This window comes from Pseudomonas sp. GW456-L13 (genome assembly GCF_017350115.1).
Lineage (GTDB): Bacteria > Pseudomonadota > Gammaproteobacteria > Pseudomonadales > Pseudomonadaceae > Aquipseudomonas > Aquipseudomonas jessenii.
In genome coordinates this window covers 2,295,355-2,349,915 of record NZ_JACNAS010000002.1, presented here as the reverse complement: position 1 = coordinate 2,349,915, position 54,561 = coordinate 2,295,355, and the positions used below count along the sequence as shown (strand labels likewise).

The following is a 54,561-nucleotide window of genomic DNA, read 5'->3' as shown; positions in this document are numbered from 1 at the left end:
TGGCGGCACGTCGGTATGCACCGGTGAGTGTGCAAAACACTGGCCGCCGCTCAAGGCTGAAGCGGGTGCCAAGGCTGAAGGTAAATGGACAGTCGTCCAGCGTGACGATGGCACGATGCAATGGGCCTACGACGGCAAGCCGCTGTACTACTACGACGACGACAAGAAGCCCGGAGACAAGACGGGCGACATGAAGAACAAGGTCTGGCACGTCCTCCAAGGGCCGAAGATGTAAGACATCTCATGTAGGAGCGAGCCTGCTCGCGATGAGCGTGAACGATTATGCGGGCCGTCTGGATAACCGCGTCGTCTTCAAATTCATCGCGAGCGGGCTCGCCCCTACACACGATATGGCGTTAACGCACTGCGTAATCCAAAACAATCCCCACAAAAATCGCCAACCCTGCCCAATGGTTGTGTAAAAACGCCTTGAAGCAACGCATGCGGTCCCTGTCGCGGGTGTACCAGAACTCCCAGGCAAAGCAGCCCGCGGCCGCCAGTAATCCAAGGTGGAACCAGCCACCGAGGTCGAACTTCGAACCCGCCAGCAACAGGCAACCCAGCGCCAGCCCTTGCAGGGTCAGGATGATCGCCCGGTCCGCGTCGCCGAACAGAATCGCCGTGGATTTCACGCCGATCTTCAGGTCGTCATCGCGGTCGGTCATCGCGTAATACGTGTCGTAACCCACGGTCCACATCAGGTTGGCGATCCACAGCAGCCATGCGACAGCCGGCAGTTCACCGGTTTCTGCGGTGAACGCCATCGGCATCCCCCACGAAAATGCAGCGCCCAGCACCACTTGCGGGTAATAGGTGTAGCGCTTCATGAACGGGTAACTGAACGCCAGCGCCAGGCCGCCCAACGACAGCCAAATGGTCGCGGCATTGGTGCACAGCACCAGCAGGAAACTCACGCCCATCAGCAGCGCGAAGAATACCAGTGCCTCTTTGGAGCTGATCTTGCCGCTCACCAGCGGCCGCTGCTCGGTACGCTTCACATGACCATCGACCTTGCGGTCCGCCCAGTCGTTGATCACGCAGCCGCCAGCGCGAGTCAGCACCACGCCAAGGACGAAAATCACAATATTGGCCAGGGAGGGCGAACCCTTGCCGGCAATCCACAGCGCCCACAGCGTTGGCCAGAGCAGCAGGTAAATGCCGATCGGCTTGTCCATGCGGGTCAGCTGAATGAAATCCCAGGCCCGAGGGTTCAAGCGGTTCAAGGACTTGAGCAGGCTTTGGTACATCAACGGTTCTCCGATTGGGCGCAGGCGGCGTCCCACAGGGAAGGCAGGAAAATTTCGGCCACCAAAACGCTCAAGGCACCGCGGTCGAAGCGCGAGCGGCGGCCCCACAGTCCAGGCGATTGCACCTCGGCGGGCAGCCACGCTTGCGGATAATGGCAAACCTCGATGGCCCGGCGCTGGAAGGCCTGATCGCAAAACAGCAATTCGCCCAGCGAGCGGCTGCCCAGTTCGTCCATGTGCAAGCCGTCGCCTTGCAATGCACTGCGTGACGCCACGCTGCGCGCAAACACCCACGCCTGGCCATGACCACGCAAATACACCTCGCGGACCCAGCCCTCACTGCCATCGGCCAGGTCCAGTGCTGCGCATTCGTCGGCACGCAGGGGCTGCCAGCCTTCGAACATCGGCGAGACGCTGAAGGCGTCATTCGACAGATGAATCAGACGTCTGGTCAGCGAGCCTTCGTCGAACAGCCAGTCGAGGGTGGAGGCATCGGGGAGGGGCGCCAGTTCGCTGCGCGAGAGCCAGAGAGGAGCTGGAGAGGGGGATTCTGTGTGATGCACAATGAGTCATTATTGGCAGCAAATGAGGCGGCGAGCTTAACATGTCAGCCGCCGATATCGATTGAAATGGCCTGCCGTTGCGCCGAACAGGCTTGCATCCGATGGCTCCGATCAGTACAAAACGCGCTGAGTTGGACGGCAGTGCTACAACCATCGACCGTCCGGCCGGCAAAACGCCTGAACCCTGAGGAAGTACCTGATGAAAAAGTGGCAATGTATCGTCTGCGGCCTGATCTACAACGAAGCCGACGGTTGGCCGGATGACGGCATTGCGCCGGGCACCCGTTGGGAAGACGTCCCGGCAGATTGGCTGTGCCCGGACTGCGGTGTGGGCAAAATGGATTTTGAAATGATCGAAATCGCTGCCTGAATAATTGAGGAGTAAGGAATGAACGCACCTGTCGTAATCATTGGCACCGGCCTGGCTGGCTACAACGTGGCCCGCGAGTTTCGCAAACTCGATAGCGAAACCCCGCTGCTGCTGATTACCGCCGATGACGGGCGCTCCTACTCCAAGCCGATGCTCTCCACCGGCTTCGGCAAAAACAAGGATGCCGACGGCCTGAGCATGGCCGAACCCGGCACCATGGCCGAACAGCTCAAGGCTGAAATACGTACCCACACGCGCATCAGCGGCATCGACCCAGGCCACAAGCGCTTGTGGATCGGTGAAGAAGCGGTGATCTACCGCGACCTGATCCTGGCCTGGGGCGCCGAAACCGTGCGTGTCCCCATTGAAGGCGACGCGGCGGACTGCGTGTTCCCGATCAACGACCTGGAAGACTACGCACGCTTCCGTGCGGCGGCGACCGGCAAGCGTCGCGTGCTGCTGCTCGGCGCCGGCCTGATCGGCTGCGAGTTCGCCAACGACCTGACCCTGGGTGGCTACGAAGTGCAGCTGGTTGCGCCGTGCGAACAGGTCATGCCGACCCTGTTGCACCCGGCGGCCGCCGCTGCGGTGCAGGCAGGCCTCGAAAGCCTTGGCGCTCGCTTCCACCTCGGGCCGGTGCTCAACCGCCTGCAACGCGTGGCTGACGGCCTGGAAGCGCACCTGTCCGATGGCCAAGTGATCCCGTGCGACGTGGTGGTCTCGGCCATTGGCCTGCGTCCACGCGTTGATCTCGCGGCTGCGGCCGGTCTGCAGGTCAACCGCGGCATCATGGTCGACCGGCACCTGAAGACCTCCCACGCCAACATCTACGCCCTGGGCGACTGCGCCGAGGTCGACGGGCTGAACCTGCTGTACGTGATGCCCCTGATGAGCTGTGCGCGAGCGCTGGCGCAAACCCTGGCCGGCAACCCGACCGCTGTCAGCTATGGCCCGATGCCGATCACCGTCAAGACCCCGGTCTGCCCGTTGGTGGTGTCCCCGCCGCCACGTGGCGCAGAGGGCATCTGGACAGTCGAAGGGCAGGGCGCCGACATCAAGGTTTTATGCCGCGATGCCGCGGGCAAGCTGCTCGGTTACGCCCTCACCGGTGCCGCCGTGATGGAAAAACTGGCCCTGAACAAAGAGCTTCCGGCCCTGTTGGCATAAATACCGGTCGTTCTGTCGGAATCACCCCCCTTTTGCCCTAACAATGGCCGCGCCGATACTGGCGCGGGGCCTCACTGCGTGCCATCCTCACTCCCGTCTGCCGCAGAGTAGAGCACCTGCGGCGCTTTGGGCGCTGCTCCATAGAGAGCAGCACGGACATAACAACAACAAACCGTCAAAGGGGCTTCACTCACATGCGTAAACCAGACCTCGCTGCAGCCATTGCTGAAAAAGCAGACCTCACCAAAGAACAAGCCAACCGCGTTCTCAACGCCGTTCTTGAAGAAATCACCGGTGCCCTGCACCGCAAAGACAGCGTGACGCTGGTGGGCTTCGGTACCTTCCTGCAACGCCATCGCGGTGCCCGCACCGGCAAAAACCCGCAAACCGGTGAACCCGTCAAAATCAAGGCCAGCAACACCGTTGCTTTCAAGCCTGGGAAATCGTTGAAAGACAGCGTTAATCCGTAATCCGTTTTCACCTCCCGCGTAGCGGGGGAGTGGAATAAAAAATGGGCACGCCAACCAGGGTTGGGTGCCCATTTTTTGTGGGTGCGAATCAGCCAAGCCCGCTTTGTTGCTTGGCGAGAACCGCCGCCATTTCCGGCTCATCCAGATGATCCAGCGCCCGCTCTACCAGCAAATGCGTACCCTCAGCCACGCGACTGATCGCCAGGGCTACTGAGCGGTGTGAGCCGTCTACATCATCGGCCAGGTCAGCGGCGATGGCGCTGATGGACAGCAGATCTTCCGAGGCGTTGGCCAGGAGTGCTTCGGTGTTGATGTCCGGGCAGACGCTGAAGAGTTGGCCGCTGTGTTTCGTTGAGCTCCTACAGAATGTGTTTCGTTTGGTGTAGGAGTGGTGTGTGGAGTGGTCTTGAAGGAAGTTTTGATAATTGTGACTTGGTGGTCATCGTGAGGGTAATAGTTCTGATCTTCTTCTAACGCAAGCAGATACTGGTGTTATCGCCTGAAGCCGTTAAACTGCCCAAGCCGTTCATTTTCCTTCTGAGGCTGTGCGCATGAAATTTCGTTTTCTGCTGTGGATGCTGGGTTTGTTGATGGGTAAGGCTAGCCGGTCCAATCCGGCGTTTCAGCAGCAGTTGGGTGACAAGGATCTGGTGTTCCAGCTGCAGACCCTGGACGGGAAAGTGGCGCGACATTTCCGCGTGAAGGACCAGCGCATCACCAGTCAATCGGGTGTGCATGCCGAACCTGCATTTGCGATTGCCTTTAAAGACGCCGCGTACGGCTTTGCCACGATGCAGGCGAAGAACAAGCAACTGGCGTTCATGACGGGGATTCAGGACAAGTCGATTCAGATCAAGGGCAACCCCGCGCTGGTGATCTGGTTCCAGGGGTTGACCAAGTATTTGAAGCCGAAGAAGGTGTAGGAGCGAGCTTGCTCGCGAGAAACTCAAGCCCCCCGCGGTTATCCAGGATGCACGCGTCATCGTTGACGACTTTCGCGAGCAAGCTCGCTCCTACACGGTTTTGGTGATCCTTGTGGGAGCGAGCTTGCTCGCGATGTTTTTCAGCCTTGAGTGAATTGCGATGCCAATTCGCGCAGCAGCATCTCGGCTTCCAGCACTTTGCTTACCACGTCGTTGGCTTTTTCGCGGCTCAGGCCGAGGCGTTCGAGCAGGGCGTCGGGGATGTCTTCGTCGGGGCCGGAGCCGATGTTACGGCTGCGCAGCAGGCGCACGGCCAGGCAGACCAGGTTCGGGTACTCGGCGTAGGCGCCGTCGTAGGCTGGGTCGTGCTGGAAGCGCAGCGCTGTGGACAGTTCTTCGGGCATGTCCCAGTGGCGCATCAGCCATGCGCCGATCTGTTCGCGGCTGATACCCAGCAGGTGTTGCTCGATGTAGCTGTGGCACAGGTGCGGGTTGACCTCCAGGTGACGGCAGATCAGCGAGAAGTGCGGCGGGAACACATGGGCCAGCAGCAGGTAGCCGAAGTTGTGCAGCAGGCCGGCGAGGTAGGTCAGGCCGGCTTCCGGACGCTGGGCGCGCGGCATGGCGCGGGTCAGGCCTTCGATGACGGCGGCGGTGTAGATCGATTGCTGCCAGTACGGGGTGGAGTGTTGCGGGTGGTCCTTGGGCAGGCTCAGGGTTTTGCCCAGGGCCAGGCCCAGCGCCAGGTTGATCACCAGGTCGAAGCCCAGCACGCGCACGATGGCGTCTTCAACGGAGCGGATCTTGCCCGGCGACGCGTAGTAGGGCGATGCCGCCCAGCTCACCACTTGTGCGGCCAGCGCCGGGTCGGTTTCGACCACGCCGGTGATGTCGTCGATGGTGGCGTTGGGGTCGACGCGCAGCTTGATGATTTTTTGCGCGGTTTCGGCCAGCGGCGGAATTTCGATGGTCGCTTCCAGACGCTGCTGGATACGCCGTGCGGTGAACGCCTGGACGGCCTGGGTGATTTCCTCGCGGTCGTCATCGGGGCGGTCGAGGTTGGGACGGATGCTGGTCAGGTTTTCGCCGAAGTTGGCGGCGCTGGCCTTGGTCAGCATGGTCGCCTTGAAGTCTTCGCTGGTGATTTCCAGCAGCACGCCCGGCTCACCGGAGTTGATCAGCAACTTCGGCTCGCGCAGCAGGCTTTCGTCATACAGGCACGGTGAACTGGTCAGCGCCGGCAAGCCCGGCAGCAAGCTGAGATTGTGCTTGCCGAGCATTTTTGTCAGGCGTTCGGTGGGTACGGCGGCGAGGCGGCGACCGGTGAGTTCGGTCAGGCGATTGAGGTCCAGCAATTGGCTCTGCGGGAACAGCACCATCAATACGCCAATGCTGTCATCCAGGAGAACAGCCTGCACTTTGCGCGCGGCATTGAGACCGTGACGGTCCAGCACCTCTTCGTAGGCAATGCCCAGCTTGCCCAGCATCAGCCGAATAACCGACGGAGCGTGCGGGGTGTCGGGTGCGAAGGCAACGTCGGTCATGGTCTGTATCCGGACTTAAACAATTGCAGGAGTATAACCAGCTTGCTTGGGGCCACGCCTCAGAAACCGTGACGGTTGTCACACTTGGCCGTATTGTTGGCCATGACGCAGCCATCGATCGAGTAGCGGGCTGACGTGGGTCGGCCAGCGCTCGAGCAATGCCTGGGCGGCATCCCGCACGGCGGGCAGCAAATCGGCATCGCGCATCAGGTCGGCGACCTTGAATTGAAGTAACCCTGTCTGCCGGGTGCCGAGCATTTCGCCGGGGCCGCGCAGTTCCAGATCCTTTTCGGCGATGACGAAACCATCGTTGGTTTCACGCATGATGCCCAGGCGCTGGCGGCCGATCTGCGACAGCGGCGGATGGTAGAGCAGCACGCAATGGCTGACGGCGCTGCCCCGGCCGACGCGGCCGCGCAACTGGTGCAATTGCGCCAGGCCCAGGCGTTCAGGGTTCTCGATGATCATCAGGCTGGCGTTGGGCACGTCCACGCCGACTTCGATCACCGTGGTCGCGACCAGCAATTGCAGGTTGCCGGCCTTGAATTCGGCCATCACCGCGGCTTTTTCCGCAGGCTTCATGCGGCCGTGGATCAGCCCGACCTTCAGTTCGCCGAGGGCGGCGGTGAGGTCCTCAAAAGTGGTTTCGGCGGCCTGGCAGGTCAGCTCTTCCGACTCTTCGATCAGCGTGCACACCCAATAGGCCTGACGCCCTTCGGCGCAAGCGCTGCGCACTCGCTCGATGACTTCGACCCGCCGGGTGTCGGTGATCAGCACGGTGTTGACCGGGGTTCGGCCGGGGGGCAGTTCGTCGAGGATCGAGGTGTCGAGGTCGGCGTAGGCACTCATGGCCAGCGTGCGCGGAATCGGCGTGGCGGTCATGATCAACTGGTGCGGGCACATGCGCCCGCCGACGCCTTTCTGCCGCAAGGCCAGACGCTGCTGTACGCCGAAACGGTGCTGTTCGTCGATGATCACCAGCGCCAGGTTCTTGAATTGCACTTCGTCCTGGAACAGCGCGTGGGTGCCGACCACCATCGGCGTGCCGCTGGCGATTTGCTCCAGCGCGGCGACGCGGTTCTTGCCCTTGAGCTTGCCGGCCAGCCACGCGACTTCGATGCCCAGCGGTTCGAGCCAGCGCTTGAAGGTGATGAAGTGCTGCTCGGCGAGAATCTCGGTGGGCGCCATCAGCGCGACCTGATAACCGGCCTCCAGCGCTTGCAGTGCGGCAAGGGCGGCGACCACGGTTTTGCCGGCGCCGACATCGCCCTGGATCAGTCGCAGCATCGGTTCGTGCTGGCTGAGGTCATAGGCGATTTCGTTGCCAACTCGCTGCTGGGCACCGGTCGGGCTGAAGCCGAGGTTGGCCAGGTATTTGGCTGGCAGCTTGGTAGCTTTGGGTATCGCGGGCGCACGCAGGGCGCGCATGCTTTCACGAAGGCGCTGTTGCGACAGTTGATGGGTCAGCAGTTCTTCGAAAGCCAGACGGTGCTGTGCCCAGTGGTGACCGAGGGCCAGTTCATCGACGTCGGCATCGGCGGGCGGGTTGTGCAGGTAGCGGATCGCATCGGCCAGCGGCGCCAGTTGGTAGTCGCGGGCCAGTTCGCTCGGCAGCCAGTCGGGCAGGCTGCTGGGGCCGAGCAGGGTGAGGGTCTGCATGCACAACTGGCGCAAGCGCTGTTGGGTCAGGCCTTCGGTGAGCGGGTAGACCGGGGTCAGGGTTTCATCCACCGGCGGCGGTTCGTCGCCGGTGATGGCGCGGTATTCCGGGTGGTAGATCTCCAGCCCCGAAGCACCAGGCCGTGCCTCGCCGTAACAACGAATCCGCGTGCCGCGTTTGAGGCCTTCCTTTTGCGCGTTGCTGAAATGGTAGAAGCGCAGGCTCAAGCCCCCGGTGCCATCCTGCAACCGGACTACCAGGCTGCGCCGACGCCCCATGACCACATCGGCACCGCTGACAGTGCCTTCGATGACCGCATCCTGACCGGGCCGCAGTGCGCCGATCGGCACCACGCGAGTGCGGTCCTGATAACGCAGGGGCAGGTGAAACAACACGTCCTGGAGGTTTTCCAGGCCGACCTTGGCCAGTTTCTCGGCCATGGCTTCACCGACACCCTTGAGTGCCGTTACCGACACTTGCGACAACTCGCCCATGACCGTTGCTTAGCCCGCAGCGACTTGCGCCGCTGGCTTGGCCACCGAGCACAGGCGAATGGAGTCGGCGAGGATTTCAATCGCTTTCGGGCGCGGGAAGCTGGCGCGCCAGGCAATGGCCACGGTGCGGAACGGTACGGGTGCCGACAACGGACGCACCTCGATCACGCCCGGGGCGTAGTGATGGCTGTCGACCGCCGACAACGGCAGGATCGAAATCCCGAGACCCGAGGCGACCATGTGGCGAATGGTTTCCAGGGAGCTGGATTCCACGGTGGTGTGCTTGGCGCCGTCGTTGCCTTTGGTCAGGGTCGGGCAGGCTTCCAGTACCTGGTCGCGGAAGCAGTGGCCTTCGCCGAGCAGCAACAGGCTCTTGTCATTGAGCAGGCTGGCGTCGATGGATTCCTTTTGTGTCCACGGGTGCTGCGCCGGCATCAGCACGTAGAACGGCTCGTCGTAGAGCTGCAGGGTCAGAACGTCGGCTTCATTGAACGGCAGGGCGATGATGATCGCGTCGAGCTCGCCGTTGCGCAGTTTGTCGCGCAGCACGTGGGTGAAGTTTTCTTCGATGTACAACGGCATCTGCGGGGCGACCCGGTGCAGTTGTGGAATCAGATGCGGAAACAGGTACGGCCCGACGGTGTAGATCGCGCCGACTTTGAGTGGGGCGGTCAGCTGGTTCTTGCCGGCCTGGGCCAGTTCGCGGATGCCTTGGGCTTGTTCCAATACCTTTTGGGCCTGGGCCACGATGCCTTCGCCGACCGGCGTCAGGCGCACGGCGCTTTTGCTGCGCTCGAAAATCAGCACACCGAGTTCGTCTTCAAGCTTTTTCACACCCACCGACAGGGTCGGCTGGCTGACGTGGCAACGCTCGGCCGCGTGGCCGAAATGCTGCTCTTGGGCGAGGGTAACGATGTAGCGTAATTCTGTGAGGGTCATAGCAAGCGTCCATGTAGTTGCGGGCCAAGCATACCGGCTGCAATCGATAGACGCACGTTATCAGACTGAGTGTGTCGAGTGACACCGGGTAATCCCAGTTTGCCGCTGGCAGATATGCAAAAGGCACCTTTCGGTGCCTTTTGGGCTTGGAACGCGAGCTTCCTGCTGGCAGAAATCTCTGTGGGAGCGAGCTTGCTCGCGATGAGGGCCCAGCATTCGACATCTGCGTTGAATGTTAGACCGCTATCGCGAGCAAGCTCGCTCCCACAGGGGCAGTACTGTTTTAACGGCGGCGTTTTTCCAGCGAATAAACAAACGGTGCAACGATTTCGATGGAGCCATTGGTCAGCATGTCGGCCGGTGGCTTGGGCAGCGGTTGGGCGCGACGGATCATTTCCAGAGTGGCCCGGTCCAGATCGGCAGTGCCCGAGGCGCCTACCAGCTCAAACGACAACACATTGCCTTCGGCATCCACGACGAAACGCAGACGGTTCATGCCTTCCTTGCCCCGCGCCTGGGCACTTGCAGGGTACTTTTTGTACTTCTGCAGGTGTGCCAACAGCGTGCCTTGCCAACTGGCCTTGGCCGCCAATTGAGCAGGCGATGGGCCCGGCGCAGGCTGGGCGGATTTCTCCGTTGGTGCCTGAGTCTGTTGCGTTTCGGCAGGCTTTTCCTCGGCCGGTTTTTCCTTCGGCGGTTCGGGTTTTTTCTCTACCGGCTTGGGCGGTTGCGGCTTCGGCTTGGGTTTGACCGGCTTGGGCACGGCAATTTCAGCTTTCGGCGCTTCAGCGAGCTTGGGTATCGGCAGTTCTTCAACCGGAGCCGGTGGCTGCGGCGGGGTGACGACCTTCGGCGGAGCAGGCGGTGGCGGGGCAGGAACCGGTGCCAGTTCGACCATCATTGCCTGAGGGGGCAATTCGATGGGCGGACGGGCGGACCAGTTCAACGCCAGCGCGATGGCCAGCGCGTGAACGCCCAGCACCACGGCCAGGCTACCGCTGTAACGCGTCAGCTTATGGCGCGTCGTGATCATTTCTTGGCTGCCGTCTCGAGTCCGACCAGACCTACCTTCAGGTAACCGGCGGAACGCAGGTTGTCCATCACGCTCATCAGATCGCCGTAATCCACGCCTTTGTCGGCCTGGAAGAAGATTGTCGTGTCTTTCTTGCCCTGGGTCTTGGCGTCGAGGGTGGCGCCGAGTGCGTCGGCCTTCACTTCGTCTTCACCAAGGAACAGGCGCTGGTCAGCCTTGACACTGAGGAATACCGGTTTCTCTGGCCGCGGAGCCGGCTTGGCGGTCGAGGCGGGCAGGTCGACCTTGATGTCCACGGTGGCCAGCGGGGCCGCCACCATGAAAATGATCAACAGCACCAACATCACGTCAATGAACGGCGTAACGTTGATTTCGTGGTTTTCGGACAGATCGTCGTCTGCCCCTTCTTTCAAATGCAGGCCCATGGCCGATTACCCCACTTTCACCATGTGCGGTTGCGAGCTGCGCTCAGGCTGGTGGTCGAGGTCGCGGCTGACCAACAGCAGGACCTGTGCCGACGCGTCGGACACCTGAGCCTTGTAACCGGCGATGGAGCGGGCAAAGACGTTGTAGATCACGACCGCAGGGATAGCTGCAACCAGGCCCAGCGCGGTAGCCAGCAGGGCTTCGGCGATACCGGGGGCGACGACGGCGAGGTTGGTGGTCTGGGTCTTGGCGATGCCGATGAAGCTGTTCATGATGCCCCACACGGTACCGAACAGGCCGACGAACGGCGCGGTGGAACCGATGGTGGCCAGCACGCCGGTGCCGCTGCTCATGTTGCGACCGCAGGCCGCGACCAGGCGCTCAAGACGGAAGCTGACGCGTTCCTTGATGCCTTCTTTCTCGCGGCTGTTGACCGACAGGCGCATCTCTTCAAGGGCGTCATGTACCAGCAGGTTGGCCAGGGTGCCTTCCTTCGCCGCGGTGGCGCTGGCTTCCTTGAGGGAGGCGGATTTTTTCAGTTGGGCGATTTCACCGCGCAGACGACGCTTGGCGCCCATCAGCTCAAGGCCCTTGGCGATCCAGATGGTCCAGGTGATGATCGAGGCGATGGCCAGGCCGATCATCACGATTTTCACGATGATGTCGGCATTCTTGTACATGCCCCACGGCGACAGGTCGTGGGCCATGCCCAGGGTGTTGTCGGCTTCGAGGACTTCAGGGACGTCTTCGCCCAACGCTTCTGTCGGTGCGGCCTGGGCAGGATCGGTCGCGGCCGGAGCAACGGCCGGGGCGGCGTGATCGGCCGGAGCAGGCGCGGTGGCGGCTGGTGTGGCTGGCGCCTGGGCATCGGCGAAAGCGGCGACTGGCGCGAGCATCAGGCTGAAGAACAGGGCGGCCACCGCGCTCCAGGCGCGAGGTCGTTTGGTTGGCGAAGCGGAGAGTTGATTGCGTGTCATGCTGGCCGGACCTGAGAGAAAAAACGGGTGATGTTCTTCCAGGCCTCGAAGGCCGAGAACAAAAGTGGGGAGGCATTATTGCAAGTAATTCTTGTTAACAGAAGTAATAGCGTCTCTTTTTTTCCTGCATTACTAGCCGCCTGTCTGTTGCCGGCGCTAGTCTGTGGCTTTCCGATGGGAGTTTTCTGATGTCTGCGCCTACTGTTTTGATCGCCGGCTGCGGTGATGTCGGCAGCCGCCTGGCCACACAATTGCTGGCGGCGGGATGGGAGGTCCATGGTCTGCGACGCGACGTTTCGCGCCTGCCCAAGGGCGTCATCGGCGTGGCCGGTGACCTGTTCAACAAAGACTGCCCGGACACTTGGCCAATCGGCGCCGTGGATTACCTGGTGTATTGCGCGGCGGCCACCGATCACGACGAAGCCGGTTACCGCGCTGCGTATGTTCAGGGTCTGGAGCATGTGCTGGAGTGGCTGGACGACTACGGGCAGATGCCCAATCGCCTGTTGTTCGTTTCCAGCAGCAGTGTCTACGGTCAGCAGAATGGCGAATGGGTCGACGAGGCTTCACCGGCCGTGCCGGCGGGCTATTCCGGACGTGTGATGCTCGAAGCCGAGCAACTTGCCCTCAAGAGCGGCATTCCGGCCAGTATCGTGCGCCTGACCGGCATTTATGGTCCCGGCCGTGAATGGCTGCTGACCCAGGTGCGCCGGGGTTATCGCGTGGCGGTCGAGCCACCGTTGTATGCCAATCGGATTCATGCCGACGATGCCGCAGGGTTGATCGCGTGTCTGCTTGAGGCGGATCGGCGTGGGGTGGCGCTGGATGATGTCTACATCGGCGTCGATGATGCGCCGGCAGCGCTGGCCGATGTGGTGGGCTGGTTGCGCGAATATCTGGGTGTGACCGAATGGGCCGATGACGACAGCGTGCGTCGCACTGGCAGCAAGCGCTGCAGTAATGCGCGGGCCAAAGCGTTGGGCTGGACGCCGAAGTATCCGAGTTTTCGCGAGGGGTATGCGGCGATCATTGAAGGGCGCTGCTGACTTCCAGGCACCGTAAACACCTGTGGGAGCGAGCTTGCTCGCGATGGCGGCATAACAGTCAACGATAATGTTGGATGTTATGGCCTCATCGCGAGCAAGCTCGCTCCCACAGTGTTTCGTGGTGCTTTCAAGGGACGCTTATTGCTTCTCCAGCAACCACTTGCGATCACCCGGCGTGTATTGAGGCATCTCGTCCGCCTGCGCCGTGTTCACGGTCTGGAAAATCTCCAGCTCTTTGCCCTTGCGCGCAAAGATCCAGGCGTTGCCCTGGCCATTGAGTTGCAGCCACATGTTGTCATTGCCGCCGCTCATGGATGCGCAATCGCCGGCCAGGCACAACGCATAACGGTCGCTGCCCGGCAGGCCGGTCACCTGGCCGTCGGCCTGGAATTGAACCGTGTTGCCTTCGCCCGGGCCGTTGACGATTGTCCAGCCGCCGCCCATGTAGGCTGAATACAGGGCGCGTTCGAAGGTGGCACCCATCGGTGCGCCATCCGGTACCTGGATCTGTACGCGGTCGAAGACTTGCTCAGGCTCATTGTCGCTGGCGGACTGGCTCAGTTGCTTGCCGTCACGCTTCAGTTCACTGGCCGAGCTGCCATAAAAGTCGACTTTCCAGGCGCCGGACTCTTCACCCAGCAGCTTGCCATCGACATTTTCAAAACCGTTGGTGTAGCGGGCCTGACCGGCCTTGGTGTTGATGTCCCATTCCAGGTTCGGGCCATAGGCCTGGAGCGCTTCACGCAGGGGGACGCCTTTGGCGGCAGCATCGATCGCCACCTGGTTGATCCAGGTGCCGCTGATGTCACGGTCGGCAGGGTTGCTGGCACATCCGCCCAGGAACAGGGCAAGCAGCGAGAGAACAAGCGCGTTGCGCATGGTGGAATCCTTTCAAGCTTTCTTTACAGCAGAGCAGTCGGCGCAGCCCGAGGCTGCGCCGTACGCATTACTCGATGACCAGGATGGCATCCATTTCGACCTGCGAACCCTTTGGCAGGGCGGCTACGCCGATGGCGGCGCGTGCAGGGTAAGGCTGGTCGAAGTACTTGCCCATGATCTCGTTGACCTTGGCGAAGTGGCTCAGGTCGGTGAGGAAGATGTTCAGCTTGACGATGTCCTTGAACGAACCGCCGGCAGCTTCAGCCACGGCCTTGAGGTTCTCGAATACCTGGACGGTCTGGGCTTCGAAGCCTTCAACCAGTTCCATGGTTTTTGGGTCCAGGGGAATCTGACCCGACATGTAAACGGTGTTGCCAGCCTTGATCGCCTGGGAGTAAGTACCGATGGCGGCCGGGGCCTTGTCGCTGGTGATAACAGTCTTGGTCATGTAGGACTCCTTGTAATTAGGGGCTTAGGCGCGCATGCGGGTGATGCGAATCACCCCGGTCAAGGCGCGCAGTTTCTTGATCACGCGGGCCAGGTGCACGCGGTCGTGCACGCTGACCACCAACTGGACCACGCTGATGCGACCATCGCGTTCGTCCATGCTGATTTTCTCGATGTTGCCGTCGGCGGCGTTGACGCTGCTGGCCAGCAGGGCGATCAGGCCGCGCTGGTGCTCCAGCTCGACGCGCAGCTCGACGTTGAATTCGCCGGTGACATCCTTGGCCCACGAGAGCTGGATGCATTTTTCCGGGTTGTGGCGGATTTCGCTGATATTGCGGCAGTTGTCCAGGTGCACGACCATGCCCTTGCCGGCGGACAGGTGGCCGACAATCGGGTCGCCCGGGATCGGGGTGCAACACTTGGCGTAGCTGAGCACCAGGCCTTCGGTGCCGCGAATCGCCAGCGGGCCTTCAGGGCTTGGCAACTGTTCGCCTTCGCCCAGCAACCGGCGGGCCACTACATAGGCCATGCGATTGCCCAGGCCGATATCTTCCAGCAGGTCTTCGATCAGTTCCAGGCGGTACTCGACCAGCATGGCCTTGACGCGCTCGGCCGGGATTTTCTCCAGCGAGCTGTCGAAGCCGTTGAGGACCTTGTTCAGCAGGCGCTCGCCGAGGCTGATGGATTCGGAGCGGCGTTGCAGCTTTAGTGCGTGGCGTATGTGCGTGCGCGCCTTGCCGGTGACCACGAAGTTGAGCCAGGCCGGGTTCGGCCGTGCGCCGGGAGCGCTGACGATCTCGACCGTGGAGCCGCTTTGCAGCGGTTCGGACAACGGCGCGAGTCGACGGTTGATCCGGCAGGCGATGCAGCTGTTGCCGACGTCGGTGTGCACCGCATAAGCGAAGTCGACCGCCGTGGAGCCCTTGGGCAGCTCCATGATCCGGCCTTTGGGCGTGAACACGTAGACCTCGTCCGGGAACAGGTCGATCTTCACGCTTTCGATGAATTCCAGCGAGTTGCCGGCGCGTTGCTGCATTTCCAGCACGCCCTTGACCCACTGGCGGGCGCGGGCATGGGTGCCTTTTGGCTGCTCGTCGCCGCTGGATTTGTACAGCCAATGGGCGGCGATGCCGTTGTTGGCCATCTCTTCCATTTCACGGGTTCGGATCTGGATCTCGATCGGAACACCGTGCATGCCGAACAGCGTGGTGTGCAGTGACTGATAGCCGTTGGCCTTGGGGATCGCGATGTAATCCTTGAAGCGCCCCGGCAGCGGTTTATATAAGTTATGTACAGCACCCAGCACGCGGTAGCAGGTATCGACCTTGTCGACGATGATCCGGAACGCGTAGACGTCCATGATCTCGTTGAAGGCCCGACGCTTGCCGCGCATTTTCTTGTAGATGCCGTAGAGGTGTTTCTGGCGACCGCTGACCTCGCCCTGGATGCCATCGATGGCCAGGCAGTGGCTTAAGGATTCTTCGATCTTGTTGACGATTTCCTTGCGGTTGCCCCGGGCGCGTTTGACGGCCTGGTAGATCCGCGCGGAACGCATCGGGTGCATGGCCTTGAAACCGAGGTCTTCGAACTCTATGCGGATGGCGTGCATGCCCAGCCGGTTGGCGATGGGCGCATAGATTTCCAGGGTTTCCTTGGCGATGCGCCGGCGTTTTTCGCCGGACAGCACTTCCAGCGTGCGCATGTTGTGCAGGCGGTCGGCCAGCTTGACCAGGATCACGCGAATGTCGCGAGCCATGGCCATGGCCATTTTCTGGAAGTTTTCGGCTTGGGCTTCGGCCTTGGTCTCGAAGTTCATCTGGGTCAGTTTGCTGACCCCGTCGACCAGTTCGGCCACGGTTTCGCCGAACTGCGCTTGCAGCGCTTCCTTGGCAATACCAGTGTCTTCGATCACGTCATGCAGCATCGCGGCCATCAGGCTCTGATGGTCCATGTGCATGTCGGCAAGAATATTCGCAACCGCGAGTGGGTGCGTGACGTACGCCTCGCCGCTACGGCGGCGTTGGCCGTCGTGGGCTTGTTCGGCGTAGAAATACGCCCGGCGGACCAGGTTGACCTGGTCCTTGCCGAGGTAGGTCGATAAGCGATCGGCGAGGGCGTCTATGCTCGGCATGATGTCTCCTGCCGTAAGCTTTTATCCCGCGCCGTGCTACGTCGACCAGGCATAGGCTTAGACGGCCTCGTTGGACTCGTCCTCGAATGCAGCAAAAAGCGGTTCATCTTCAACGATTTCGGCTTCGGCGATAGCTGCGTAGTCGATCAGGCCTTCAGCGATTTCGCGCAGGGCAACGACGGTAGGCTTGTCGTTTTCCCATGCTACTTTCGGCTCTTTGCCGCCGGTGGCCAGTTGACGGGCACGCTTGGTAGAGAGCATGACCAGCTCAAAGCGGTTATCCACGTGTTCTAGGCAGTCTTCAACGGTTACGCGGGCCATGGTCTTCCTCGTAGCAAATGCAATATGCGCGCTGCCCGGATGGGCGAGCGGACTCGACAGTTTAAAAAATCACCAGCGTTTAGGGAAGCGCTGATTTTTTGACCAAGCCCTTCAACGCGCTGCAAGTACCAATGTAAAGCCCTTGCAGCGGTTTTGGGAAGAGCTGATTAACCGAGCAATTCAGCCAGCAATTTGCCGTGACGCTGTTGCTGACGCTTTTGAATCAGCTGATTGGCGCGGAAAATCGCCTTCAGGTCGTGCAGCGCGTGGGCGAAATCGTCGTTGATGATCAGGTAGTCGTAGTCGACGTAGTGGCTCATTTCGCTGACGGCTTCACGCATCCGGCCGTCGATGACTTCGTCACTGTCCTGGCCGCGATTGGTCAGGCGCTGGTGCAGGGCCTGCAATGACGGCGGCAGAATGAAGATCGAGCGGGCCTGAGGCATCAGCTTGCGCACTTGCTCGGCACCTTGCCAGTCGATTTCCAGAATCAGGTCGTGGCCTTCGTCCAGGGTTTGCTGCAGGTGGCTTTGCGAGGTGCCGTAGAGGTTGCCGAACACTTCGGCGCGCTCGAGGAAGTCCCCGTGCTCGATCATCTTCACGAACTCGCTGCGGTCGACGAAGTGATAGTTCACGCCATTCACTTCACCGGGGCGCATGGCGCGGGTGGTGTGGGAGACCGAGACGCGGATCTCCGGATTTGCGTCGGTCAAAGCCTTGACCAGACTGCTCTTGCCCGCGCCCGAAGGAGCGGAAATGATGTACAGGGTGCCGGTGCTGTGTGTCATGTCGGGGTAGCCTTACTCAATATTCTGCACTTGTTCGCGCATCTGCTCGATCAACACCTTGAGGTTGACCGCAGCCTGGGTGCTGCGCGGGTCGAAGGCTTTGGAGCCCAGTGTATTGGCTTCGCGGTTGAGTTCCTGCATCAGGAAGTCCAGGCGCCGACCGGCGGCACCGCCGGATTTGAGCACCCGGCGAACTTCGATGATGTGAGTGCTCAGGCGATCCAGTTCTTCGGCGACGTCACTTTTTTGCGCGAGCATGACCATTTCCTGCTCCAGGCGCTGCGGATCCATCTCGGCCTTCATGTCGGCGAAACGGTCGAGGACTTTCTGGCGCTGGGTGGCGAGCATTTGCGGGACCAGTTCGCGCAAAGTCACCACGTCTTCTTCGATGGCGCTCAGGCGCTCGTTGATCAGCCGCGCCAGCTCCGCGCCTTCGCGCTCGCGGCCGGCCTTCAGCTCCTTGAGGCCCTGATTGAACAGTGCCAGCGCTTCGGCGTTCAAGGCTTGCGGGTCGGTGGCGTCGCCTACCAGTACGCCGGGCCAGGCAAGGACTTCCAGCGGGTTCAGCGCTGCCGGGTTCTTGATCAGGCTGGCGATGGTCTCGGCGGCGGCGACCAGTTGCGCGGCGCGCTCCTGATCGATTTGCAGCGCCTTGCCGGTATTTTCTTCGGTGAAGCGCAGGGTGCATTCAAGCTTGCCCCGCGATACACCCTGGCGCAGGGCTTCACGAACAGCGCCCTCGAGGTCGCGAAAGGACTCCGGCAGGCGCAGGTGGGGTTCCAGGTAGCGGCTGTTGACCGAGCGCAGTTCCCAGCTCAGGGTGCCCTGGACGCCGGCTTTCTCGACGCGGGCGAAGGCGGTCATGCTGTGCACCATGGAGGTACCTCGCAAGGCAGATCGGCACAGAACCGAGGTTCCGGGAATCCGATATCAATGAATTAAAGCCGACTGGCAGCAAAGGCGCAGGATTGTAGCGCAGTGGCGCGGATGCGCCCAAACACACAGTGTGACAAAGAGCGGCAGGCCTGCACCGGCGCGCGGTACAGAGCCCTCGGTCGTCGGCGGATTTTTTTAGAAGTGCCCAGTGGCGGCCGTCGGCTCTATAATGCTCCGCAGTTTTCCGTCCCCAGTACAGGTACTCCCTATGATACGTCCAAGTGGTCGCGCTGCCGATCAGCTCCGCTCGATCCGCATCACCCGCAACTACACCAAGCACGCCGAGGGTTCTGTGCTGGTCGAATTCGGTGATACCAAGGTCATCTGCACCGTCAGCGTTGAACCGGGCGTACCGCGTTTCCTGAAAGGCCAGGGCCAGGGTTGGTTGACTGCCGAGTACGGCATGCTGCCGCGTGCTACCGGCGAGCGTAACCAGCGTGAAGCCAGCCGTGGCAAGCAAGGCGGTCGCACCCTGGAAATCCAGCGTCTGATCGGTCGCTCCCTGCGCGCTGCGCTGGACATGTCCAAACTGGGCGATATCACCCTGTACGTCGACTGCGATGTGATCCAGGCCGATGGCGGCACCCGCACGGCTTCGATTACCGGTTCCATGGTTGCGCTGATCGATGCCTTGAAAGTGATCAAGAAGCGTGGCGGCCTGAAAGGCGGCGACCCGGTCAAGCAGATGATCGCTGCGGTTTCCGTGGGCATGTACAAGGGTGAGCCGGTGCTCGACCTCGATTACCTGGAAGACTCGGCCGCCGAGACTGACCTGAACGTGGTAATGACCAGCGCTGGCGGCTTCATCGAAGTCCAGGGCACTGCCGAAGGCGCGCCGTTCCAGCCTGAAGAGCTGAACGCCATGCTCGAACTGGCCAAGAAAGGCATGAACGAGATCTTCGAACTGCAAAAGGCCGCCCTGGCCGACTGACCAGGCTGCTCCAGACAAGGAGGACACTATGAGTGACGAGCAACTGCCGCTGCCCACGCCGAGCCAAGAGGCGCGTCAGTGGGCCATGTTTTGCCACTTGTCCGCCTTGCTGGGGATCTGGATTCCGTTCGGTACGATCATCGGCCCGCTGATTCTCTGGCAGATCAAGCGCGAGATGGACCCGTTCATCGATGCCCAGGGCAAGGAAGCGCTGAACTTTCAGATAACCGTGGCGATCGCCTCGGCTATCTGCTTCTTGCTGATGCTGGTGATTATCGGGTTCTTCCTGTTTGGCCTGATCGCGATCGGTGCGCTGGTGCTAACGATCATTGCCGGGGTGAAGGCCAATGAAGGGCAGCCTTATCGGTATCCGTTCACATGGCGGTTGATCAAGTAAGCCAAGACACTGCTGTTGTTTGACGCACACTTCAGCGTAATTCAAAACAAATGCCCCGACATGTCGGGGCATTTGTTTTTTTGCAATCAGATTAATCTCTATTATTGCGTGCTTGGTCGCTCGCTATTCAAACTAAGTTAATTCGTGCGCATAATATTTTTTACACGTTTAGACACAAACTGCAAAGCTCAGTGCCGCTTGTATGCTTGGCAATTGGACTTGGCGGTTGATAAGGTTGCCCCGAGTAATATTTATCAAGAAATATTTCGATATATTCAGACCATTGACGGCTCCTGAATCTAATACCAATCAGTGTTGAGATCCATCAACCTGTTCAAGAGGCGTGTCCAGGTAAAAAGTTCGCCCCTGAATATATAAGCAAGAATATCCAGAATGCTTCAGCTCGATTTTTATGGAACATTAGTAGCAGCCTCTTTAGTACTTTTGCTGGGGCGCGGACTTGTCACGCGTGTCGGTTTTTTACGCGCCTACAATATCCCCGAACCTGTAGCGGGTGGCCTGGTGGTTGCCTTGGTTCTCCTGGCTTTGCGCGGCATTGATGTTGAGGTCCGGTTCGACACTTCATTGCAGACACCCTTGATGTTGGCGTTTTTCGCCACCATTGGCTTGAGTGCAGATTTCGCCAGCCTGAAGAAGGGCGGGCGGGTGGTGGGTGTTTTCATACTGGCGGTCACCGGGCTTTTACTGGTCCAGAATGCCATGGGTATCGGTCTTGCGAGTCTCTTGGGGCTCGATCCCTTGATGGGCCTGCTGACAGGCTCGGTTACGTTGGCCGGCGGTCACGGTACGGGTGCTGCATGGGGGGCTACGTTCAGTGAGAAGTACGGTCTGGCATCTGCCTCCGAGCTTGCGATGGCCTCTGCGACGTTTGGATTGGTGCTGGGCGGATTGATCGGTGGGCCAGTTGCTCGCCACCTCATCAAGCGCGTACAAGTACCCGGCTGCGTTGATCAAGAAAAACCACGGGTGCCAAAAGGCTTTGAACAGCCAAACAAAGAGCGCTCGATCACACCCTTTTCGTTTATCGAGACGCTCGCGCTGATCGCCGTCAGCCTGCTGGCAGGTACTCTTCTGAACGAGATGCTCCACGGAAGCGCATTCGAGTTGCCGACGTTCGTTTGTGTCTTGTTCGTGGGTGTACTTTTGCGAAACGGGCTTTCAGCGCTTGGCTTGTATCAAGTGTTTGAGCGTGAAGTCTCCGTGCTTGGGAATGTCAGCTTGTCGCTGTTTCTGGCAATTGCTCTCATGTCACTCAAACTCTGGGATCTGGCCGCATTGGCTTTGCCGATCTTCATCATCCTGGCGGCGCAAACGCTGGTCATGGCGCTGTTTGCGATTTTCGTGACGTTCAGGGTCATGGGTAGTAACTACGATGCGGCTGTACTGGCGGCAGGACACTGCGGTTTTGGACTGGGGGCCACGCCAACTGCCATCGCTAACATGCAAGCGGTGACGCAGCGCTACGGGCCTTCGCAGATAGCGTTCCTGGTGGTGCCCATGGTGGGCGCTTTCTTCATCGACATCATTAATGTCATTGTGATCAAGTTGTATCTCGCTCTGCCGTTTTTCGCCGCGGCTTGAAGTTCTGGTCGATGGGAACCTCTGGATAGAGTGCATAAAAAATGCCCGTATCTTGCGATACGGGCATTTTTTCGACCATCCGTCATACTGCTCAGTGAAAAATCACTTAGATCGTCAGCGTCCAGTCGTAGTCCACGATCAGCGGCGCGTGTTGCGAGAACCGCGGCTGGCGTGGCAGGCGTGCGCTGCGTACGAAGCGGCGCAGGCCAGGGGTCAGCAACTGATAGTCGAAGCGCCAACCGAGGTTGAGCATCTCCGCCTGTTCGTTGTCCGGCCACCAGCTGTACTGGTCGCCTTCCCGGCTGACTTCCCGCAGGGCGTCGACATAACCCATGTTGCCGACAATCTCGTCCATCCAGGCACGTTCAGGTGCCAGGAAGCCCGGAGATTGCTGGCTGTCGCGCCAGTTCTTGATGTCGAGCTTCTGCTGCGCCACGTACAGCGAGCCACAATAAATGTACTCGCGGCGTTTGCGCCGCTGCTTGTCCAGGTACTTGCCGAAGTCGTCCATGAGCTTGAACTTCTGGTTCAAATCCTCATCGCCGTTCATCCCCGAAGGAAGCAGCAAGGTGGCAATACTGACTTTGTCGAAATCTGCTTGCAGGTAGCGCCCGTAGCGGTCGGCCGTCTCGAAACCGAGACCGCTGATGACAGCCTTCGGTTGCAGCCGCGAATACAAAGCCACGCCACCTTGGGCGGGGACTTCAGCATCGCAGGCATAAAGGAAGTAGCCATCCAGTTGGAAGGCTGGGTCATCCAGTTCAAAGGCGGAGGCACGGGTGTCCTGCAGGCAGATGACGTCGGCATTCTGTGCTTGCAGCCAACTGAGCAAACCACGCTCGACTGCAGCCTGAATACCATTGACGTTCACACTGATGATCCGCATAAATGGCCCCAAAAATCGCGTGCGTGTATGATACACGGCGTCAAGCTAATTAGCTAAATCCGTGGTATTTGGGGTTTTTTCATGCAAGCGTATCAGCGCGATTTCATCCGTTTTGCCATCGATCGCGGCGTTTTGCGCTTCGGTGAGTTCACCCTGAAGTCCGGGCGCACCAGTCCTTACTTCTTCAATGCCGGCCTGTTCAACTCGGGTTCGGCCCTGGCGCAGCTGGGTCGTTTCTACGCCGCCGCCATTGCCGAGAGCGGCATTTCGTTCGACGTGCTGTTTGGCCCGGCCTACAAAGGCATTCCGCTGGCGGCGACTACCGCCGTGGCCCTGGCCGAGCATCACAACCGTGACTTGCCATGGTGCTTCAACCGCAAGGAAGCCAAGGCCCACGGCGAAGGCGGCAGCCTGGTTGGCGCACCGCTGACCGGTGAAGTGCTGATCATCGACGACGTGATCACCGCCGGCACCGCCATCCGTGAAGTGATGCAGATCATCGCCTCCCAGGACGGCGCCAAGGCCGCTGGCGTGCTGATCGCCCTGAACCGTCAGGAGCGTGGCAACGGCGAGTTGTCGGCGATCCAGGAAGTCGAGCGTGACTTCGGCATCCCGGTGATCAGCATCGTTTCGCTGAACCAGGTGCTGGAATTCCTGGCGGACGATCCGCAGCTCAAGCAGCATCTGCCAGCTGTGGAAGCCTACCGCGCCCAGTTCGGCGTCTGACACACCGACCCTGTAGGAGCGAGCTTGCTCGCGAAAAACGTCAACGATAATGCGGAGTGCCTGGCAGCCCGCGTTGCTCTGGCGCCCATCGCGAGCAAGCTCGCTCCTACAAGGGGCTTTTTGTTTGTGCTGTCAGTGCAGTCTTCGCCATTTTCCTATCAGTTTTAGTGCCAATCCCAGATTGAATAGCGCGAACCCCAGCAGTGCCACGACGACTAGAACGTAAAGCGTGCGGTCCACATCGAAATCCCACAGATCCAGTCTGCTGCCACGCATGATTCGAGCGGCGGCCGGCAGGTTGACGTAAAAAAGTGCTGTGAAGGCGCAGGTCAGGGGCAGGGCGCAGCCGAGCAGAACGCCTGAAACCTTCTCTCGGCTACGTTTTCTGGCCAGTGGGCCTGGTTGTTTTTCATCCAGTTCCAACGCTTCATGCAATTTTGGCCATGCCAGGTTGAACATGAAGGTGGTCAGGGTCAGCAGCAAACCACTGACCGCGACGATGTCACTGAACGGCATTCAGGCCCAGTGTCCGGCACAGCAGCGCGTGGGAATCCTCGCTGATTTCGAACTGCCCGGCACTGCCTTTGCGTTTGATGATGGGTTTGAAAGTCGGCTCGTTCTGGGTGATCAGCATGTTCAGTTCATCGCGGATGACGTCCGAGCTGATCACCACCAGATACACGGTCTGTGCGTGCTCCGCAGACTCGATCACGGCTCGCATGCTGTGCTGCAGGATCTCGTCCAATTGATTGCGGAAGCGTGAAACCGTGTTTTTCAGCAAGGTTTTGCTTTGGCTCTGAGTCAGCTGGAAAATCGTCGATATCTGCGATTCGGTTGGCAGGGTCTGCCCGAAGTAGCTTTGAATCAGATACAGCAAACGGTCCTGTTTTGCTTCATCGGCCCGGCTCGGCATGCCGCCCTCAACCAGCATTTTCAAGTATTCAGTCAGGCTCGCCTTGGCTATACGCTGTAAGGCATGAGCAATTTCCGTGTCGGAAATCTTCAGGGTTTTCTTGACCGGTTCCTTCTGCTCCTGCTCGAAAGCCTGGGCGTCGATCGTGAACGAGATCTGCATGGCTCAGTGCCTCCGTGGCTATTTTTTGCTCGCAGGGCTGGTTGTCTCGGCCTTTTTGTTCTCGACGGATTTGTCGGTTTTTTCCGGATACGGGTCATTCGGGGCGTCGCCTTGGCCGGTCAATACTTTCCAGGCTTTGCGCGTGTGAGGGGTCTTTTTGAAATCAGGGCAGGGTGGCATTGATGTTTGCGACGGGCCTGAATACTCAAATCCGCAGTCTACGCAGGCGTAGGTGCCTGCTGAAATGTCACTGCCGTATGGAACATGGTCTTTTTGCATGGGTAGATCTCCTGTGGATGCAGGGAAGATCCTATGCAGATTGATTCCTTAATGATGTCGGACGTTTCGTTATCTGAAGTGAGGCATTTCCTGCACGCATAAAAAAGATCGCAGACTTCGTCAGCACCTACGGAAAATTCATACTTCCGTAGGTGCCGCTGAAGGTTGCGATCTTTATGACGTTCTTGAATCAGTGACGCTTGCGATTGCTGATCAGGGTGCCCACGCCGGTATCGGTGAAAATTTCCAGCAGGATCGCGTTCGGCACGCGACCGTCGATGATCAGCGAGCTGCCCACGCCGCCCTGGACTGCTTCCAGTGCGCAACGGATCTTCGGCAGCATGCCGCCATAGATGGTGCCATCGGCGATCAGGTCGTCGACTTGCTGGGTTGTCAGGCCGGTCAGGACCGTGCCCGACTTGTCCATCAGGCCGGCGATGTTGGTCAGCAGCATCAACTTCTCGGCTTTCAATGCCTCGGCGACTTTACCGGCCACCAGGTCAGCGTTGATGTTGTACGACTCGCCGTTGGCGCCGACGCCGATGGGCGCGATCACCGGGATGAAATCGCCCTTGACCAACAGGTTCAGCAGGTCGGTATTGATGCCGACTACTTCGCCCACGTGGCCGATGTCGATGATTTCCGGGGTGGTCATTTCCGGCGTCTGACGGGTAACGGTGAGCTTCTTCGCGCGAATCAGCTCGGCGTCTTTACCGGTCAGGCCGATGGCGCTGCCGCCATGACGGTTGATCAGGTTGACGATGTCCTTGTTGACCTGGCCGCCGAGGACCATTTCAACCACGTCCATGGTCGCGGCGTCGGTGACGCGCATGCCGTCGACGAAATGGCTCTCGATCGACAGGCGCTTGAGCAGGTCACCGATTTGCGGGCCGCCACCGTGAACCACCACCGGGTTGATGCCCACGGCCTTCATCAGCACGATGTCGCGGGCGAAGCCGGTTTTCAGCTCCTCGCTTTCCATCGCGTTGCCGCCGTATTTGATCACCAGTGTCTTGCCGACATAACGGCGGATGTAAGGCAGCGCTTCGGACAGGACCTTGGCGGTGTTGGCGGCGGCTTCGCGTTCGAGGGTCATTCAGGGCTCCGGGTGAATCAGAACGGTAGTTGGAGATCAGGTGCAACACGCTTCAACTGGGCGTGGAAAACGTCCTTGATGCGCTGCAATTCAGCCTCGTCATCGGCCTCGAAACGCAGCACCAGCACCGGTGTGGTGTTGGATGCGCGTACCAGGCCCCAGCCTTTGGCATAGTCGACTCGCACGCCGTCAATGGTGGTCAGGTCGGCGCCTTCGCCCCACTGCGCGTCGTGCAATGCATCAATGATGCTGAATTTGCTCTCTTCGGTCACATGGATATTGATTTCCGGCGTAGAAATATCGTTCGGGAAGGTCGCGAACAACTCTTCGGCCGAGGATTTTTCCTTGCTGAGGATCTCCAGCAACCGCGCGGCGCTGTAAATGCCGTCGTCGAAACCGAACCAGCGCTCCTTGAAGAAGATGTGCCCGCTCATTTCGCCAGCCAGCAGGGCGCCGGATTGTTTCATTTTCTTTTTGATCAACGAGTGACCGGTCTTCCACATTAACGACCGGCCACCGTATTCCTTGATCAGCGGAATCAGGCGGCGGGTGCATTTGACGTCGAAGATGATTTCGGCGCCCGGGTTGCGCGCCACAACGTCGCGGGCGAACAGCATCAGCAACCGGTCTGGGTAGACGATGCTGCCGGTGTTGGTCACCACGCCGACGCGGTCGCCATCGCCGTCGAAGGCCAGGCCGATGTCAGCGTTGGTTTCCTTGACCTTGGCGATCAGGTCCACGAGGTTTTCAGGCTTGCCCGGGTCCGGGTGGTGGTTCGGGAAGTTGCCGTCCACTTCGCAGAACAGCGGGATGACTTCGCAGTTCAGCGCTTCGATCAGTTGCGGAGCGATCACACCGGCCGCGCCGTTACCGCAATCGACGACCACTTTCAGGCGACGGGCCAGCTTGATGTCCTGGACGATTTCGGTGGTGTAGCGGTCGAGGATCTCGACCTGGGTGATGCTGCCCTGGCCGCTGCTCAGGTTGTTGGTCTTGAGGCGGTCGTGCAGGGCCTGGATCTGTTCGTTGGCCAGGGTGTCGCCGGCGATGACGATCTTGAAGCCGTTGTAGTTCGACGGGTTGTGGCTGCCGGTGAGCATCACGCCGGATTTGCCGGCCAGTACGTTGGCGGCGTAGTAAAGCGCCGGAGTCGGGACCAGGCCGACATCACTGACGTGGCAGCCGCTGTCGGCGATGCCTTTGATCAGTTGCGCGACCAGCTCCGGGCCGGACAGACGGCCATCGCGACCGACGGAAACGTTTGGCTCGCCCTGGGCCAGGCTTTGGGAGCCGACGGCGCGGCCGATCCAGTAAGCGGTTTCGGCGTTCAGGAATTCCGGGACGGTGCCGCGGATGTCGTAGGCGCGGAAGATGCTGTCAGGGAACTTGGGTGCGATTTTGGCCGGGGTGTTCATCTGTGGAAATGCTCCATCTCGAAAGTGGCTGGACAGGCCGCCGATTCATTCGGTGGCAGGTTCAAACTGAAGGGTATGACGGCGTTTTCCACAGAGAGTTCGTGGTGTGAAAGGGCCATGACGCCCCTGACGACAAGGGTTTGACCGGGCAATGCCTTGATTTTCGGAGCTAAACCTTGCAGATGACAATTTGAATTTTGTGGCGAGGGAGTCAGATCCCCCGCAACAAGAAGAGCAAGATCGGATCAGCGGGTGCCGGTATGGCCGAAGCCGCCGGTGCCGCGCTCGGTTTCAACAAACTCTTCAACCATCTCGAAGTGAGCCTGCACTACTGGTACCAGCACCAGCTGCGCCAGGCGCTCGCCAACCGGCATGGTGAACTCGGTCTGACCACGGTTCCAGCAGGAAACCATCAATGGGCCTTGGTAGTCGGAGTCGATCAGCCCCACCAGGTTGCCCAGCACGATGCCGTGCTTATGGCCCATCCCCGAGCGCGGCAGAATCAGCGCCGCCAGGTTCGGGTCGCCGATATAGACCGAAAGGCCGGTGGGGATCAGCACGGTTTCACCCGGCTTGATCACGGTGTCCTGTTCCAGCATGGCGCGCAGGTCGAGGCCGGCGGAGCCCGGTGTGGCGTATTGTGGCAGCGGGAATTCGGTACCGATGCGGGGGTCGAGGATCTTGGCTTGCAAAGCGTGCATGTAAATTAAACCTGGTTCAGACGTTCGGCGATAAAAGTGATCAGCTGGCGAGCAATCTTGCTCTTGCTGGTCTGGGCGAAAAGTGTGGCGTGAAGCTCACGGTCGATGACGCTGCAGGCGTTTTCTTCGCTGTTGAAGCCAATGCTCGGGTTGGCGACGTCGTTGGCGACGATCAGATCGAGGTTCTTGTCTTTCAACTTGCGTGCAGCGTAATCGAGCAGGTGTTCGGTCTCGGCGGCAAAACCGACACTGAACGGGCGGTCGGGGCGGGTGGCGATGGTGGCCAGGATGTCCGGGTTACGCACCATCTGTAGCAACAAGCCGTCGCCGTTCGTAGGATCTTTCTTGAGTTTCTGTGGGGCGACGACTTCCGGACGGTAATCCGCGACCGCTGCCGAGGCGATGAACAGGTCGCAAGGGATCGCCGCTTCACACGCGGCCAGCATGTCGCGGGCGCTGACCACGTCGATACGGTTGACGCGATCCGGAGTCGGCAGGTGCACGGGGCCGGTGATCAGGGTTACGCGGGCACCAGCCTCCACAGCGGCTTCGGCCAGGGCAAAGCCCATTTTTCCGGAGCTGTGGTTGGTGATGTAGCGCACCGGGTCGATGTTTTCCTGGGTCGGGCCGGCCGTAATCAGCACGTGTTTGCCGGTCAGTGCCTGACGCTGGAAGCAGTCGGCGGCGCACTGGGCCAGTTCAAGGGCTTCGAGCATGCGTCCCAGGCCGACGTCGCCGCAGGCCTGGCTGCCGGAGGCTGGGCCGAAAACCTTGATGTCGCGGCTTTCGAGGGTTTGCAGGTTGGCCTGGGTCGCCGGATCGCGCCACATCGCCTGGTTCATTGCCGGCGCGACGGCGACCATTGCGTCGGTGGCCAGCACCAGCGTGGTCAGCAGATCATCGGCGATGCCTTGGGCCAGGCGGGCGATCAGGTCCGCCGTGGCGGGGGCGATCAGCACCAGATCGGCCCATTTGGCCAGTTCGATGTGGCCCATGGCCGCCTCGGCCGCCGGGTCCAGCAGGTCCAGGTGGACCGGGTGCCCGGACAGGGCCTGCATGGTCAACGGGGTGATGAACTCTGCGCCGCCACGGGTCATGACCACGCGCACTTCGGCGCCCTGATCGATCAGGCGGCGAACCAGGTCGGCGCTCTTGTAGGCAGCGATACCGCCGCCGACGCCCAGAACAATGCGTTTCCGATACAGCCGCTGCATAGGCCTGCCTTTCAATTCGTTGGTGACATACGTGGCGAACCCCCCTCCCCAGGGTGAATTCGCCCGCAAAAAAGATGGGCTACGATATCACAGCGACCGCTACGGAACAGCGGTGCCCACAGACAGGGAGGTGCTATGAGTATTCGCGATTGGCCGGCGGCGGAACGGCCGCGGGAGAGGTTGCTTGAGCGGGGTGCGGGAAGCCTTTCGGATGCCGAATTGCTGGCGATCTTTTTACGCACCGGCGTGGTGGGTAAAAGTGCAGTAGATCTGGCGCGACACCTGTTGAATCAGTTTGGCAGCCTGCGTTTGTTGCTTGAAGCCGATCAGGAAGCGTTCAGCAAGCAGTTGGGACTTGGGCCGGCGAAATTTGCGCAGTTGCAGGCTGCGCAAGAAATGAGCAGGCGTCATCTGGCCGAGCGTGCGCGCCATAAGTCGGCACTGGAGAGTCCGCACGCGGTTCGCGAGTATCTGAAATCGATGCTGCGCCACGAGCCACACGAGGTGTTTGGTTGCCTGTTTCTCGATTCCAGGCATCAGGTACTGGCGTTCGAGACGCTGTTCCGCGGCTCCATCGACAACACCAGCGTTCATCCGCGAGAGGTGGTCAAGCGCGCCCTGGCCAACAACGCAGCGGCATTGATCCTCTGTCACAACCATCCTTCGGGCAACACCGACCCAAGTCAGTCCGACCGGGTGCTGACCAAGCGCCTGCAAAAGGCGCTGGAGTTGATTGACGTGCGGGTGCTCGACCATTTCATCATCGGCGATGGCGACCCGTTGTCGATGGCGGAGTATGGGTGGATGTGAATGATTCACTGTAGGAGCGAGCTCTGCTCGCGATGGCGGCCGGGGCACCGCTTTCATTCAGGCAGCCCTCGTCATCGTTGAAGTCCATCGCGAGCAGAGCTCGCTCCTACAGGGTTTCAGCCGTTTATTTCAGGGTCACTTTGGAATAGTCCTGCCGGCCGAACGGGCTGACCGAATACCCCTCGACATCCTTGCGCGTCAGCGCGAAGGCCGTCGGGTGAGCCAGTGGTAGCCACAGCGCCTGCTGCTGGATCTGCGCCTGGGCCTGTTCGTAGAGTTTGCTACGCACACCTTGCTCGCCGGTGGTCTTGCCGGCGCTGATCAGCTTGTCCAGGTCCTGATTGCAGTAGCGGGCGAAGTTGGTGCCGGACTTGACCGCCGCGCAGGAAAACTGCGGCGTGAGGAAGTTGTCCGGGTCACCGTTGTCACCGGCCCAGCCCATGAACAGCAAGTCGTGCTCACCGGCCTTGGCGCGGCGGATCAGTTCGCCCCATTCGATCACGCGGATTTCGGCCTGAATGCCGATTTCCGCGAGGTCAGACTGCAGCAGTTGGGCACCAAGGCTTGGGTTGGGGTTAAGCAGGCTGCCCGAAGGGCGGGTCCAGATGGTGGTCTGGAAGCCGTCCTTGAGTCCGGCCTTGGCCATCAAGGCCTTGGCCTTGGCGATGTCGTGAGGGTAACCCGGCAGGCCTTTGGCGTAGCTCCAGGTGTTGGGCGGATACGGACCGTTGGCCGCCTCGGCAGTGTCTTCGAACACGGCTTTGACATAGTTGGCCTTGTCGAAGGCAAGGTTGATGGCCTGGCGGACTTCAGGCTTGTCCAGTGGCGGATGCTGACTGTTGATGCCGACGAATGCGGTCATGAACGCGTCAGTCTTTTCGACCTTCAGCGTCGGCTCTTTCAGCGCTTCCTGTACGTCCAGAGGTTTGGGCGACAGGGCGATCTGGCATTCGTTGCGGCGCAATTTCTGCAGGCGCACGTTGGCGTCCGGGGTGATGGCAAAGATCAGCGGATCTACAGCGGGTTTGCCGCCGAAGTAGTCGGGGTTGGCTTTGTAGCGAACCGAGGCGTCCTTCTGGAAGCGAGTGAAAACGAACGGCCCTGTGCCGATCGGCTGGCTGTTGAGCTTTTCGGGTGTGCCGGCCTTCATCAGTTTGTCGGCGTATTCGGCCGAATAGATCGAGGCGAAACCCATGCTCAGGGTCGCCAGGAAGGTCGAATCCGGGTGGTCGAGGGTGAAGCGCACGGTCTGCGGATCGAGGGCGTCGATCTTCTTGATCAATGCAGGCAATTGCATCGATTGCGCATGCGGGAAGCCGCTCTGGGCGACTTTGTGCCACGCATTGACCGGGTCGAGCATACGGTCGAAGCTGAAAATCACGTCTTCGGCGTTAAGGTCGCGCGTTGGAGTGAAGTACTCGGTGCGATGGAATTTCACCAGCGGGTGCAACTTGAAAACGTAGGTCAGGCCGTCGGGGCTGACTTCCCAGCTGTCGGCGAGGCTGGCGACCACCTTGCCACTGGCCGTGTCAAAGTCCACCAGGCGATTCATCAACACATCGGCCGAGGCATTAGTGGTGGTCAGCGAGTTGTACTGCACCACGTCGAACCCTTCAGGGCTGGCCTCGGTGCAGACGCTCAGGGCGGCGGCAAATGCCTGTGGGCTCAGCAGAAGCGGGGCGAGCAACAGCGGTAGGGCAGCAAGGCGCATGGTCGGCTTCCTATACAGGTCGAAGGCCCATCTGCAAGTGCAGTCTGGAAAAGGCTTACCCTAGTGGGCTCTTTTGCAAATGACTATCCCCTTTTTCATTTTAAGGGGACTATAGGCGACTGATTTTGCTGTGCAGCGGTTGAGCAAACCCCCTGGATGGCTCGCTGAACGATTTTCTGCGACGAGCGGTCGCCATCGACGATAGCCTTTGTCCAAGGCGCTCGGAGCCAGAAAAACGGGGTTTTTGTGAATTCAACGCACACTGAATGTTGTTGCTCTCTAGTCTTTCTGGTATAAAGCAGCGCTCTTTTCTAGGGGCCCGGTTCCTTCACTGTAGGTGTAGCCGGTAAGACCTCTAAAGAAACGCGGCGCCTGGCGCCAAATGACTGAGAGATTAAGCGGCCAACCCATGCCGGGTTGGGCATGTGGTTTTAGAGGGCTGAGGCATGTCTAGAGTCTGTCAAGTTACCGGTAAGGGTCCGGTGACTGGGAATAACATTTCCCACGCAAACAACAAAACCCGTCGTCGTTTCCTGCCGAACCTGCAGCATCACCGCTTCTGGGTTGAAGAAGAGAAACGTTTTGTGCGTCTGCGCGTATCTGCCAAAGGCATGCGTATCATCGACAAGCGTGGCATCACTGTCGTGCTGGCCGAACTTCGCCGCGATGGCAAGGTTTAAGGGAGCTAATCATGCGTGAATTGATTCGTTTGATTTCGAGCGCCGGTACTGGTCACTTCTACACTACCGACAAGAACAAGCGTACTACTCCGGACAAAATCGAGATCAAGAAATATGATCCGGTTGTTCGCAAGCACGTGATCTACAAAGAAGGCAAAATCAAGTAATTGATTTTTCCCTCTTACGAAAAAGGCCCGTATCGCGAGATACGGGCCTTTTTTGTTGTGCTTGAAAAACGGACAGCTTTTCAGCCTGATCAAGTCATTGCGCTTCAGTGCTGAGTAGAGCGATGCATGGTTTGGCGCAAATCAATTGCCCATGGTGACATGGGTGATGATTTCGTTTTCAACCAGCAGATTGATCCGTGCGGGATTGTAGTCTTTGGTCATGATGAACCCGATGCCCCTCGGACGTACCGCCAGCCCGGTCTTGTTGGCGAGCTCTCCACGCAGCTCTTCGGAGTATTGTCGGCCGATGTATTGAATGGCTGTATCCAGGTGTTGTTTCAAATCAATGGTCATTTACCGCTTCCTTGCAATTGGTGAGTGAGCGAAATTGCTCCCGTCATCCGTCTTGGATGCCGTGAAGAAATACTGGAGCAGCTCCGGTCATTTATCACCTGTTGTACTGTGTCGCGATGTTTGCCGGGGCCCGCCCGTGAAAAAGCCCGTCACCGGGGACGGGCTTTGGGGTATTTCGATGATCTTGCTTCAAGCCTTCTGTTCAAACGCCACATAGATCTTGCGGCATGGCTCCAGCACTTCCCAGGTGCCGCGAAAGCCTGCCGGGATCACGAAGCGATCACCCACACGCAGTGTCTTGGCGTTGCCGTCGAGGTCACGTATCACGGAAACCCCCTGCACGATTTCGCAGTATTCGTGTTCGGTGAAGTTTACCGTCCACTGGCCGACAGCCCCTTCCCACACGCCGGCGTTCAATTGGCCGCAAGGGCTGTTGTAGTGGTTGTACACCGCTTGCTCGGGATCACCCTTCAGTACTTTGGTCGGATCCGGGCGATAGCGTTCGGCGGCGGTGGTGGCCTGGCTGAAGTCGACGATATTCTGGATGCTCATTGTTGTATTCCCCCGTCATTGCGGTGCGAGTGGTGGGTGTCCGGTCAGACCGGACACGGGTATCGCCAAAGTCTATGTTTATTAAAATGAACATCGCAAGGCCGTTTGCCAGTGTTATGTCAAATATATTGAAACTTCACCTGCCGCTGGTTTAGGGTGGTGGATGCCTTGGGCCGAAAAGCAGGCTGGCCGGGCAGAATTCCTGACAGCGCCCGCGAAGAACGCGGGTGTCGTATCAATAAGAGGAGGACACTCGCATGACCACCCTGACCCGTGCCGACTGGGAACAACGTGCCCGCGACCTGAAAATCGAAGGCCGCGCCTATATCAATGGCGAATACACCGACGCCGTTTCCGGCGAGACATTCGAGTGCATCAGCCCGGTCGATGGCCGTCTGCTCGGCAAGATTGCCAGTTGTGACGCCGCCGATGCCCAGCGCGCCGTGGAAAACGCTCGCGCCACGTTCAATTCCGGTGTCTGGTCGCGTCTGGCGCCGACCAAACGCAAGTCCACCATGATCCGTTTTGCCGGCCTGCTGAAACAGCACGCCGAAGAGCTGGCCCTGCTTGAAACCCTGGACATGGGCAAGCCGATCAGCGATTCCCTGTACATCGACGTTCCCGGCGCGGCGCAAGCCTTGAGCTGGAGCGGCGAAGCCATCGACAAGATCTACGACGAAGTGGCAGCCACTCCGCACGATCAGTTGGGTCTTGTGACCCGTGAGCCGGTGGGTGTTGTGGGCGCCATCGTGCCGTGGAACTTCCCGCTGATGATGGCGTGCTGGAAACTCGGTCCTGCGCTGTCCACCGGTAACTCGGTGATCCTCAAGCCGTCCGAAAAATCCCCGCTGACCGCCATTCGCATCGCTGAACTGGCTGTCGAAGCCGGCATCCCGAAAGGCGTGCTGAACGTGCTGCCGGGTTACGGGCACACCGTCGGCAAGGCCTTGGCCCTGCACAACGACGTCGACACCCTGGTATTCACCGGCTCGACCAAAATCGCCAAGCAATTGCTGATCTACTCCGGCGAGTCGAACATGAAGCGCGTCTGGCTCGAAGCCGGCGGCAAGAGCCCGAATATCGTGTTCGCCGATGCGCCGAACCTGCAGGATGCTGCCGAAGCCGCTGCTGGCGCCATCGCCTTCAACCAGGGCGAAGTCTGCACCGCCGGTTCGCGCCTGCTGGTGGAGCGTTCGATCAAGGACAAATTCCTGCCGCTGGTGATCGAGGCGCTGAAGGCCTGGAAGCCGGGCAATCCGCTGGATCCGGCGACCAATGTTGGCGCGCTGGTCGATACCCAGCAGATGAACACCGTACTGTCCTACATCGAGTCCGGTCATGCCGACGGCGCCAGGTTGGTGGCCGGTGGCAAGCGTACGCTCCAGGAAACTGGCGGCACTTACGTTGAGCCGACGATTTTCGATGGTGTGAGCAATGCGATGAAAATCGCCCAGGAAGAAATCTTCGGCCCGGTACTGTCGGTCATCGAATTCGACAGCGCCGAAGAAGCCATCGCGATTGCCAACGACACACCGTACGGCCTGGCCGCTGCGGTCTGGACGGCCGACATTTCCAAGGCCCACCTCACCGCCCGCGCACTGCGTGCCGGTAGCGTGTGGGTCAACCAGTACGATGGCGGCGACATGACCGCTCCGTTCGGTGGCTTCAAGCAATCCGGCAACGGCCGCGACAAGTCCCTGCACGCGTTCGACAAATACACCGAGCTGAAGGCGACCTGGATCAAGTTGTAAGCCGTTAAGGGAGGTCTGTTGTAGAGCAGGCCTCCCGAACGACACAGATCCCTTGTGGGAGCGAGCTTGCTCGCGATAGCGGTGTAACAGTCGACTTCAATGTTGAATGTTGTTCCGTCATCGCGAGCAAGCTCGCTCCCACAATGTTTTGTGTTGTACATAAAAATATCCACAGGAGCGTGGAACATGCGTTGGGCGACTTATTTCGCCGTTTTGGCATCTGTCCTGAGTGTCGGCCTGGCCTTGGGTGTCAGCATGCCGCTGGTGTCGTTTCGCCTGGAAAGCTGGGGCTACGGCTCGTTTGCCATTGGCGTGATGGCCGCGATGCCAGCCATCGGCGTCCTGCTGGGGGCGAAAATCTCCAGCCATCTGGCGGCGCGATTCGGCACGGCCAATCTGATGCGCCTGTGCCTTTGGGCCGGGGCGATTTCGATCGGTTTGCTGGCGCTGTTGCCGAGCTATCCGATCTGGTTGGTGCTGCGGCTGATGATCGGGGTGATCCTGACCCTTGTATTCATCATCGGTGAAAGCTGGATCAATCAACTGGTGGTCGAGCAATGGCGCGGGCGGCTGGTGGCGCTGTATGGCAGCAGCTACGCATTGAGTCAGCTGGCGGGGCCGGTGTTGTTGGGCTTCCTCGGTACCGAGCATGACTATGGCTTTTGGGTGGGCGTCGGTTTGCTGATGGCGGCTCCGTTCCTGTTGCTGGGCCGCAGTGGCGCGCCGAGCAGTGAAGCCAGCAGCGTGACCCTGCGTGATTTGCTTGAGTTTTGTCGTGGCCTGCCGGCGATTGCCTGGGCGGTGTCGCTGTTCGCCGCGTTCGAGGCGATGATTTTGACGCTGTTGCCGGTCTACTGCCTGCGCCAGGGCTTCACCACGGAGATCGCTCTGGCGATGGTCAGTACGGTGGTCGTCGGCGATGCGGTGCTGCAATTGCCGATTGGTGCGTTGGCCGATCGTTTGTCGCGCCGGGCGTTGTTTACCGGCTGCGCAGTCGTCTTGCTGGTGTCGAGCCTGGCGATTCCGATGCTGATCGACACACTGCTGATCTGGCCGCTGTGGGTCTTGTTTGGCGCCAGTGCCGGTGGCTTGTTCACCTTGTCACTGATCCTGATCGGCGAGCGTTATCGCGACGATGCACTGGTGCGGGCCAACGCGCATATTGCACAGCTGTGGGGGATTGGTTGCTTGGTCGGGCCGCTGCTGGCGGGTGCCGGCAGCCAGTGGATCAACGGCCATGCGTTGCCGTTGCTGATGGCAGTGGGGGCCTTGGGCGTGCTGATTGTGGTGTCGAGGCAAGGGGCGTTTGGCGCCGCTCAGCCAGCCTGATGAGCATCGCAGAACTGTGGCGGTCGAGTCTTACAACATCTTCCTCAGCCAACCGAATTGCTCAGCCAGGCATTGAAACGCCGCCGCCAACTCCGTTTGGCGGCGCAGATAGGCATATGGACGCTGATTCCCGAAGAAAGCTCAGTCGCTGAGCTGATCGTTTTCCGCCAGCAGTTTGATCGCTGTCGTACCGACCTTGCGTACTGCGTCTTCGATCTGCGGTGTTGGCTTGGCAGCGTAGTTCATGCGCAGGCAATTGCGGTACTTGCCCGAGGCGGAAAAAATACTGCCCACGGCAATCTGTACGCCCTGGTCGTGCAATGCACGATTCAGTTTCAGGGTGTCGAAACCTTCCGGTAATTCGACCCACAGCATGAAGCTACCCTGTGGGCGACTGGCGCGGGTGCCGGCCGGGAAGTAGCGGGTCACCCAATCAATCATCATGTCGCGATTGCGCTGGTATTGCGTACGCATCCGCCGCAAATGCGGTTCGAAGTGGCCACCTTTAAGGAATTCGGCGATGGCGATCTGCGGTTGTGGCGCGGTGGATCCGGTGCTGATGTATTTCATATGCAGTACCCGTTCCAGATAGCGACCGGGCGCGACCCAGCCGATGCGCAGGCCGGGTGCCAGGGTCTTGGAAAACGAACTGCACAATAGGACGCGACCGTCCTCGTCGAAGGACTTGATCGTGCGCGGACGCGGGTAGGTGTAGGCCAGTTCGCCATACACATCGTCCTCGATGATCGCCACGTCATAGCGCTGCGCAAGCGTCAACAACGCGCGTTTGCGCGACTCCGGCATGATGTAGCCCAACGGGTTGTTGCAGTTGGGGGTCAACTGTATGACCTTGATCGGCCACTGTTCCAGGGCCAGTTCCAGCGCTTCGAGGCTGATGCCGGTCAGTGGATCGGTGGGGATTTCCAGGGCCTTCATGCCCAGGCCCTTGAGGGTCTGCATCGCGCCGTGAAAGCTCGGCGAGTCCACCGCGACAATGTCGCCGGGCTCGCAGATCGCGCGAATACTGGTGGACAGCGCTTCATGGCATCCAGTGGTCACCACCAGTTCGCTGGCACTCAACTGGCAGCCGGAATCGAGCATCAGGCGAGCGATCTGTTCGCGCAGTTCAAGGTTGCCGTGGATGTTGTCGTAATACAGGCCGGGCATGTCCTGCCGACGGCTGATTCGCGCCAGGTCACGCAGCAGCGGTTTCATGGTCGCACTGGTGATGTCCGGCATGCCGCGACCCAGTTGCACCACGTCTTTGCGTGGAACGGCGCGAATCAACTCCAGCACTTGATCCCATTGGGAAATGTCCACCGGCCGTTGGGCCGGGCGGCCGACTGCCGGCAAATCCGGCAGTTCGCGGCTGGCCGGGACGAAGTACCCCGACTTGGGCCGAGGCATGGCCAGCCCGCTGTCCTCCAGCACCCGATAGGCCTGCTGCACTGTGCTCAGGCTGACGCCGTGCTCGACGCTCAGCGCCCGAACCGAAGGCAGCCGGTCACCGGGGCGATAGAAGCCCTGTTCGATACGTGTGCCGAGCAATTCGGCGAGGTTGACGTAAAGGGTCATGGTGCAGCCTCGATAAGGGTGATTCGGTTAACCAGTACAGATCGGGCGAAAAATCGGGATTCAGTGGCGGAATCGGCAAAACTGTATGGAGTTAATACAGTTGTTTTGAATCTGTAATGCTCTTGCGCGCCCACGCATCATGGAACCTCTGGCTACCCAAGTAAACAGGAGCATCCAAGATGAACGGTTTGAGCGATGTGCGGCTGACGTTACACAGTCAGGAGCTGGCGACCGGGCAGAACAACGGCACGCGGGAGGGGGGCATGGGCAATGCGTCGTCCGGCCTGAATCGCTGGGACCGGTTCTGGCGTCGCCTGCACACGCGCAAGGCGTTGCTGGCCCTGACGGCTGACCAGCTCAAGGACATCGGGCTGACGCGGGAGCAGGCGCTGAAGCCTTTCTGGCGGATCTGAGTTTTGCGGTGTTCTTCAGGGCCTCATCGCGAGCAAGCTCGCTCCCACAAGGAACGGTGGTGAACACAAATTTTGTGAACACTGCCAAACACTGTGGGAGCGAGCTTGCTCGCGATGGCGTCGGTACAGGCTCAGCTAAACCTTCAGACCAACTCTTTAAACCGATGCCACAACATCCCCAATGCCAGCAACGGTGAACGCAAATGCTTGCCACCCGGGAATGTGATGTGCGGCACCTTGGCAAACAGATCGAAGCCGCCGCTGTGCTGGCCGCTGATGGCTTCGGCCAACAGCTTGCCGGCCAGGTGTGTGGCGTTCACGCCATGACCGGAATAGGCCTGGGCGTAATACACATTCGGCTGGTCCTTGAGTCGCCCGATCTGCGGCAGGCGGTTGGCGCCGATACCGATCATGCCGCCCCATTGGTAATCGATCTTCACGGCACTCAATTGCGGGAAGACCTCCAGCATTTTCGGACGCATGTACGCAGCGATGTCTTTGGGGTCGCGGCCGGAGTAATGGCAGGCACCACCAAACAGCAGGCGCCGGTCCGCCGAGAGCCGGTAGTAGTCCAGCGCCACGCGCTGGTCACAGACCGCCATGTTCTGCGGCAGCAGGGCGTGGGCCTGTTCTTCGCTCAGTGGTTCGGTGGCGATGATGTAGCTGCCGGCGGGCAGGACTTTGCCGCTGAGTTCCGGGTTGAGGTCATTGAGGTAAGCATTGCAACCCAGTACCAGGGTCTTGGCGCGCACCGAGCCCTCGGCGGCATGGACCTTAATCTCTGGGCCATAGTCGATGCGGGTCACGGCCGAGTGCTCGAATAACTGGACCCCCAATCGTTGTGCCGCGGATGCTTCGCCCAGGGCCAGGTTCAGTGGATGCAGGTGCCCCGAGCCCATGTCGATCAGGCCGCCGACGTAACGCGTAGAGCCGACCACGGTGTGCATCTCGTTGGCTTGCAGCAAACGGGTCTCGTAGCGATAACCGAGGCTGCGCAGCTCTTCGGCATCCTCGGCGAAACCTTCAAGGTCACGGGGCTTGTTGGCGAGGTCGCAGTATCCCCAGGTCAGGTCACAGGGGATCTGGAAGTGCTCGACCCGTTGCCGGACGATTTCCACGGCTTCCAGGCCCATGAGTTTCATTTGCCGAACACCTTCGACACCGATGACGTTGGTGAACTGATCGAGGCCGTGGCCGACGCCGCGAATCAGTTGCCCGCCATTGCGTCCACTGGCGCCCCAGCCGATTCGATGGGCTTCAAGCAACACTACGCTGAGGCCGCGTTCGGCCAGCTCAAGCGCCGTGTTCAACCCCGAAAACCCACCGCCCACCACACAGACATCGGCCAGCACTTCGCCTTTGAGCGCCGGAAGTTCGGGCTGCGGCAGGCTGCTGGCGGCGTAGTAGGACGCGGTGTGGTTCATTGCAGGCTGTTGAGCACGGGCATTCATGTGCGTGTTCCTGATGCTTGCGTTTAGAAAACTTGACGGAGCATAAGCCGGACCTTCCCGGACGGGCAACATTGGTCGGTTGGTGCTGTCTGGATTGGGGCTTTTGCGTCAGAATCGCGCTCTATTCCGCTATTGGTCACCGCTTCAATGAGCTGCAACAGTCAGACAATCCGCACATTGCGACAGCAGATTCCCTCGTTCGAGTGCGTTCCCGGCTGCCATGACTGCTGCGGCCCGGTGACCACCTCGCCGGAAGAAATGTCACGCCTGCCGCGCAAGTCCCGCGCCGAGCAGGATGCCGCCATGGAAGAACTCAACTGTGTGCACCTGGGGCCCAATGGTTGCACGGTGTATGACGAACGGCCGCTGATCTGCCGGTTGTTCGGCACCACCAAGACCCTGCCGTGCCCCAATGGGCGGGGGCCAGTGGAGTTGATTCATCCGCGGGTGGAGAAGCAGGTGTTCGAGTACATGGCCAGTACCCGGCAGGTGTTGGTTTAAAACAGCGGGTCTTCAGGTGGACCGAGTTGCCTCAATCGCGAGCAAGCTCGCTCCCACAGGTATTTGAGTCTGCCTGAATTTTGTGTTCAAAACCGGTTCATTGTGGGAGCGAGCTTGCTCGCGATGGGGTCGGAACAGACACCGGAAAATCTTCAATCCGGAATCGGCAGAGTCAGGCTCTCTTTCACCTCTTCCATCACGATGTAACTCTTGGACTCGCGCACGTGGGGCAGCTTGAGCAGGATGTCGCCCAGCAATTTGCGGTACGAGGCCATCTCGGAAATCCGCGCCTTCACCAGGTAGTCGAAATCCCCTGACACCAGGTGGCACTCCAGCACGTGGGGCAATTTCAGCACCGCACGCCGGAACTCTTCGAAAGTATCGCCGGATTTGTAGTCCAGGCTGATCTCGACGAACACCAGCAGACTACCCTTCAGATGCTGCGGATTGAGCCTGGCGTTGTAGCCCATGATGATCCCTTCGCGCTCCAGACGCCGGACCCGCTCGGTACAGGGCGTGGTCGAGAGCCCGACCTTTTCCCCAAGCTCGGTAAAGGAAATCCGCCCGTCCGCTTGCAGGATCCGCAGGATGTTGCGGTCGATCTTGTCCAGCTCACGTTTGGTCTGAGTGTTGGTACGCATAGGGGATGCGCCTCCGTGAAAAGGGTTTTTGCCGAGAATTGTCGCCAAATATAGGCGCTTATATAGTGAAATGCACTGGCAAATCTTTTTTACACTGCGCACATCTGAAGCTCTGAATAACAAACGTCAGCGGTTAGCCGCGATGAGGGATATGAAAATGCGCGTCATGGTCTTGGGTAGCGGCGTCATCGGTACCACCAGTGCTTATTATCTGGCCCGTGCCGGGTTTGAAGTGGTGGTTGTGGACCGGCAGCCGGCCGCTGCCATGGAGACCAGTTTCGCCAATGCCGGGCAGGTCTCGCCGGGTTATGCCTCGCCGTGGGCCGCGCCGGGCGTGCCGCTCAAGGCCATCAAGTGGCTGTTGCAGCGCCACGCGCCACTGGCGATCAAGGCCACGGCCGACATCGACCAGTACCTGTGGATGGCACAGATGCTGCGCAACTGCACCGCCAGCCGTTACGCGGTGAACAAGGAGCGCATGGTCCGTCTGTCCGAGTACAGCCGCGACTGCCTCGATGAACTGCGTGCCGAAACCGGCATTGCCTACGAAGGCCGTAGCCTTGGTACGACCCAACTGTTCCGCACCCAGGCTCAACTGGACGGCGCCGCGAAAGACATCGCCGTGCTGAAAGAGTCCGGCGTGCCGTTCGAGTTGCTCGACCGCGAAGGTATTGCCCGCGTTGAGCCGGCGCTGGCCAGCGTCACTGACATCCTCGCCGGTGCCTTGCGCCTGCCGAACGACCAGACCGGCGACTGCCAGATGTTCACCACCAAGCTCGCCGAGATGGCCGCGAACCTCGGTGTGCAATTCCGTTTCGGCCAGGACATTCAACGCCTCGACTTCGCCGGTGACCGCATCAACGGCGTATGGATCGACGGCAAGCTGGAAACCGCCGACCGCTACGTCCTGGCGCTTGGCAGCTACTCGCCGCAACTGCTCAAACCACTGGGGATCAAGGCGCCGGTGTACCCGCTCAAGGGCTACTCCCTGACCGTGCCGATCACCAACCCGGCAATGGCCCCGACTTCGACCATTCTCGACGAGACCTACAAGGTCGCGATCACCCGTTTCGACAACCGCATCCGCGTTGGCGGCATGGCGGAGATCGCCGGTTTTGACCTGTCGCTGAACCCGCGCCGGCGCGAAACCCTGGAGATGATCGTCAACGACCTTTATCCTCAGGGCGGCAATCTGGCCGAAGCGAGCTTCTGGACCGGCCTGCGCCCGACCACTCCAGATGGCACGCCAATCGTAGGCGCCACACCGTTCAAGAACCTGTTCCTGAACACCGGTCACGGCACGCTGGGCTGGACCATGGCCTGTGGCTCCGGTCGCTTGCTGGCGGACCTGATGGCCAAGAGAAAGCCGCAGATCAGCGCCGAAGGCCTCGATATTTCCCGTTATGGCAACAAAACCCAGGAGTCTGCTAAGCATGTCAGTCCAGCGCCAGCTCACCAATGAGCGCATGAGTCAGATCGTCACCCATAACGGCACGGTTTACCTGGCCGGACAGGTGGGCGACGACATGAACGCCGGGATTGAACAGCAGACCCGTGAAACACTGGCCAACATCGAGCGGTTGCTCGATCTGGCCGGCACCGACAAGCACAATCTGCTGTCGGTGACGATTTACCTGAAGGACATCGACGCGCATTTCGAAGGCATGAACGCGGTGTGGGACAAGTGGCTGCCAAAAGGCGTCGCTCCCGCCCGAGCCACCGTTGAAGCGAAATTGTGCGAACCGGAAATCCTGGTCGAGCTGTCGGTTGTCGCCGCTCTGCCATAAGCCTGTCAGAAAAGATCCCTCTCCCGGTGCTGTTGGTGGTTAACGCTGTCAGCCAGCACCGGTTTTTCTTCCCGATAACCCGACCAGAAGTCTGCCGCCATGCGTCCTGCCCGTGCCCTGATCGACCTTCAAGCCCTGCGTCACAACTACCGGATCGCCCGTGAACTCACGGGGGTCCGTGCCCTCGCGGTGATCAAGGCCGATGCCTATGGCCATGGCGCGGTGCGTTGCGCCCAGGCGCTGGAAGCCGAGGCGGACGGGTTTGCCGTGGCCTGCATCGAAGAGGCGTTGGAGCTGCGGGCGGCGGGCATTCGTGCGCCGGTCCTGCTGTTGGAAGGCTTTTTCGAAGCCGACGAGCTGGCGCTGATCGTCGAGCATGATTTCTGGTGCGTGGTGCATTCGCTGTGGCAGCTCGAAGCCATCGAAAAAGCCGCGTTGAGCAAGCCGATCACCGTGTGGCTGAAGCTCGACTCGGGCATGCACCGGGTGGGCCTGCACCCGGCGGATTATCAGGCGGCCTATCAACGGCTGCTGGCCAGCGGCAAGGTCGCGAAAGTGGTGCTGATGAGCCACTTTGCGCGTGCCGACGAACTGCACGAACAGGCCAGCGCGGAGCAGGTGGCGGTATTTGAAGCGGCACGCAAGGGCTTGTCCGCCGAGGTCAGCCTGCGCAACTCGCCGGCGGTGCTCGGTTGGCCGCAGATACCGAGTGACTGGGTGCGCCCAGGCATCATGCTCTATGGCGCCACGCCCTTCGAAGAAGCCAACGAAGTGGCATCGCGGCTGCAACCGGTCATGACCCTGGAATCGAAGGTGATCAGTGTGCGCGAGTTGCCGGCTGGCGAGCCCGTCGGTTACGGCGCCAAATTCATCACCCCCAAACCGATGCGCATTGGCGTGGTGGCCATGGGTTACGCCGACGGCTACCCACGTCTGGCACCGACCGGCACGCCAGTGCTGGTTGCCGGGCAGCGCAGCCAGTTGATCGGCCGGGTATCGATGGACATGCTCTGTATCGACCTGACCGATGTGCCGCAGGCCGGTCTCGGTTCGACCGTCGAGTTGTGGGGCAAAAACATCCTCGCCAGTGATGTGGCCATGGCTGCCGGCACGATTCCTTACCAGATCTTCTGCAACCTGCGCCGAGTGCCACTGCTCTATTCCGGGGCTTAGTGAGCAGGGCTCCAGACCGGAAGTCGCCTCGCTGAGCAGGATTCAGGTCAAGGTGTTGTAAATACTGAACGCTGTCGCCATGATAACGCTCAATATTCCAACAATCTGAATCCTGGAGGCGCAAGCTTTGGACGTCGGTGAACGACTGCAATCCATCCGTAGGCTCAAAGGCCTTTCCCAGCGTGAGCTCGCCAAACGGGCGGGGGTCACCAACAGCACGATTTCGATGATCGAGAAGAACAGCGTGAGCCCTTCGATCAGTTCGCTGCGCAAGGTGTTGGGCGGGATTCCCATGTCCATGGTCGAGTTCTTTTCCGAAGAAATCCTGCAGGAAAAACCGACCCAGATCGTCTACAAGGCCAACGAGCTGATCGATATTTCCGATGGTGCCGTGACCATGAAGCTGGTCGGTCGGGCACACCCGAGCCGGGCCATCGCCTTCCTCAATGAAATCTATCCGCCAGGCGCCGATACCGGTGACGAGATGCTCACCCATGAGGGCGAGGAAACCGGCATCCTGGTCGAAGGAAAACTGGAACTGGTGGTCGGTCTCGAAACTTTTGTCCTCGAAGCCGGCGATAGCTACTACTTTGAAAGTACCAAGCCACACCGTTTCCGAAATCCGTTCGATGCGCCTGCGCGACTAATCAGCGCAGCCACACCAGCGAATTTCTAAGAAAAGAGGCGTCCTGCCAGCATCGCAGAGGTGCCCGGGCTGTTTTTCCGTCGCGACCTAAGACCCCTCCGACTTTGGGGTTGTTTCAGTGCGGCGGGCTTACCGCTATACTTGCGCCCGCCTGCGAACCGTGGCCGTAGGCGTGACTAGCCACCATTGAGGGTGAACGCGTGAACCTAATTATGAAAATGCTGGCTGCACCAGCAACCGTATTGGCCCTATGGGCTGTCAGTGTCAGCGCTCAGGCTGCGACCAACGACGATATTGCCAAACGCCTTGAGCCAGTCGGCCAGGTTTGTGTTCAGGGTAAAGAGTGCAAGGGCATGGAAGTGGCCGCTTCCGCTGGCGGCGGTGGTGGTGCGAAAACCCCGGATGAAGTGATTGCAAAGCATTGCAACGCTTGCCACGGTACAGGCCTGTTGGGCGCGCCGAAAGTCGGTGATGCCGCCGCTTGGGGCGAACGTGCCAAGAAAGAAGGTGGTGTTGACGGCTTGCTCGCCAAGGCGATCTCCGGCATCAACGCGATGCCGCCAAAAGGCACCTGCGCCGATTGTGCAGACGCCGAGCTCAAAGGCGCCATCCAGAAGATGTCCGGCCTGAAATAAGGCGCCGCATCGTTCGCAAAAAACCGTCCCAGGACGGTTTTTTTGTGCCTGCAATTCCGCGCTGACCCTTGTAGGAGCGAGCTCGCTCGCGATGGTCGTCAACGATAACGCTGGAAACCTGGCACCCCGCGGTGCTCTCAGGTTCTTCGCGAGCGAGCTCGCTCCTACAAGGTCTTTGTGGCGGCCGATTGGCATTAACGGACTGTTCATTGCAGCAAAGACCCGGCAAGCTCGGTCCAGGCTCAAGTCATGGAAAGCGAGGGGTGATCCGATGGTTCAGCTGTGCTCTATCGAACAGGCAGTCGATGACGTCTTGGCACGGTTGCCGGCGCATATCCACATGGGCCTGCCCCTGGGGTTGGGCAAACCCAATCACTTCGTCAACGCGCTGTATCAACGAATCGCACAGTTGCCCGAGCGACGACTGACGATCTACACCGCGTTGTGTCTGGGGCGTCCACCCTTGGGCGATGGTTTGCAAAAGCGATTTCTAGAACCCTTTGTCGAACGTGTGTTCGGCGATTATCCGGAGCTGGAGTTTCTCGCCGACCTGCGTCGCGAGGGTTTACCGGGCAACATCCACATCCAGCAGTTCTTCATGCAGCCTGGCAGCCTGCTCAACAGTGCTACGGCGCAACAGGATTACGTCAGCAGCAACTACAGCCATGCGGCCCGGGACATCAACGCCGCCGGGTTGAATCTGGTGGCGCAACTGGTGGCCAGCCATGCCGAGCATCCCGACCGCTTGAGCCTCAGTTGCAACCCGGACATCACCCTCGACCTATTGCCGATGATCGCCAAGCGCCGCGCCGCCGGAGAAACCATCCTGATGGTCGGCCAAGTACACAACGATCTGCCTTACATGCCCGGCGATGCGGAACTGGACATCGACACCTTTGACCTGCTGATCGATGAGAAGGACAACACCACGCTGTTTTCCACGCCAAACATGCCGGTGGGCTTTCAGGACCATTTCATCGGCCTGCACGCCAGCACTCTGGTGCGTGACGGCGGCACCTTGCAGATCGGCATCGGTTCCATGGGTGATGCGCTGACGGCAGCGTTGCTGGCGCGGCAAGCCGACAACGACGGATACAGGGCTTTGCTGGCAGACGTAAACCTCAGCCACTGGGCGCAACTGATCGAGCGCGAAGGCGGCATCGAGCCCTTCGCCAAAGGCCTGTATGGCTGCAGCGAAATGTTCGTCAACGGCTTGTTGGTGCTGGCCGATGCCGGGATCGTGCGGCGCAAGGTTTATCCGGACGCGGCGACCCAACAGCAGGCGAATGCCGGCACCCTCGACGAGGCTGCGCAAACCGATGGCATCTCGGTGCACGGCGGATTCTTCCTCGGGCCGCGCAGCTTCTATGAACGCTTGCGTGAGTTGCCGCAGAGCAAGCGGCTTGAATTCAACATGACCCGCATCAGCTACATCAACGAGCTCTACGGCCAGGAAGAACTCAAGCGCTTGCAACGTCTCGATGCGAGGTTCATCAACACCGCGTTCACCGTGACCTTGCTCGGTGCCGCGGTGGCGGATCAGCTCGAAGACGGACGTGTGCTCAGCGGCGTAGGCGGGCAATACAACTTCGTGGTGCAGGGGCATGCGTTGCAAGGCGCGCGTTCGGTGTTGCTGCTGCGCAGCTGGCGTGAGTCTGGAGGCGACGTCAGCTCGAACATCGTCTGGGAGTATGGTCACTGCACGATTCCGCGGCATCTGCGGGACATCGTGGTCACCGAGTACGGCATCGCCGACCTGCGGGGCAAGACCGATGCGGCGGTGATTGAAGCACTGTTAAATATCAGCGACTCACGTTTCCAGTCGGGGCTGATCGCGCAGGCACAGAAAGTCGGCAAATTGCCCAAGGACTTCCGTCTCGATCCGCGCTTTACCGATAACAGCCCGCAGCGTTTGCAGGAGATTCAGGCGCGGCATCCGCAGCTATTTCCAGAGTACCCACTGGGTTGTGATTTCACCGAGGTCGAGCGGGATGTGTTGCGGGCGCTGAACTGGCTCAAGAGCAAGTTCAAGCTGAGCGAGGTGCTGGAGTTGGGCAAGGCAGCGCTGGATGCGCCGGAGCCTGCGTTGTTTCCAGAGCATCTGGAGCGCATGCAGTTGGCCAGTCCGGAAGGGCTGAAGGAAGACTTGTATCAGCGCTTGCTGCTCACAGGCCTCAAGGCGACTGCGCAGTAACTGCCCCCCCCCCAAAACAACTGTGGGAGCGAGCTTGCTCGCGATAGCGGTGTATCAGTCAACGAAGATGTCGACTGACGCTATGCAATCGCGAGCAAGCTCGCTCCCACAGGGGGATGTGCAGTGTGGCCTTTATTCGATGAAGGTTACGACGCCACCGGCCAGCGACTTCACACGCGCCAGGGACTCTACGCGATAACCCTGCGAGTCCAGCTCTGCACGACCCCCCTGGAACGACTTCTCGATAACGATACCCAGGCCTGCCACGGTGGCGCCGGCCTGTTTGATGATCGAAATCAGTGCCTGGGACGCCTTACCGTTGGCCAGGAAGTCATCGATGATCAGCACGCGGTCGCTGCTGGTCAGGTGGCGCGGAGAGATGGCCACGGTGCTTTCGGTCTGCTTGGTGAACGAGTACACGGTCGCCGACAGCAGGTTTTCGGTCAGGGTCAGGGACTGGTGCTTGCGGGCGAAGATCACCGGCACGCCCAGGTTCAGACCGGTCATGATCGCCGGGGCGATGCCCGAGGCTTCGATGGTGACGATCTTGGTGATGCCCGAATCCTTGAACAGCGTGGCGAATTCGTCGCCGATCAGCTTCATCAGGGCCGGGTCGATCTGGTGGTTCAGAAAGGCGTCGACTTTCAGGACCTGGTCGGAAAGCACGATGCCTTCTTCGCGAATTTTCTTGTGCAGGGCTTCCATGAAGCTGTCCTCTGTTGGCGCCTTGTGCGCCCTAAGGTTTTAAAAAAGTGGTCAATTCTAGCGCTTTAACATCGCGCGTATATCCGCCAATGCGTTGTTGCCTCGCACGGCTTTGACTTCAGTCGGTGTGTCGTCGTTGCCTTCCCAGGCCAGGTCGTCCGGCGGCAACTCATCGAGGAAGCGGCTCGGCGCGCAATCGATGATCTCGCCGTACTGCTTGCGCTTGGCGGCGAAGGTGAAGGCCAGGGTCTGGCGCGCACGGGTAATGCCCACGTAGGCCAGGCGACGTTCTTCTTCGATGGTGTCGGCTTCGATGCTGGAGCGGTGCGGGAGGATTTCCTCCTCCATGCCCATGATGAACACGTAGGGGAATTCCAGGCCCTTGGACGCATGCAAAGTCATCATCTGCACGCCTTCGGCGCCGTCTTCCTCTTCCTGCTGGCGCTCGAGCATGTCGCGCAGGACGAGTTTGCCGATGGCGTCCTCGACGGTCATCTCGCCTTCTTCGTCTTTTTCCAGGGTGTTCTTCAGCGCCTCGATCAGGAACCAGACGTTACCCATGCGGTAATCGGCGGCCTTGTCGCTGGAGCTGTTGGTGCGCAGCCAGTTCTCGTAGTCGATGTCCATGACCATGCTGCGCAGGGCCGAGATCGGGTCTTCGCCGGCGCACTGCTCGCGCACCCTGTCCATGAAGCGCTTGAAGCGCGACAGGCGATCGGTGAAGCGGCTGTCGAGATGCTCGCCCAGGCCGATTTCGTCGGTGGCGGCGTACATCGAGATCTTGCGTTCGGTGGCGTAGTTGCCCAGCTTCTCCAGCGTGGTCGAGCCGATCTCGCGGCGCGGCACGTTGATCACCCGCAGGAAGGCGTTGTCGTCGTCCGGGTTCACGATCAGGCGGAAGTAGGCCATCAGGTCTTTCACTTCCTGACGTCCGAAAAAGCTGTTGCCGCCGGACAGGCGATACGGCACCTGGTGGTGCTGCAACTTCAGCTCGATCAGCTTGGCCTGGTAGTTGCCGCGATACAGGATCGCGAAATCGCTGTACGGGCGGTCGGTGCGCAAGTGCAGGCTGAGGATTTCCATGGCCACGCGCTCGGCTTCGGCGTCCTCGTTGCGGCACCGGATCACGCGGATCTCGTCGCCGTGGCCCATTTCACTCCACAACTGTTTTTCGAATTCGTGGGGGTTGTTCGAGATCAGTACGTTGGCGCAGCGCAGGATGCGGCTGGTGGAGCGATAGTTCTGCTCCAGCATCACCACTTTCAAGGACGGGTAGTCGTCCTTGAGCAGCATCAGGTTTTCCGGACGTGCGCCGCGCCAGGCGTAGATCGACTGGTCGTCGTCGCCCACCACGGTGAACTGGTTGCGTTTGCCGATGAGCATTTTCACCAGCAAATATTGGCTGGCGTTGGTGTCCTGGTATTCGTCCACCAGCAGGTAGCGCACCTTGTTCTGCCACTTTTCCAGGATGTCGGCATGTTCTTCGAACAGCTTCACCGGGAGCAGGATCAGGTCGTCGAAATCCACCGCGTTGAACGCCTTGAGCGTGCGCTGGTAGTGGGTGTAGACGATGGCAGCGGTCTGCTCCTTGGGGTTGCGCGCGTTTTCCAGGGCCTGGGCCGGCAGGATCAGGTCGTTTTTCCAGGCGCCGATCATGTTCTTGATCTCGTCGACGCCGTCGTCGCCCGAGTATTCCTTCTGCATGATGTCGGTCATCAGGGCCTTGACGTCGGTCTCGTCGAAGATCGAGAAGCCCGGTTTGTAGCCCAGCCGCACGTGTTCCTTGCGGATGATGTTCAGGCCCAGGTTGTGGAAGGTGCAGACCGTCAGGCCACGACCTTCGCCGGCGCGCAGCAGGGTGCCGACCCGTTCCTTCATCTCGCGGGCGGCCTTGTTGGTAAAGGTCATGGCGACGATGTACTGGGCGCGGATGCCGCAGTTCTGGATCAGGTGCGCGATTTTGCGCGTGATCACGCTGGTCTTGCCGGAGCCAGCACCGGCGAGCACCAAAAGAGGGCCGCCGACGTAGCTCACGGCTTCTTGCTGCCGGGGATTGAGTCGGGACATAGGTAAATTCAGGAGTCAGTCACGAAATGGGCCGGCATTTTAACAGGCTCAGCGAATTGTGCTGCTCTGTCCGACTTGTGACGTACCACGCTATCTGTAATTGCCGGTTTTGTTACTTTCACGCAGGATGCGCAACGAATTTGCGGCTAATGTTCGTAATTCCGGATACAAAGGTCTCGTTTTGCTCACCGATGTCATTGTCATTGGTCATCGGAACGGCATAATGCCCGTCGCCTACATCTTTGCAGAGTCTAGGGAGCTAGCTTGTCTACGCCTGTCGAACCCTTGCGTTTGCTGCTACTGGCCGAAGAGCCAGCGTGGGCAGCGTTGTTGCGCGAGTGTCTGGCTCCTATGGGGAGCTCGGTCGTGCTCATCAGCGCGCCGAGTTGGGAGTCGGTCAGCAGCCTGTTCGATGACAACCGCAGCGCGGTGTTATTGACCATCCCGCAACTTCAGCCGGCGCCGGGCCGTTGCAGCCTGCCGACGGTGTTGTTGCTCGACCATGAGCCGCTGATCCCGCCCGACGGTGTGAGTGACTGGTTGGTGCGCGATCATCTCGATCCCGGCATGTTGCGCCGTTGCCTACGCCATGTGCGCGAACGTGGCGTTCTGGAAAACACCCTTCAACGTCTGGCCGAGCAAGATCCGCTGACCGGCATCGCTAACCGCCAGGGCTTCCAGACTCTGCTGACGGCGCGCCTGGCGGAAAACGACGGTCGCGGCCTGGCCCTCGGTCATCTCGACCTCGACAACTTTCGTTATGCCAACGACGCCCTCGGCCATCAGGCCGGTGATCGCCTGATCCTGCAAGTGGTGGCGCGGCTCAAGAGTCAGCTTGAGGCCGGCGATCAACTGGCGCGCCTGGGCAGTGATGAATTCGCTCTGCTGATCGACACCCGTCGTGCTCCCCAGCGTGCCGAGTGGATGGCCGAGCGCATCAGCGAAGTACTGGCCGAGCCTTATTGGGTCGATGGCGAAAGCCTGTTGATCGGTTCCAGCCTGGGCATTGCCTACGCCCGGGCCCAGGCTGGTGCGGATCCGCTGATGTGGCATGCGCACATCGCCATGCAGCAGGCCAAAAGCACCCAAGGCTGCACCTTTCACATTTTCAACGAGCGCATCAACCGCAATGCCCGCAGCATCGCCGACCTCGAAACCGAGCTGCGTCGGGCACTGCGCCGCGATGAGCTGGAGCTGCATTACCAGCCACGGCTGAACCTCGAAGACGGGCAGATCGTCGGCCTCGAAGCTTTGGTGCGCTGGCGGCATGCTGAGCGCGGCTTGCTTCCACCGAGTGAATTCGTGCCGCTGGCCGAGCAAAGTGGTCTGATCGTGCCGCTGGGCTACTGGGTAATTTCCCGGGCCTTGCGCGACATGCAGGCGCTGCTTGAGCTGGGTTTGCCACCGTTGCACATGGCGATCAACCTGTCGTTCCGGCAGTTCCAGGACAGCCAGTTGCTTTCGACCCTCAGTCGCCTGATTGCCGAGCGCGGTGTCGAGGCGCAGTGGCTGGAGTTCGAACTGACCGAAACCGCCGTGATGCGTCGCAGTGATCTGGTCAAGCAGACCATGGACGCCCTCGGGCGCCTCGGTGTGCGCTTCTCCCTCGACGACTTCGGCACCGGGTTCTCGTCGTTCGTGCACCTCAACAGCCTGCCGATCACCTTGCTGAAGATCGACAAGAGCTTTGTCGGCGGCATGGAGCAGCGTGAGGAAAACCGCAAACTGGTCCACGCGATGATCAACCTGGCGCACAACCTCAACCTCGAGGTGGTCGCAGAAGGCGTGGAAACGCCGGAGCAACTGGATCTGCTGCGTGGGTTTGAATGCGATCAGGTGCAGGGGTATTTGATCAGCAGGCCATTGCCGCTGGCCGAACTGGTGGAGTATCTGACGTTTGGCAGCAATCAGCAGCCGATGCTGGAAATCGGCTGAGGTTGCCACAGAGCCCTGTAGGAGCGAGCTTGCTCGCGATAAACCCGAGAACGCCGCGGGGCACCTGCCAACCAGCGTTATCGTTGACGACCATCGCGAGCGAGCTCGCTCCTACAGGGGGCTCAGTCAGGCTGAGCAACCTCGAAACGCTGCACTGACGTCGTGTCGCGCTTGATCATCCGCTTCATCTTCCACTCAAATCCCAGCGTCAGGCTCACCGCCGCACACGCCAGCCCCAGCGCCAGGCCCCACCAGACGCCCGTTGGCCCCCAGTCCAGGTGGAACGCCATCCACCACGCCGCCGGTGCGCCAATCAGCCAATAGCAACCCAGGCCGACCAGGAAAGTGGTCTTGGCATCCTTGAGTCCGCGGATACAGCCCATGGCAATGGTTTGCGTGCCGTCGAACAGTTCGAACCATGCCGCCACCGCCAACAGGCTCACGGCAAGGTTGATGACATCGCGAAACGCCGGGTCGTTGTGGTCGAGGAACAGGCCGACCAACTGGTTTGGCAATAGCCAGAAGACCATGGCGAAACACAGCATCGCCGCCGCCCCGAAGGCAATACCGACCCGCCCGGCCAGCCGCGCATCCAGCAATTGCCCGGCGCCGTAGTGCTGGCCGATGCGCATGGTGATCGCATAAGAAATCCCCGCCGGGACCATGAACGCCACCGAAACGATTTGCAGGGCAATCTGATGAGCCCCCAGCTGTGTGCTGCCCATGGTGCCCATGCACAGCGCGGCGAAGGCAAACAGCCCGACTTCCACCGCGTAGGTGCCGCCAATCGGCAGGCCCAGACGCCACAGCTCCTTCAGGTACTGGCGGTTCAGCCGCGACAGGCCCTGGCGCAGCGGATAGGCCTCATAAGCCGGATGCCGACGAATGTGCCACGCCAGCGCAAGTGCCATCAGGTTGGCGACAATCGCCGTGACCAGCCCGATGCCCGTCAGCCCCAGTTTCGGCAGGCCGAACATGCCGGTAATCAGCGCATAGTTGAGCAGGAAGTTGGCGACCGTACCGCCAACACTGATGACCATCACTGGCGTTGCACGGCCAATGGCGCTGGTGAACCCGCGCAGGGCCATGAAGCTCAGGTAGCCGGGCAGGGCGAACGGCAGGAAGATCAAAAACTGCCCGGCTGCGTTGACGTTGCTTTCAGTCTGGCCGAACAGCAGCAGCACCGGTTTGAGGTTCCACAACAGCAAACCGGCGACCAGCGCCATCAGCCACGCCAGCCACAACCCGGCCTGGGTCAGTCGAGTTGCCCCGACAATATCACCGGCACCTTGACGGATCGCCACCAGGGTGCCGACCGCCGCAATCACGCCGATGCAGAAAATCGACACGAACGAGTAGGTCGCCGCACCGAGCCCGCCACCGGCCAGGGCCTCGGGACTCAGGCGCGCCATCATCAGGGTGTCGGTGAGGACCATCAGCATGTGCGCCAACTGCGAGGCAATCAACGGCCCCGCCAGCCGCAGGATGGCCCAGAGTTCAGTACGTGCTGGATGCTGCATGGTCATCACGCTCGATTATCAAAGGGAACAGGAAAGCACCGATTCTCGGCGCTCTGCACGGTTTTCACAAAGGGATAAAAAGGATGGATGGCATGATTCAAACTCATGCTGGAGAGTTTCTGCTAGGGTAGGCGAACCCCGCAGTAGGAGCTTTCCCAATGTCCCGTCGTCTTCCTCCCTTGTATGCCCTGCGCGCATTCGAAGCGGCGGCGCGGCACAGTTCGTTTACCCGCGCGGCCGAAGAGCTGTCGATTACCCAAAGTGCGGTCAGCCGGCATATTCGTACGCTCGAAGAGCATTTTGCCTGCCGCTTGTTTCATCGCAGTGGCCGCAACCTGCAACTGACCGAGTCGGCCCGTTTGCTGTTGCCGGGCATTCGCGAAGGCTTCACCGCCCTGGAGCGGGCCTGCAATACCTTGCGCGCCGAAGACGACATCCTGCGCATGAAAGCTCCGTCGACCCTGACCATGCGTTGGTTGCTGGCGCGCCTCAGCCGCTTCCGTCATCTGCAGCCGGGCAACGAAGTGCAATTGACCAGTGCGTGGATGGACGTCGATTCAGTGGATTTCAATGACGAACCGTTCGACTGCGCCGTCATCCTCAGCAATGGGCATTTTCCACCGGACTGGGAGGCGACTCTCCTGTTCCCCGAAGAGCTGATTCCGGTGGGCGCGCCGAATCTTCTGAAGGATCAACCATGGGACGTCGCGCGCCTGGCCAGTACCGAGCTGCTGCACCCGACACCGGACCGCCGTGACTGGCGCAACTGGCTGGAGCGCATGGGCCTGACCGATCAGGTCTCGCTCAAGGGCGGTCAGGTGTTCGACACGCTGGAACTGGGCATGATTGCAGCCGCCCGTGGCTACGGTGTGTCCATGGGCGATTTGCTGATGGTCGCGGAGGATGTCGCGCAGGGACGTCTGAGTTTGCCGTGGCCGACAGCCGTCGCCAGCGGTGAGAATTATTTCCTGGTCTGGCCGAAAACCCGCCCCGGAGGCGAGCGTTTGCGCCGCCTCAGCGATTTTCTTTTGGGTGAGGTTCGGGCCATGGAGCTACCGGCGGTCGAGCACTTGAGATGAATCATCGCAGGCAAGTCGGATCAGTCCCCAAGCTAATCGCACTTGGCATTGCTGGACACTTCCTTGCTCGCCTGTTTCAACAGGTTACCCAACTCAGCCGCATTGGTGCTGTTGTAAACCCGACCTCCGGTGTTTTCAGCGATACAGCGTGACGGGCCGCCAGCACCGATTTTCACCACGTTGACCCGCAGGCGCGGTTGTT

At 60.2% G+C, this 54,561-nt stretch carries 56 protein-coding genes and 2 pseudogenes (2 of these 58 cut by a window edge); 25 read left to right on the top strand and 33 right to left on the bottom strand.

Annotation, left to right across the window (positions count from 1 at the left end):
• Window positions 1-235: the 3' portion of a hypothetical protein gene (locus J4D25_RS24940; protein WP_057712728.1), read on the top strand. It extends 152 nt beyond the left edge of the window; 235 of the gene's 387 nt are visible here — the last part of the coding sequence; its start codon lies beyond the left edge, outside the window; the stop codon is at window positions 233-235.
• A 121-nt stretch (window positions 236-356) separates the two neighbouring features.
• Here J4D25_RS24940 and ubiA read toward each other — a convergent pair whose 3' ends face one another.
• Together ubiA and J4D25_RS24930 are read right to left on the bottom strand one after the other, a co-directional pair.
• Window positions 357-1,247, bottom strand: a complete 891-nt coding sequence (gene ubiA / locus J4D25_RS24935; protein ID WP_057712729.1) for a 4-hydroxybenzoate octaprenyltransferase — start codon at window positions 1,245-1,247, stop codon at window positions 357-359.
• A complete protein-coding gene (locus J4D25_RS24930; RefSeq protein ID WP_057712730.1) occupies window positions 1,247-1,810 on the bottom strand; it encodes a chorismate lyase in 564 nt (187 codons plus the stop codon). The genes ubiA and J4D25_RS24930 overlap by 1 nt, the downstream gene beginning before the upstream one ends.
• A 199-nt stretch (window positions 1,811-2,009) precedes the next feature.
• Between J4D25_RS24930 and J4D25_RS24925 the strand changes: the two genes are divergently transcribed.
• From J4D25_RS24925 to J4D25_RS24915, 3 genes are all read left to right on the top strand, one after another.
• Window positions 2,010-2,180, top strand: coding sequence for a rubredoxin (locus J4D25_RS24925; RefSeq protein WP_007995385.1), 171 nt, complete (start codon window positions 2,010-2,012; stop codon window positions 2,178-2,180).
• 18 nt (window positions 2,181-2,198) lie between these two features.
• Window positions 2,199-3,347 (top strand): NAD(P)/FAD-dependent oxidoreductase, encoded by a 1,149-nt coding sequence (locus J4D25_RS24920; RefSeq protein ID WP_057712731.1) that lies wholly within the window; start codon window positions 2,199-2,201, stop codon window positions 3,345-3,347.
• A 194-nt stretch (window positions 3,348-3,541) separates the two neighbouring features.
• A complete protein-coding gene (locus J4D25_RS24915) occupies window positions 3,542-3,817 on the top strand; it encodes an HU family DNA-binding protein (protein ID WP_003195589.1) in 276 nt (91 codons plus the stop codon).
• 88 nt (window positions 3,818-3,905) lie between these two features.
• Here the strand turns inward: J4D25_RS24915 and J4D25_RS24910 are convergent.
• A pseudogene (locus tag J4D25_RS24910) lies at window positions 3,906-4,166 on the bottom strand (DUF6124 family protein); the annotation flags it as partial.
• 202 nt (window positions 4,167-4,368) lie between these two features.
• On the opposite strand from J4D25_RS24910, the gene J4D25_RS24905 reads away from it, so the two are divergent.
• Window positions 4,369-4,740: a hypothetical protein gene (locus J4D25_RS24905; protein ID WP_057712732.1), complete on the top strand. Its 372-nt coding sequence runs from the start codon at window positions 4,369-4,371 to the stop codon at window positions 4,738-4,740.
• 140 nt (window positions 4,741-4,880) lie between these two features.
• Here J4D25_RS24905 and J4D25_RS24900 read toward each other — a convergent pair whose 3' ends face one another.
• The 6 genes from J4D25_RS24900 to exbB form a co-directional block, all read right to left on the bottom strand.
• Window positions 4,881-6,284 (bottom strand): aminoacyl-tRNA deacylase and HDOD domain-containing protein, encoded by a 1,404-nt coding sequence (locus J4D25_RS24900; RefSeq protein WP_057712733.1) that lies wholly within the window; start codon window positions 6,282-6,284, stop codon window positions 4,881-4,883.
• A 78-nt stretch (window positions 6,285-6,362) separates the two neighbouring features.
• Window positions 6,363-8,438 (bottom strand): ATP-dependent DNA helicase RecG, encoded by a 2,076-nt coding sequence (recG, locus tag J4D25_RS24895; RefSeq protein ID WP_057712734.1) that lies wholly within the window; start codon window positions 8,436-8,438, stop codon window positions 6,363-6,365.
• 9 nt (window positions 8,439-8,447) lie between these two features.
• Window positions 8,448-9,377: a hydrogen peroxide-inducible genes activator gene (locus tag J4D25_RS24890; protein ID WP_008047093.1), complete on the bottom strand. Its 930-nt coding sequence runs from the start codon at window positions 9,375-9,377 to the stop codon at window positions 8,448-8,450.
• A 283-nt stretch (window positions 9,378-9,660) separates the two neighbouring features.
• A complete protein-coding gene (locus tag J4D25_RS24885; RefSeq protein ID WP_015097375.1) occupies window positions 9,661-10,410 on the bottom strand; it encodes an energy transducer TonB in 750 nt (249 codons plus the stop codon).
• Entirely contained in the window at window positions 10,407-10,835 is a 429-nt protein-coding gene (exbD, locus tag J4D25_RS24880; RefSeq protein ID WP_057712735.1) for a TonB system transport protein ExbD, read from the bottom strand. Before exbD ends, J4D25_RS24885 begins: the two co-directional genes overlap by 4 nt.
• Before the next feature lie 6 nt (window positions 10,836-10,841).
• Window positions 10,842-11,813, bottom strand: coding sequence for a tonB-system energizer ExbB (exbB, locus tag J4D25_RS24875; RefSeq protein WP_057712736.1), 972 nt, complete (start codon window positions 11,811-11,813; stop codon window positions 10,842-10,844).
• A gap of 188 nt (window positions 11,814-12,001) precedes the next feature.
• On the opposite strand from exbB, the gene J4D25_RS24870 reads away from it, so the two are divergent.
• A complete protein-coding gene (locus J4D25_RS24870) occupies window positions 12,002-12,859 on the top strand; it encodes an SDR family oxidoreductase (protein ID WP_057712737.1) in 858 nt (285 codons plus the stop codon).
• A gap of 138 nt (window positions 12,860-12,997) precedes the next feature.
• Here the strand turns inward: J4D25_RS24870 and J4D25_RS24865 are convergent, their stop codons facing one another.
• The 6 genes from J4D25_RS24865 to J4D25_RS24840 all read right to left on the bottom strand — a co-directional run bounded on the left by J4D25_RS24865 (window position 12,998) and on the right by J4D25_RS24840 (window position 18,301).
• Complete coding sequence (locus J4D25_RS24865) at window positions 12,998-13,738, bottom strand: hypothetical protein (RefSeq protein ID WP_057712738.1); 741 nt, start codon at window positions 13,736-13,738, stop codon at window positions 12,998-13,000.
• A 67-nt stretch (window positions 13,739-13,805) separates the two neighbouring features.
• Window positions 13,806-14,186 carry a RidA family protein gene (locus tag J4D25_RS24860; protein WP_003229509.1) on the bottom strand — a complete coding sequence of 127 codons (381 nt, stop codon included), beginning with the start codon at window positions 14,184-14,186 and terminating at the stop codon, window positions 13,806-13,808.
• A 24-nt stretch (window positions 14,187-14,210) separates the two neighbouring features.
• Entirely contained in the window at window positions 14,211-16,316 is a 2,106-nt protein-coding gene (spoT, locus tag J4D25_RS24855; protein WP_008047084.1) for a bifunctional GTP diphosphokinase/guanosine-3',5'-bis pyrophosphate 3'-pyrophosphohydrolase, read from the bottom strand.
• Window positions 16,317-16,373: 57 nt separating this feature from the next.
• On the bottom strand, window positions 16,374-16,637 hold the full coding sequence (gene rpoZ / locus J4D25_RS24850; protein ID WP_007921129.1) for a DNA-directed RNA polymerase subunit omega: 264 nt from the start codon (window positions 16,635-16,637) through the stop codon (window positions 16,374-16,376).
• A 167-nt stretch (window positions 16,638-16,804) separates the two neighbouring features.
• Window positions 16,805-17,425: a guanylate kinase gene (gene gmk / locus J4D25_RS24845; RefSeq protein WP_046038947.1), complete on the bottom strand. Its 621-nt coding sequence runs from the start codon at window positions 17,423-17,425 to the stop codon at window positions 16,805-16,807.
• 12 nt (window positions 17,426-17,437) lie between these two features.
• Complete coding sequence (locus tag J4D25_RS24840; protein ID WP_057712739.1) at window positions 17,438-18,301, bottom strand: YicC/YloC family endoribonuclease; 864 nt, start codon at window positions 18,299-18,301, stop codon at window positions 17,438-17,440.
• A gap of 268 nt (window positions 18,302-18,569) precedes the next feature.
• Here J4D25_RS24840 and rph point away from each other — a divergent pair, with 268 nt between their 5' ends.
• The 3 genes from rph (at window position 18,570) to gltS (ending at window position 21,291) form a co-directional block, all read left to right on the top strand.
• Entirely contained in the window at window positions 18,570-19,292 is a 723-nt protein-coding gene (gene rph / locus J4D25_RS24835; protein WP_057395880.1) for a ribonuclease PH, read from the top strand.
• Between the two features lie 28 nt (window positions 19,293-19,320).
• A complete protein-coding gene (locus J4D25_RS24830) occupies window positions 19,321-19,689 on the top strand; it encodes a DUF4870 domain-containing protein (RefSeq protein WP_057712740.1) in 369 nt (122 codons plus the stop codon).
• A 393-nt stretch (window positions 19,690-20,082) separates the two neighbouring features.
• Entirely contained in the window at window positions 20,083-21,291 is a 1,209-nt protein-coding gene (gltS, locus tag J4D25_RS24825) for a sodium/glutamate symporter (RefSeq protein WP_057712741.1), read from the top strand.
• A gap of 106 nt (window positions 21,292-21,397) precedes the next feature.
• Here the strand turns inward: gltS and J4D25_RS24820 are convergent, their stop codons facing one another.
• Window positions 21,398-22,177, bottom strand: a complete 780-nt coding sequence (locus J4D25_RS24820; protein WP_003229491.1) for an exodeoxyribonuclease III — start codon at window positions 22,175-22,177, stop codon at window positions 21,398-21,400.
• 81 nt (window positions 22,178-22,258) lie between these two features.
• Here J4D25_RS24820 and pyrE point away from each other — a divergent pair, with 81 nt between their 5' ends.
• A complete protein-coding gene (gene pyrE / locus J4D25_RS24815) occupies window positions 22,259-22,903 on the top strand; it encodes an orotate phosphoribosyltransferase (RefSeq protein ID WP_034147724.1) in 645 nt (214 codons plus the stop codon).
• Between the two features lie 132 nt (window positions 22,904-23,035).
• Here the strand turns inward: pyrE and J4D25_RS24810 are convergent, their stop codons facing one another.
• From J4D25_RS24810 to coaBC, 7 genes and pseudogenes are all read right to left on the bottom strand, one after another.
• Window positions 23,036-23,419 carry a hypothetical protein gene (locus tag J4D25_RS24810; protein ID WP_057712742.1) on the bottom strand — a complete coding sequence of 128 codons (384 nt, stop codon included), beginning with the start codon at window positions 23,417-23,419 and terminating at the stop codon, window positions 23,036-23,038.
• A complete protein-coding gene (locus J4D25_RS24805) occupies window positions 23,406-23,978 on the bottom strand; it encodes a hypothetical protein (protein ID WP_057712743.1) in 573 nt (190 codons plus the stop codon). Before J4D25_RS24805 ends, J4D25_RS24810 begins: the two co-directional genes overlap by 14 nt.
• Before the next feature lie 18 nt (window positions 23,979-23,996).
• On the bottom strand, window positions 23,997-24,257 hold the full coding sequence (locus tag J4D25_RS24800; protein WP_057712744.1) for a hypothetical protein: 261 nt from the start codon (window positions 24,255-24,257) through the stop codon (window positions 23,997-23,999).
• A gap of 190 nt (window positions 24,258-24,447) precedes the next feature.
• Entirely contained in the window at window positions 24,448-25,353 is a 906-nt protein-coding gene (argB, locus tag J4D25_RS24795) for an acetylglutamate kinase (RefSeq protein ID WP_053163877.1), read from the bottom strand.
• Window positions 25,354-25,370: 17 nt separating this feature from the next.
• Window positions 25,371-26,747, bottom strand: a pseudogene (locus tag J4D25_RS24790) (phosphomannomutase/phosphoglucomutase); the annotation flags it as partial.
• A 266-nt stretch (window positions 26,748-27,013) separates the two neighbouring features.
• The gene (gene dut, locus J4D25_RS24785) at window positions 27,014-27,469 is read right to left on the bottom strand and encodes a dUTP diphosphatase (protein ID WP_007975171.1); all 456 of its coding nucleotides are present in this window, start codon (window positions 27,467-27,469) and stop codon (window positions 27,014-27,016) included.
• Between the two features lie 5 nt (window positions 27,470-27,474).
• Window positions 27,475-28,683, bottom strand: coding sequence for a bifunctional phosphopantothenoylcysteine decarboxylase/phosphopantothenate--cysteine ligase CoaBC (gene coaBC, locus J4D25_RS24780; protein ID WP_057712746.1), 1,209 nt, complete (start codon window positions 28,681-28,683; stop codon window positions 27,475-27,477).
• A 135-nt stretch (window positions 28,684-28,818) separates the two neighbouring features.
• Here coaBC and radC point away from each other — a divergent pair, with 135 nt between their 5' ends.
• On the top strand, window positions 28,819-29,493 hold the full coding sequence (gene radC / locus J4D25_RS24775) for a DNA repair protein RadC (RefSeq protein ID WP_057712747.1): 675 nt from the start codon (window positions 28,819-28,821) through the stop codon (window positions 29,491-29,493).
• Between the two features lie 124 nt (window positions 29,494-29,617).
• Here radC and J4D25_RS24770 read toward each other — a convergent pair whose 3' ends face one another.
• Window positions 29,618-31,204: an ABC transporter substrate-binding protein gene (locus tag J4D25_RS24770; RefSeq protein WP_057712748.1), complete on the bottom strand. Its 1,587-nt coding sequence runs from the start codon at window positions 31,202-31,204 to the stop codon at window positions 29,618-29,620.
• 446 nt (window positions 31,205-31,650) lie between these two features.
• On the opposite strand from J4D25_RS24770, the gene rpmB reads away from it, so the two are divergent.
• Both rpmB and rpmG read left to right on the top strand, forming a co-directional pair.
• Window positions 31,651-31,884: a 50S ribosomal protein L28 gene (rpmB, locus tag J4D25_RS24765; RefSeq protein ID WP_007975166.1), complete on the top strand. Its 234-nt coding sequence runs from the start codon at window positions 31,651-31,653 to the stop codon at window positions 31,882-31,884.
• A gap of 11 nt (window positions 31,885-31,895) precedes the next feature.
• Window positions 31,896-32,051 carry a 50S ribosomal protein L33 gene (gene rpmG / locus J4D25_RS24760; RefSeq protein WP_003177274.1) on the top strand — a complete coding sequence of 52 codons (156 nt, stop codon included), beginning with the start codon at window positions 31,896-31,898 and terminating at the stop codon, window positions 32,049-32,051.
• 141 nt (window positions 32,052-32,192) lie between these two features.
• On the opposite strand, the gene J4D25_RS24755 is transcribed toward rpmG, so the two are convergent.
• Together J4D25_RS24755 and J4D25_RS24750 are read right to left on the bottom strand one after the other, a co-directional pair.
• The gene (locus J4D25_RS24755) at window positions 32,193-32,405 is read right to left on the bottom strand and encodes a hypothetical protein (protein WP_057712749.1); all 213 of its coding nucleotides are present in this window, start codon (window positions 32,403-32,405) and stop codon (window positions 32,193-32,195) included.
• A 189-nt stretch (window positions 32,406-32,594) separates the two neighbouring features.
• Window positions 32,595-32,957 (bottom strand): cupin domain-containing protein, encoded by a 363-nt coding sequence (locus J4D25_RS24750; RefSeq protein WP_057712750.1) that lies wholly within the window; start codon window positions 32,955-32,957, stop codon window positions 32,595-32,597.
• A gap of 257 nt (window positions 32,958-33,214) precedes the next feature.
• Between J4D25_RS24750 and J4D25_RS24745 the strand changes: the two genes are divergently transcribed.
• Together J4D25_RS24745 and J4D25_RS24740 are read left to right on the top strand one after the other, a co-directional pair.
• Window positions 33,215-34,708, top strand: a complete 1,494-nt coding sequence (locus J4D25_RS24745; RefSeq protein WP_057712751.1) for an aldehyde dehydrogenase — start codon at window positions 33,215-33,217, stop codon at window positions 34,706-34,708.
• A 186-nt stretch (window positions 34,709-34,894) separates the two neighbouring features.
• Window positions 34,895-36,037, top strand: coding sequence for an MFS transporter (locus tag J4D25_RS24740; protein ID WP_057712752.1), 1,143 nt, complete (start codon window positions 34,895-34,897; stop codon window positions 36,035-36,037).
• 141 nt (window positions 36,038-36,178) lie between these two features.
• Here the strand turns inward: J4D25_RS24740 and J4D25_RS24735 are convergent, their stop codons facing one another.
• On the bottom strand, window positions 36,179-37,612 hold the full coding sequence (locus J4D25_RS24735; RefSeq protein WP_057712753.1) for a PLP-dependent aminotransferase family protein: 1,434 nt from the start codon (window positions 37,610-37,612) through the stop codon (window positions 36,179-36,181).
• A 179-nt stretch (window positions 37,613-37,791) separates the two neighbouring features.
• Here J4D25_RS24735 and J4D25_RS24730 point away from each other — a divergent pair, with 179 nt between their 5' ends.
• The gene (locus J4D25_RS24730; protein ID WP_057712754.1) at window positions 37,792-38,025 is read left to right on the top strand and encodes a DUF1127 domain-containing protein; all 234 of its coding nucleotides are present in this window, start codon (window positions 37,792-37,794) and stop codon (window positions 38,023-38,025) included.
• A gap of 143 nt (window positions 38,026-38,168) precedes the next feature.
• Here the strand turns inward: J4D25_RS24730 and J4D25_RS24725 are convergent, their stop codons facing one another.
• Window positions 38,169-39,476, bottom strand: a complete 1,308-nt coding sequence (locus J4D25_RS24725) for an FAD-binding oxidoreductase (protein ID WP_057712755.1) — start codon at window positions 39,474-39,476, stop codon at window positions 38,169-38,171.
• Between the two features lie 147 nt (window positions 39,477-39,623).
• Between J4D25_RS24725 and J4D25_RS24720 the strand changes: the two genes are divergently transcribed.
• A complete protein-coding gene (locus J4D25_RS24720) occupies window positions 39,624-39,977 on the top strand; it encodes a YkgJ family cysteine cluster protein (RefSeq protein WP_056726864.1) in 354 nt (117 codons plus the stop codon).
• A gap of 152 nt (window positions 39,978-40,129) precedes the next feature.
• On the opposite strand, the gene J4D25_RS24715 is transcribed toward J4D25_RS24720, so the two are convergent.
• Window positions 40,130-40,618: an Lrp/AsnC ligand binding domain-containing protein gene (locus J4D25_RS24715; RefSeq protein ID WP_007975155.1), complete on the bottom strand. Its 489-nt coding sequence runs from the start codon at window positions 40,616-40,618 to the stop codon at window positions 40,130-40,132.
• A 157-nt stretch (window positions 40,619-40,775) separates the two neighbouring features.
• On the opposite strand from J4D25_RS24715, the gene dadA reads away from it, so the two are divergent.
• From dadA to J4D25_RS24685, 6 genes are all read left to right on the top strand, one after another.
• A complete protein-coding gene (dadA, locus tag J4D25_RS24710; protein WP_057716537.1) occupies window positions 40,776-42,080 on the top strand; it encodes a D-amino acid dehydrogenase in 1,305 nt (434 codons plus the stop codon).
• On the top strand, window positions 42,052-42,405 hold the full coding sequence (locus tag J4D25_RS24705; RefSeq protein WP_057712756.1) for a RidA family protein: 354 nt from the start codon (window positions 42,052-42,054) through the stop codon (window positions 42,403-42,405). The genes dadA and J4D25_RS24705 overlap by 29 nt, the downstream gene beginning before the upstream one ends.
• Window positions 42,406-42,504: 99 nt before the next feature.
• Entirely contained in the window at window positions 42,505-43,578 is a 1,074-nt protein-coding gene (alr, locus tag J4D25_RS24700) for an alanine racemase (protein ID WP_057712757.1), read from the top strand.
• A gap of 127 nt (window positions 43,579-43,705) precedes the next feature.
• Window positions 43,706-44,254 (top strand): cupin domain-containing protein, encoded by a 549-nt coding sequence (locus J4D25_RS24695; protein ID WP_007975150.1) that lies wholly within the window; start codon window positions 43,706-43,708, stop codon window positions 44,252-44,254.
• A gap of 182 nt (window positions 44,255-44,436) precedes the next feature.
• Window positions 44,437-44,859, top strand: a complete 423-nt coding sequence (locus tag J4D25_RS24690) for a cytochrome c5 family protein (protein WP_057712758.1) — start codon at window positions 44,437-44,439, stop codon at window positions 44,857-44,859.
• Window positions 44,860-45,130: 271 nt separating this feature from the next.
• A complete protein-coding gene (locus tag J4D25_RS24685; RefSeq protein WP_057712759.1) occupies window positions 45,131-47,053 on the top strand; it encodes an acetyl-CoA hydrolase/transferase C-terminal domain-containing protein in 1,923 nt (640 codons plus the stop codon).
• Window positions 47,054-47,185: 132 nt separating this feature from the next.
• Here the strand turns inward: J4D25_RS24685 and J4D25_RS24680 are convergent, their stop codons facing one another.
• Together J4D25_RS24680 and rep are read right to left on the bottom strand one after the other, a co-directional pair.
• A complete protein-coding gene (locus tag J4D25_RS24680; protein WP_057712760.1) occupies window positions 47,186-47,758 on the bottom strand; it encodes a xanthine phosphoribosyltransferase in 573 nt (190 codons plus the stop codon).
• A gap of 57 nt (window positions 47,759-47,815) precedes the next feature.
• A complete protein-coding gene (gene rep / locus J4D25_RS24675; protein WP_007989511.1) occupies window positions 47,816-49,825 on the bottom strand; it encodes a DNA helicase Rep in 2,010 nt (669 codons plus the stop codon).
• A 264-nt stretch (window positions 49,826-50,089) separates the two neighbouring features.
• On the opposite strand from rep, the gene J4D25_RS24670 reads away from it, so the two are divergent.
• A complete protein-coding gene (locus J4D25_RS24670) occupies window positions 50,090-51,760 on the top strand; it encodes a bifunctional diguanylate cyclase/phosphodiesterase (RefSeq protein ID WP_057712761.1) in 1,671 nt (556 codons plus the stop codon).
• A 122-nt stretch (window positions 51,761-51,882) separates the two neighbouring features.
• Here the strand turns inward: J4D25_RS24670 and J4D25_RS24665 are convergent, their stop codons facing one another.
• On the bottom strand, window positions 51,883-53,280 hold the full coding sequence (locus J4D25_RS24665; protein WP_057716538.1) for a NorM family multidrug efflux MATE transporter: 1,398 nt from the start codon (window positions 53,278-53,280) through the stop codon (window positions 51,883-51,885).
• Window positions 53,281-53,438: 158 nt separating this feature from the next.
• Between J4D25_RS24665 and J4D25_RS24660 the strand changes: the two genes are divergently transcribed.
• The gene (locus tag J4D25_RS24660; RefSeq protein ID WP_057712762.1) at window positions 53,439-54,359 is read left to right on the top strand and encodes a LysR substrate-binding domain-containing protein; all 921 of its coding nucleotides are present in this window, start codon (window positions 53,439-53,441) and stop codon (window positions 54,357-54,359) included.
• Window positions 54,360-54,391: 32 nt separating this feature from the next.
• Here J4D25_RS24660 and J4D25_RS24655 read toward each other — a convergent pair whose 3' ends face one another.
• A protein-coding gene (locus J4D25_RS24655) for a VWA domain-containing protein (protein WP_057712763.1) crosses the window boundary here: on the bottom strand, window positions 54,392-54,561 show its 3' portion. 1,306 nt of this gene lie beyond the right edge of the window; the window shows 170 of its 1,476 coding nt (coding positions 1,307-1,476); the start codon falls outside the window, past its right edge — the gene reads right to left on this strand; its stop codon occupies window positions 54,392-54,394.

Excerpts from the sequence above, each read along its gene's own strand:
- ubiA (WP_057712729.1), bottom strand. The coding sequence starts at position 1,247 with ATGTACCAAAGCCTGCTCAAGTCCTTGAACCGCTTGAACCCTCGGGCC.
- J4D25_RS24925 (WP_007995385.1), top strand. The coding sequence starts at position 2,010 with ATGAAAAAGTGGCAATGTATCGTCTGCGGCCTGATCTACAACGAAGCC.
- J4D25_RS24920 (WP_057712731.1), top strand. The coding sequence starts at position 2,199 with ATGAACGCACCTGTCGTAATCATTGGCACCGGCCTGGCTGGCTACAAC.
- J4D25_RS24915 (WP_003195589.1), top strand. The coding sequence starts at position 3,542 with ATGCGTAAACCAGACCTCGCTGCAGCCATTGCTGAAAAAGCAGACCTC.
- J4D25_RS24905 (WP_057712732.1), top strand. The coding sequence starts at position 4,369 with ATGAAATTTCGTTTTCTGCTGTGGATGCTGGGTTTGTTGATGGGTAAG.
- J4D25_RS24900 (WP_057712733.1), bottom strand. The coding sequence starts at position 6,284 with ATGACCGACGTTGCCTTCGCACCCGACACCCCGCACGCTCCGTCGGTT.
- recG (WP_057712734.1), bottom strand. The coding sequence starts at position 8,438 with ATGGGCGAGTTGTCGCAAGTGTCGGTAACGGCACTCAAGGGTGTCGGT.
- J4D25_RS24890 (WP_008047093.1), bottom strand. The coding sequence starts at position 9,377 with ATGACCCTCACAGAATTACGCTACATCGTTACCCTCGCCCAAGAGCAG.
- J4D25_RS24885 (WP_015097375.1), bottom strand. The coding sequence starts at position 10,410 with ATGATCACGACGCGCCATAAGCTGACGCGTTACAGCGGTAGCCTGGCC.
- exbD (WP_057712735.1), bottom strand. The coding sequence starts at position 10,835 with ATGGGCCTGCATTTGAAAGAAGGGGCAGACGACGATCTGTCCGAAAAC.
- exbB (WP_057712736.1), bottom strand. The coding sequence starts at position 11,813 with ATGACACGCAATCAACTCTCCGCTTCGCCAACCAAACGACCTCGCGCC.
- J4D25_RS24870 (WP_057712737.1), top strand. The coding sequence starts at position 12,002 with ATGTCTGCGCCTACTGTTTTGATCGCCGGCTGCGGTGATGTCGGCAGC.
- J4D25_RS24865 (WP_057712738.1), bottom strand. The coding sequence starts at position 13,738 with ATGCGCAACGCGCTTGTTCTCTCGCTGCTTGCCCTGTTCCTGGGCGGA.
- J4D25_RS24860 (WP_003229509.1), bottom strand. The coding sequence starts at position 14,186 with ATGACCAAGACTGTTATCACCAGCGACAAGGCCCCGGCCGCCATCGGT.
- spoT (WP_008047084.1), bottom strand. The coding sequence starts at position 16,316 with ATGCCGAGCATAGACGCCCTCGCCGATCGCTTATCGACCTACCTCGGC.
- rpoZ (WP_007921129.1), bottom strand. The coding sequence starts at position 16,637 with ATGGCCCGCGTAACCGTTGAAGACTGCCTAGAACACGTGGATAACCGC.
- gmk (WP_046038947.1), bottom strand. The coding sequence starts at position 17,425 with ATGACACACAGCACCGGCACCCTGTACATCATTTCCGCTCCTTCGGGC.
- J4D25_RS24840 (WP_057712739.1), bottom strand. The coding sequence starts at position 18,301 with ATGGTGCACAGCATGACCGCCTTCGCCCGCGTCGAGAAAGCCGGCGTC.
- rph (WP_057395880.1), top strand. The coding sequence starts at position 18,570 with ATGATACGTCCAAGTGGTCGCGCTGCCGATCAGCTCCGCTCGATCCGC.
- J4D25_RS24830 (WP_057712740.1), top strand. The coding sequence starts at position 19,321 with ATGAGTGACGAGCAACTGCCGCTGCCCACGCCGAGCCAAGAGGCGCGT.
- gltS (WP_057712741.1), top strand. The coding sequence starts at position 20,083 with ATGCTTCAGCTCGATTTTTATGGAACATTAGTAGCAGCCTCTTTAGTA.
- J4D25_RS24820 (WP_003229491.1), bottom strand. The coding sequence starts at position 22,177 with ATGCGGATCATCAGTGTGAACGTCAATGGTATTCAGGCTGCAGTCGAG.
- pyrE (WP_034147724.1), top strand. The coding sequence starts at position 22,259 with ATGCAAGCGTATCAGCGCGATTTCATCCGTTTTGCCATCGATCGCGGC.
- J4D25_RS24810 (WP_057712742.1), bottom strand. The coding sequence starts at position 23,419 with ATGCCGTTCAGTGACATCGTCGCGGTCAGTGGTTTGCTGCTGACCCTG.
- J4D25_RS24805 (WP_057712743.1), bottom strand. The coding sequence starts at position 23,978 with ATGCAGATCTCGTTCACGATCGACGCCCAGGCTTTCGAGCAGGAGCAG.
- J4D25_RS24800 (WP_057712744.1), bottom strand. The coding sequence starts at position 24,257 with ATGCAAAAAGACCATGTTCCATACGGCAGTGACATTTCAGCAGGCACC.
- argB (WP_053163877.1), bottom strand. The coding sequence starts at position 25,353 with ATGACCCTCGAACGCGAAGCCGCCGCCAACACCGCCAAGGTCCTGTCC.
- dut (WP_007975171.1), bottom strand. The coding sequence starts at position 27,469 with ATGCACGCTTTGCAAGCCAAGATCCTCGACCCCCGCATCGGTACCGAA.
- coaBC (WP_057712746.1), bottom strand. The coding sequence starts at position 28,683 with ATGCAGCGGCTGTATCGGAAACGCATTGTTCTGGGCGTCGGCGGCGGT.
- radC (WP_057712747.1), top strand. The coding sequence starts at position 28,819 with ATGAGTATTCGCGATTGGCCGGCGGCGGAACGGCCGCGGGAGAGGTTG.
- J4D25_RS24770 (WP_057712748.1), bottom strand. The coding sequence starts at position 31,204 with ATGCGCCTTGCTGCCCTACCGCTGTTGCTCGCCCCGCTTCTGCTGAGC.
- rpmB (WP_007975166.1), top strand. The coding sequence starts at position 31,651 with ATGTCTAGAGTCTGTCAAGTTACCGGTAAGGGTCCGGTGACTGGGAAT.
- rpmG (WP_003177274.1), top strand. The coding sequence starts at position 31,896 with ATGCGTGAATTGATTCGTTTGATTTCGAGCGCCGGTACTGGTCACTTC.
- J4D25_RS24755 (WP_057712749.1), bottom strand. The coding sequence starts at position 32,405 with ATGACCATTGATTTGAAACAACACCTGGATACAGCCATTCAATACATC.
- J4D25_RS24750 (WP_057712750.1), bottom strand. The coding sequence starts at position 32,957 with ATGAGCATCCAGAATATCGTCGACTTCAGCCAGGCCACCACCGCCGCC.
- J4D25_RS24745 (WP_057712751.1), top strand. The coding sequence starts at position 33,215 with ATGACCACCCTGACCCGTGCCGACTGGGAACAACGTGCCCGCGACCTG.
- J4D25_RS24740 (WP_057712752.1), top strand. The coding sequence starts at position 34,895 with ATGCGTTGGGCGACTTATTTCGCCGTTTTGGCATCTGTCCTGAGTGTC.
- J4D25_RS24735 (WP_057712753.1), bottom strand. The coding sequence starts at position 37,612 with ATGACCCTTTACGTCAACCTCGCCGAATTGCTCGGCACACGTATCGAA.
- J4D25_RS24730 (WP_057712754.1), top strand. The coding sequence starts at position 37,792 with ATGAACGGTTTGAGCGATGTGCGGCTGACGTTACACAGTCAGGAGCTG.
- J4D25_RS24725 (WP_057712755.1), bottom strand. The coding sequence starts at position 39,476 with ATGAATGCCCGTGCTCAACAGCCTGCAATGAACCACACCGCGTCCTAC.
- J4D25_RS24720 (WP_056726864.1), top strand. The coding sequence starts at position 39,624 with ATGAGCTGCAACAGTCAGACAATCCGCACATTGCGACAGCAGATTCCC.
- J4D25_RS24715 (WP_007975155.1), bottom strand. The coding sequence starts at position 40,618 with ATGCGTACCAACACTCAGACCAAACGTGAGCTGGACAAGATCGACCGC.
- dadA (WP_057716537.1), top strand. The coding sequence starts at position 40,776 with ATGCGCGTCATGGTCTTGGGTAGCGGCGTCATCGGTACCACCAGTGCT.
- J4D25_RS24705 (WP_057712756.1), top strand. The coding sequence starts at position 42,052 with ATGTCAGTCCAGCGCCAGCTCACCAATGAGCGCATGAGTCAGATCGTC.
- alr (WP_057712757.1), top strand. The coding sequence starts at position 42,505 with ATGCGTCCTGCCCGTGCCCTGATCGACCTTCAAGCCCTGCGTCACAAC.
- J4D25_RS24690 (WP_057712758.1), top strand. The coding sequence starts at position 44,437 with ATGAAAATGCTGGCTGCACCAGCAACCGTATTGGCCCTATGGGCTGTC.
- J4D25_RS24685 (WP_057712759.1), top strand. The coding sequence starts at position 45,131 with ATGGTTCAGCTGTGCTCTATCGAACAGGCAGTCGATGACGTCTTGGCA.
- J4D25_RS24680 (WP_057712760.1), bottom strand. The coding sequence starts at position 47,758 with ATGGAAGCCCTGCACAAGAAAATTCGCGAAGAAGGCATCGTGCTTTCC.
- rep (WP_007989511.1), bottom strand. The coding sequence starts at position 49,825 with ATGTCCCGACTCAATCCCCGGCAGCAAGAAGCCGTGAGCTACGTCGGC.
- J4D25_RS24665 (WP_057716538.1), bottom strand. The coding sequence starts at position 53,280 with ATGCAGCATCCAGCACGTACTGAACTCTGGGCCATCCTGCGGCTGGCG.
- J4D25_RS24660 (WP_057712762.1), top strand. The coding sequence starts at position 53,439 with ATGTCCCGTCGTCTTCCTCCCTTGTATGCCCTGCGCGCATTCGAAGCG.